The organism is Neobacillus massiliamazoniensis (genome assembly GCF_001048695.1).
GTDB classification, from domain to species: domain Bacteria; phylum Bacillota; class Bacilli; order Bacillales; family Cytobacillaceae; genus Neobacillus; species Neobacillus massiliamazoniensis.
Genome location: NZ_CVRB01000002.1, coordinates 980,055 through 1,029,420 on the forward strand (window position 1 = coordinate 980,055; position 49,366 = coordinate 1,029,420).

The 49,366-nt window shown below is 43.6% G+C and carries 53 protein-coding genes (1 of these 53 running past the window's edge); 50 read left to right on the plus strand and 3 right to left on the minus strand.

Features of this window, described 5'->3' with window-relative positions; all coding sequences use genetic code 11:
• Both prfA and prmC read left to right on the plus strand, forming a co-directional pair.
• Positions 1-867, plus strand: the 3' portion of a protein-coding gene (gene prfA, locus BN1082_RS12505) for a peptide chain release factor 1 (RefSeq protein ID WP_090634800.1). Its footprint begins 207 nt before the window's first position; 867 of the gene's 1,074 nt are visible here — the last part of the coding sequence; its start codon lies off the left edge, out of view; its stop codon occupies positions 865-867.
• On the plus strand, positions 860-1,702 hold the full coding sequence (gene prmC / locus BN1082_RS12510; protein WP_090634802.1) for a peptide chain release factor N(5)-glutamine methyltransferase: 843 nt from the start codon (positions 860-862) through the stop codon (positions 1,700-1,702). Before prfA ends, prmC begins: the two co-directional genes overlap by 8 nt.
• A 227-nt stretch (positions 1,703-1,929) precedes the next feature.
• Here the strand turns inward: prmC and BN1082_RS12515 are convergent, their stop codons facing one another.
• Entirely contained in the window at positions 1,930-2,148 is a 219-nt protein-coding gene (locus BN1082_RS12515) for a hypothetical protein (RefSeq protein ID WP_090634804.1), read from the minus strand.
• A 118-nt stretch (positions 2,149-2,266) separates the two neighbouring features.
• On the opposite strand from BN1082_RS12515, the gene spoIIR reads away from it, so the two are divergent.
• The 42 genes from spoIIR to BN1082_RS12710 all read left to right on the plus strand — a co-directional run bounded on the left by spoIIR (position 2,267) and on the right by BN1082_RS12710 (position 43,428).
• Positions 2,267-3,202 carry a stage II sporulation protein R gene (gene spoIIR / locus BN1082_RS28700; protein WP_090634806.1) on the plus strand — a complete coding sequence of 312 codons (936 nt, stop codon included), beginning with the start codon at positions 2,267-2,269 and terminating at the stop codon, positions 3,200-3,202.
• A 228-nt stretch (positions 3,203-3,430) separates the two neighbouring features.
• A complete protein-coding gene (locus tag BN1082_RS12525) occupies positions 3,431-3,877 on the plus strand; it encodes a GNAT family N-acetyltransferase (RefSeq protein ID WP_090634809.1) in 447 nt (148 codons plus the stop codon).
• A gap of 144 nt (positions 3,878-4,021) precedes the next feature.
• A complete protein-coding gene (locus BN1082_RS12530; RefSeq protein ID WP_090634811.1) occupies positions 4,022-5,065 on the plus strand; it encodes an L-threonylcarbamoyladenylate synthase in 1,044 nt (347 codons plus the stop codon).
• A 463-nt stretch (positions 5,066-5,528) separates the two neighbouring features.
• The gene (locus BN1082_RS12535; RefSeq protein WP_090634813.1) at positions 5,529-6,086 is read left to right on the plus strand and encodes a manganese efflux pump MntP; all 558 of its coding nucleotides are present in this window, start codon (positions 5,529-5,531) and stop codon (positions 6,084-6,086) included.
• Positions 6,087-6,120: 34 nt separating this feature from the next.
• Positions 6,121-6,558: a low molecular weight protein arginine phosphatase gene (locus BN1082_RS12540; RefSeq protein ID WP_090635012.1), complete on the plus strand. Its 438-nt coding sequence runs from the start codon at positions 6,121-6,123 to the stop codon at positions 6,556-6,558.
• A gap of 123 nt (positions 6,559-6,681) precedes the next feature.
• Complete coding sequence (gene rpiB, locus BN1082_RS12545; protein WP_090634816.1) at positions 6,682-7,128, plus strand: ribose 5-phosphate isomerase B; 447 nt, start codon at positions 6,682-6,684, stop codon at positions 7,126-7,128.
• A gap of 13 nt (positions 7,129-7,141) precedes the next feature.
• Positions 7,142-7,708, plus strand: a complete 567-nt coding sequence (locus BN1082_RS12550) for a TIGR01440 family protein (RefSeq protein WP_090634817.1) — start codon at positions 7,142-7,144, stop codon at positions 7,706-7,708.
• Positions 7,709-7,890: 182 nt separating this feature from the next.
• Positions 7,891-9,132 (plus strand): serine hydroxymethyltransferase, encoded by a 1,242-nt coding sequence (gene glyA, locus BN1082_RS12555; RefSeq protein WP_090634819.1) that lies wholly within the window; start codon positions 7,891-7,893, stop codon positions 9,130-9,132.
• A gap of 172 nt (positions 9,133-9,304) precedes the next feature.
• On the plus strand, positions 9,305-9,934 hold the full coding sequence (gene upp, locus BN1082_RS12560) for a uracil phosphoribosyltransferase (protein WP_090634821.1): 630 nt from the start codon (positions 9,305-9,307) through the stop codon (positions 9,932-9,934).
• A gap of 131 nt (positions 9,935-10,065) precedes the next feature.
• The gene (locus BN1082_RS27475; protein WP_176699749.1) at positions 10,066-10,203 is read left to right on the plus strand and encodes a hypothetical protein; all 138 of its coding nucleotides are present in this window, start codon (positions 10,066-10,068) and stop codon (positions 10,201-10,203) included.
• Between the two features lie 572 nt (positions 10,204-10,775).
• A complete protein-coding gene (locus tag BN1082_RS12565; protein WP_090634823.1) occupies positions 10,776-12,953 on the plus strand; it encodes a S8 family serine peptidase in 2,178 nt (725 codons plus the stop codon).
• A 347-nt stretch (positions 12,954-13,300) separates the two neighbouring features.
• Positions 13,301-13,522, plus strand: coding sequence for an AtpZ/AtpI family protein (locus BN1082_RS12570; RefSeq protein ID WP_090634825.1), 222 nt, complete (start codon positions 13,301-13,303; stop codon positions 13,520-13,522).
• Between the two features lie 6 nt (positions 13,523-13,528).
• On the plus strand, positions 13,529-13,903 hold the full coding sequence (locus tag BN1082_RS12575) for an ATP synthase subunit I (RefSeq protein ID WP_090634827.1): 375 nt from the start codon (positions 13,529-13,531) through the stop codon (positions 13,901-13,903).
• A 22-nt stretch (positions 13,904-13,925) separates the two neighbouring features.
• Positions 13,926-14,639, plus strand: coding sequence for a F0F1 ATP synthase subunit A (atpB, locus tag BN1082_RS12580; RefSeq protein WP_090634829.1), 714 nt, complete (start codon positions 13,926-13,928; stop codon positions 14,637-14,639).
• A gap of 61 nt (positions 14,640-14,700) precedes the next feature.
• Positions 14,701-14,913, plus strand: a complete 213-nt coding sequence (atpE, locus tag BN1082_RS12585; RefSeq protein WP_026572680.1) for a F0F1 ATP synthase subunit C — start codon at positions 14,701-14,703, stop codon at positions 14,911-14,913.
• A 126-nt stretch (positions 14,914-15,039) separates the two neighbouring features.
• Positions 15,040-15,564, plus strand: a complete 525-nt coding sequence (locus tag BN1082_RS12590; RefSeq protein WP_090634831.1) for a F0F1 ATP synthase subunit B — start codon at positions 15,040-15,042, stop codon at positions 15,562-15,564.
• Complete coding sequence (locus BN1082_RS12595) at positions 15,561-16,097, plus strand: F0F1 ATP synthase subunit delta (RefSeq protein ID WP_090634832.1); 537 nt, start codon at positions 15,561-15,563, stop codon at positions 16,095-16,097. Before BN1082_RS12590 ends, BN1082_RS12595 begins: the two co-directional genes overlap by 4 nt.
• Positions 16,098-16,116: 19 nt before the next feature.
• Complete coding sequence (gene atpA, locus BN1082_RS12600; RefSeq protein ID WP_090634834.1) at positions 16,117-17,625, plus strand: F0F1 ATP synthase subunit alpha; 1,509 nt, start codon at positions 16,117-16,119, stop codon at positions 17,623-17,625.
• 72 nt (positions 17,626-17,697) lie between these two features.
• Positions 17,698-18,555, plus strand: coding sequence for an ATP synthase F1 subunit gamma (gene atpG / locus BN1082_RS12605; RefSeq protein WP_090634837.1), 858 nt, complete (start codon positions 17,698-17,700; stop codon positions 18,553-18,555).
• A gap of 159 nt (positions 18,556-18,714) precedes the next feature.
• Entirely contained in the window at positions 18,715-20,136 is a 1,422-nt protein-coding gene (gene atpD / locus BN1082_RS12610; RefSeq protein ID WP_090634838.1) for a F0F1 ATP synthase subunit beta, read from the plus strand.
• A gap of 21 nt (positions 20,137-20,157) precedes the next feature.
• Positions 20,158-20,565: a F0F1 ATP synthase subunit epsilon gene (locus BN1082_RS12615; RefSeq protein WP_090634840.1), complete on the plus strand. Its 408-nt coding sequence runs from the start codon at positions 20,158-20,160 to the stop codon at positions 20,563-20,565.
• 145 nt (positions 20,566-20,710) lie between these two features.
• Complete coding sequence (locus tag BN1082_RS27480) at positions 20,711-20,854, plus strand: hypothetical protein (RefSeq protein WP_176699750.1); 144 nt, start codon at positions 20,711-20,713, stop codon at positions 20,852-20,854.
• A 110-nt stretch (positions 20,855-20,964) separates the two neighbouring features.
• Entirely contained in the window at positions 20,965-21,114 is a 150-nt protein-coding gene (locus BN1082_RS27485) for a hypothetical protein (protein WP_176699751.1), read from the plus strand.
• Positions 21,115-22,038: 924 nt separating this feature from the next.
• A complete protein-coding gene (locus BN1082_RS12620) occupies positions 22,039-22,413 on the plus strand; it encodes an NADH-quinone oxidoreductase subunit A (protein WP_090635013.1) in 375 nt (124 codons plus the stop codon).
• Complete coding sequence (locus tag BN1082_RS12625) at positions 22,404-22,916, plus strand: NuoB/complex I 20 kDa subunit family protein (RefSeq protein ID WP_090634842.1); 513 nt, start codon at positions 22,404-22,406, stop codon at positions 22,914-22,916. Before BN1082_RS12620 ends, BN1082_RS12625 begins: the two co-directional genes overlap by 10 nt.
• A gap of 3 nt (positions 22,917-22,919) precedes the next feature.
• Positions 22,920-24,338 carry an NADH-quinone oxidoreductase subunit C gene (locus BN1082_RS12630; RefSeq protein ID WP_090634843.1) on the plus strand — a complete coding sequence of 473 codons (1,419 nt, stop codon included), beginning with the start codon at positions 22,920-22,922 and terminating at the stop codon, positions 24,336-24,338.
• 3 nt (positions 24,339-24,341) lie between these two features.
• Positions 24,342-25,442: an NADH-quinone oxidoreductase subunit D gene (locus tag BN1082_RS12635; RefSeq protein ID WP_090634845.1), complete on the plus strand. Its 1,101-nt coding sequence runs from the start codon at positions 24,342-24,344 to the stop codon at positions 25,440-25,442.
• Positions 25,442-26,446 (plus strand): NADH-quinone oxidoreductase subunit NuoH, encoded by a 1,005-nt coding sequence (nuoH, locus tag BN1082_RS12640; RefSeq protein WP_090634846.1) that lies wholly within the window; start codon positions 25,442-25,444, stop codon positions 26,444-26,446. Before BN1082_RS12635 ends, nuoH begins: the two co-directional genes overlap by 1 nt.
• Positions 26,447-26,536: 90 nt before the next feature.
• Complete coding sequence (nuoI, locus tag BN1082_RS12645) at positions 26,537-26,956, plus strand: NADH-quinone oxidoreductase subunit NuoI (protein WP_090634848.1); 420 nt, start codon at positions 26,537-26,539, stop codon at positions 26,954-26,956.
• Positions 26,953-27,471: an NADH-quinone oxidoreductase subunit J gene (locus BN1082_RS12650; RefSeq protein ID WP_090634850.1), complete on the plus strand. Its 519-nt coding sequence runs from the start codon at positions 26,953-26,955 to the stop codon at positions 27,469-27,471. Before nuoI ends, BN1082_RS12650 begins: the two co-directional genes overlap by 4 nt.
• Positions 27,468-27,782 (plus strand): NADH-quinone oxidoreductase subunit NuoK, encoded by a 315-nt coding sequence (nuoK, locus tag BN1082_RS12655; protein WP_090634851.1) that lies wholly within the window; start codon positions 27,468-27,470, stop codon positions 27,780-27,782. The genes BN1082_RS12650 and nuoK overlap by 4 nt, the downstream gene beginning before the upstream one ends.
• A gap of 168 nt (positions 27,783-27,950) precedes the next feature.
• Positions 27,951-29,822, plus strand: coding sequence for an NADH-quinone oxidoreductase subunit L (gene nuoL, locus BN1082_RS12660; protein ID WP_090634853.1), 1,872 nt, complete (start codon positions 27,951-27,953; stop codon positions 29,820-29,822).
• Positions 29,819-31,327, plus strand: a complete 1,509-nt coding sequence (locus tag BN1082_RS12665; protein WP_090634854.1) for a complex I subunit 4 family protein — start codon at positions 29,819-29,821, stop codon at positions 31,325-31,327. Before nuoL ends, BN1082_RS12665 begins: the two co-directional genes overlap by 4 nt.
• A gap of 4 nt (positions 31,328-31,331) precedes the next feature.
• Positions 31,332-32,840 (plus strand): NADH-quinone oxidoreductase subunit NuoN, encoded by a 1,509-nt coding sequence (gene nuoN, locus BN1082_RS12670; protein WP_281177011.1) that lies wholly within the window; start codon positions 31,332-31,334, stop codon positions 32,838-32,840.
• Between the two features lie 1,060 nt (positions 32,841-33,900).
• Positions 33,901-34,155 (plus strand): DUF1146 family protein, encoded by a 255-nt coding sequence (locus BN1082_RS12675; protein ID WP_090634856.1) that lies wholly within the window; start codon positions 33,901-33,903, stop codon positions 34,153-34,155.
• A 178-nt stretch (positions 34,156-34,333) separates the two neighbouring features.
• Positions 34,334-35,092: a YwmB family TATA-box binding protein gene (locus BN1082_RS12680; protein WP_090634857.1), complete on the plus strand. Its 759-nt coding sequence runs from the start codon at positions 34,334-34,336 to the stop codon at positions 35,090-35,092.
• A gap of 32 nt (positions 35,093-35,124) precedes the next feature.
• Positions 35,125-36,432: a UDP-N-acetylglucosamine 1-carboxyvinyltransferase gene (murA, locus tag BN1082_RS12685; RefSeq protein ID WP_090634859.1), complete on the plus strand. Its 1,308-nt coding sequence runs from the start codon at positions 35,125-35,127 to the stop codon at positions 36,430-36,432.
• 263 nt (positions 36,433-36,695) lie between these two features.
• A complete protein-coding gene (gene spoIID, locus BN1082_RS12690; RefSeq protein ID WP_090634861.1) occupies positions 36,696-37,718 on the plus strand; it encodes a stage II sporulation protein D in 1,023 nt (340 codons plus the stop codon).
• An 839-nt stretch (positions 37,719-38,557) separates the two neighbouring features.
• Positions 38,558-39,616, plus strand: a complete 1,059-nt coding sequence (locus tag BN1082_RS12695) for a nuclease-related domain-containing protein (RefSeq protein WP_176699752.1) — start codon at positions 38,558-38,560, stop codon at positions 39,614-39,616.
• A gap of 171 nt (positions 39,617-39,787) precedes the next feature.
• Complete coding sequence (gene spoIIQ / locus BN1082_RS12700; RefSeq protein ID WP_090634865.1) at positions 39,788-40,798, plus strand: stage II sporulation protein SpoIIQ; 1,011 nt, start codon at positions 39,788-39,790, stop codon at positions 40,796-40,798.
• Positions 40,799-41,037: 239 nt separating this feature from the next.
• The gene (locus tag BN1082_RS12705; protein ID WP_090634867.1) at positions 41,038-41,379 is read left to right on the plus strand and encodes a DUF805 domain-containing protein; all 342 of its coding nucleotides are present in this window, start codon (positions 41,038-41,040) and stop codon (positions 41,377-41,379) included.
• 75 nt (positions 41,380-41,454) lie between these two features.
• Complete coding sequence (locus BN1082_RS12710) at positions 41,455-43,428, plus strand: penicillin-binding transpeptidase domain-containing protein (protein WP_090634869.1); 1,974 nt, start codon at positions 41,455-41,457, stop codon at positions 43,426-43,428.
• A gap of 668 nt (positions 43,429-44,096) precedes the next feature.
• Here BN1082_RS12710 and BN1082_RS12715 read toward each other — a convergent pair.
• Positions 44,097-44,411: an MGMT family protein gene (locus BN1082_RS12715; RefSeq protein ID WP_090634871.1), complete on the minus strand. Its 315-nt coding sequence runs from the start codon at positions 44,409-44,411 to the stop codon at positions 44,097-44,099.
• Positions 44,412-44,924: 513 nt separating this feature from the next.
• Here BN1082_RS12715 and spoIIID point away from each other — a divergent pair.
• The 4 genes from spoIIID (at position 44,925) to fabZ (ending at position 47,448) form a co-directional block, all read left to right on the plus strand.
• The gene (gene spoIIID, locus BN1082_RS12720) at positions 44,925-45,197 is read left to right on the plus strand and encodes a sporulation transcriptional regulator SpoIIID (protein WP_007086083.1); all 273 of its coding nucleotides are present in this window, start codon (positions 44,925-44,927) and stop codon (positions 45,195-45,197) included.
• Positions 45,198-45,349: 152 nt separating this feature from the next.
• Entirely contained in the window at positions 45,350-46,354 is a 1,005-nt protein-coding gene (gene mreB / locus BN1082_RS12725) for a rod shape-determining protein (RefSeq protein ID WP_090634873.1), read from the plus strand.
• A 288-nt stretch (positions 46,355-46,642) separates the two neighbouring features.
• Positions 46,643-46,924, plus strand: a complete 282-nt coding sequence (locus BN1082_RS12730) for a DNA-directed RNA polymerase subunit beta (RefSeq protein WP_090634875.1) — start codon at positions 46,643-46,645, stop codon at positions 46,922-46,924.
• A gap of 89 nt (positions 46,925-47,013) precedes the next feature.
• The gene (gene fabZ, locus BN1082_RS12735) at positions 47,014-47,448 is read left to right on the plus strand and encodes a 3-hydroxyacyl-ACP dehydratase FabZ (RefSeq protein ID WP_090634877.1); all 435 of its coding nucleotides are present in this window, start codon (positions 47,014-47,016) and stop codon (positions 47,446-47,448) included.
• A 195-nt stretch (positions 47,449-47,643) separates the two neighbouring features.
• Here fabZ and BN1082_RS12740 read toward each other — a convergent pair whose 3' ends face one another.
• Positions 47,644-48,078: a YwpF family protein gene (locus BN1082_RS12740; protein WP_090634878.1), complete on the minus strand. Its 435-nt coding sequence runs from the start codon at positions 48,076-48,078 to the stop codon at positions 47,644-47,646.
• Between the two features lie 245 nt (positions 48,079-48,323).
• Here BN1082_RS12740 and ssb point away from each other — a divergent pair, with 245 nt between their 5' ends.
• Positions 48,324-48,698, plus strand: coding sequence for a single-stranded DNA-binding protein (gene ssb / locus BN1082_RS12745; RefSeq protein ID WP_090634879.1), 375 nt, complete (start codon positions 48,324-48,326; stop codon positions 48,696-48,698).
• A gap of 30 nt (positions 48,699-48,728) precedes the next feature.
• Positions 48,729-48,941, plus strand: a complete 213-nt coding sequence (locus tag BN1082_RS12750) for a hypothetical protein (protein WP_090634882.1) — start codon at positions 48,729-48,731, stop codon at positions 48,939-48,941.
• Positions 48,942-49,366: the final 425 nt, after the last annotated feature.

The following is a 49,366-nucleotide window of genomic DNA, read 5'->3' on the forward strand; positions in this document are numbered from 1 at the left end:
GATGCTGAGATGCGCGAAATGGTTAAAGAAGAAGTGAACGAACTAGATACGCTTATTGGTGAATTGGAAGAGCAGTTGAGAATTTTGCTCATTCCGAAGGACCCGAATGATGATAAAAACGTTATTATGGAAATCCGCGGTGCAGCGGGCGGGGAAGAGGCGGCGTTGTTTGCCGGATCGCTTTACCGGATGTACAGCCGCTATGCTGAATCACAAGGCTGGAAAACGGAAGTTATTGATGCGAACGAGACAGGTCTCGGTGGCTTCAAAGAGATTATTTTTATGATTACGGGAACTGGTGCCTATTCTAAATTGAAGTATGAAAATGGTGCCCATCGTGTTCAGCGTGTGCCGGAAACGGAATCTGGTGGCCGGATTCACACGTCGACGTCAACTGTTGCCTGCATGCCAGAAGCAGAAGAATTTGATATTGAAATCCACGATAAAGATATCCGCTTCGATACATTTGCATCAAGCGGTGCCGGTGGACAGAGCGTAAACACGACGATGTCAGCTGTTCGTTTAACCCATATCCCGACAGGTATCGTCGCAACAAGCCAGGATGAACGGTCGCAGCATAAAAACAAAGATAAGGCGATGAAGATCTTACGTGCCCGTGTATACGATAAGTTCCAGCAGGAGGCCCAAGCTGAATTGGATCAAGCAAGGAAATCCGCAGTTGGTACAGGCGACCGTTCAGAACGGATTCGCACCTACAATTATCCGCAAAATCGTGTCACTGACCATCGCATTGGTTTAACGATTCAAAAGCTTGATCAAATTATCGAAGGCAAAATCGACGAAATCGTAGATGCCTTAATCCTTGATGATCAATCAAATAGACTGGCAAGTGCAACCAATGAGTAAAAAAATTTACGAAGCTCTTCAATGGGCTTCTTCTTTTTTAAAAACAGCAGACCGCGACGAGAATGCAGGGGAGTTGCTGCTCCGTCACTACACCGGCATGTCGCGGTCACAGCTATTTGCCAACGTCCGGGAAGAATTAATGCCTTCCATTTGGCAGACATTTGAAAAAGCAGTCATGGACCACGCCGCCGGCAGACCGATTCAATATATCATCGGTTCGGAGGAGTTTTATGGGAGGACCTTTGTTGTTAACGAAGAGGTGCTCATCCCAAGGCCGGAAACCGAAGAGCTTGTGTTGGAAACACTTCGCAGGGTAAAAAATGGACAAAAACTGCTAGATGTCGGGACAGGTAGCGGTGCAATCGCCATCACCTTGAAGCTTGAGCAACCATCCTTATTGGTGTCAGGCACCGATATAGCCTTAGAGTCACTAGCTGTCGCGAAGGAAAATGCCAATCGGCTTGGGGCGGATGTTCAGTTTGTTCATGGAGATTTGCTGCAGCCGTTTTTTGGGGAAGAGTTTGATGTAATTGTGTCGAACCCGCCGTATATCCCGGTTGGTGATATAGCGGAGATGTCCGAGGTAGTAACAGAGCATGAGCCGCATCGGGCCTTGTTTGCAGGCGCGGACGGACTCGACTTTTACCGCCGATTTATGGTTGAGCTTCCGGCTGTGCTGGCGCCGTGCGCGCTCGTTGCCTTTGAAATTGGGGCCGGTCAGGGCGAAGCGGTAGCGGAGCTTTTTCAAAAGACATTTGAAAATGTAAAGGTTGATATTCTAAATGATATTAACGGCAAGGACCGGATGGTGTTTGCGGAAATAAAGAGAGTGTGAATTCACACTCTCTTTTTTTATTGGATAAGACTTTGACTTCGAGAATTGCCTAGCTTCAGCGGCATAGCCTCTCCCAAACAGAGGACTCTTATTAAGTAGTGAGCGAGATTGGCGAGTAAATGATAAAAAGTGGCGAGTAAAGGGTATGTAAGTACGTGGGAAAGAGTGCAAAATATCGGTTCTCCTTTAAACAAAAAAGGACCGGGCGGATTTTTGCCCGGTTTTTCTCACATAAACTTATCATTTGGTGCTTCAAGCCTGATTTTTTCAAGCTCGAGCTTCATTTTTTCGGTTTCGATAAGGTAGTTTTCTTGCTTTAGTTTTTCGAGCTCTAGTTGGTCTTTAATCATTTCGTGTTTTATTTTGTTTTGCTTGCCAAAATGATCAGTCAAGATTGCAATGATTGGAATCGTGAGTGCCAAAGCCGGGATAATTACCCAAATCATAAACTTCCCCCACCTTTCTTTAGTTAAATAATACCAAATACAGACTATTTTTAAAATTAATAGTTTAAGATTTTTGGCTTTTGTCCACAATGAGGATAGAGAAGGGGCGGTGCTGGGGATGAGAAGCAAAGCTATAGTGTGGGGATATTTGATCTTATTATCGTTAGGAACAATTTTCAGTTTATGGATACCGAAAAATGAGGCGGTTGCAAAGGAATCGATTATTATACCGGGCGATGCGATTCGGCTGAGGATTCTTGCCAACAGTGACACGGAGAGTGACCAGGCGCTGAAGCGAAAGGTGCGCGATGCGGTCAATGCGAAAATTACTCTTTGGGTTCAGGATTTAACTTCGATGGATAAAGCAAAAGTAGTGATTAAAGATAAGCTTCCGGAAATCCAGACGATTGCCGAAAAAGTAGTGCAGGATTACGGATCGAAACAATCGGTTAAAGTGGAATTCGGCAAAGTTCAGTTTCCGACGAAATTATATGGCCAATTTTTATATCCGGCCGGGCAGTACCAAGCAGTGTTAATTACGTTAGGCGAGGGAAAAGGGGCCAATTGGTGGTGCGTCCTCTATCCGCCGTTATGTTTCCTTGATTTTTCGAATGGTGTAGCTGTAAGCGACGGCTTTGAAGAAAAGCATAAGGCGAAAGCAAAGGTAAAATCAACCGAAGAAATTGCGGCCTCGGCGGCCCTGACGGAAGTGGCAGCTGCGGGTGACGAGAACACTGATTCATCGGCGCCAGAAGAAGAAATCACTTCGGCGGCAAAGGAAAACTCTGATGCGAAAACAGAAGTGACAGACAAAAAAGCTCCGGCAACTTCGGCAAAGGAAAGGTCTGTGAAGAAAGTAGAAACGGTTGACGAAAAAACTCCGGCAAAGGAAACTTCTGCGGCGAAAGTAGAAGCGTCAGAAAAAAATACTCCGGCTGAAAATCATAACCCAAAAAAGCTTCAAGCAGAAAAGCCAGTATATACATCGGAGGATGAGGAGCCAGTAAAAGTAAAATTTTTCGTTGTGGAGCTTTGGAAAAAGCTATTTGATTGAACCGATCCAGTCTCAAAAGTGGGACTGGATTTTTTATTGAGCGTTCAAGAATGGGCCAGCTTCATAGGAGCAAGCTGCAGAAGCAATACATAGTACGTTGAAAAACATGAGTTTTCGGCGGAGGCGCCCAAAGAGTGCCTTCCGCTTTTTTTACTAGATTCCACTAGTTCTATTTAATCTAGTTTTTTCATATTCATAGAGTAGATGATGAAAATGAGGTGGTAAAGGATGCAGTCAGTGATTCGCAAAGCAGATAAAGAAGATTTGAAAAAGGTAAGAGAGTTTCTCACGAACGCTCAGCTGGGGACAGAGGGACTAACGGAGGAAAGCATGGACTATTTTTTGCTGCTAGAGGATGGGGACGGGAATATCAGGGGATCACTGGGGATGGAAGTGTTTGCTAGATATGGTTTGCTGCGTTCGTTAGTAGTTACATCCAGCCAAGCAGAGAAGGAAATTCTAATTCTACTAAATCAGATGCTGCAGTTGGCAAAGGAAAAGAGAATGAGCAGCATGTTTTTAGCGACAAATAAGAGCGCAGCGCTTCCTTTTTTTGAGGTGCTGGGCTTTCAAAGACTCGAGCAGGAAAAATTACCAAGTGAATTTTACAGCGCTGAGCATATAAAGCATATTTTAAATGTGGATAACTCCTATTTTTTGAAAATTTCGCTATAGTTGTGGATAGATTCGCAAAGTTATCCACTATTTCAACAAGGTTATTCACAATTTGTGGATAAAGCTTGTATTTAACCACACCTTCTTATATACTTGCAAACGTAAATATGAGGTAAGGTACGTTTTATATAAAGGTGGATCAAGATGAATACAAAGGTTTGGAAAGTGGATAAGTATGTGGATAATCTCGAAAATAATCCACATGTTGTGGATGCAGCACAGCTTTTAAGGGAAAATGAGGTCGTTGCCCTGCCAACGGAAACGGTTTATGGCCTCGGCGGTAATGCCGAAAGTGATGCAGCTGTGGAAAAGATTTTTAGCGCCAAGGGGAGGCCGAGCGATAATCCACTGATTATTCACATTGCGGAACGGGAGCAGCTCCAGCGCTTTGTGGCGGAAATACCGGCAAAGGCAGAACAATTAATGGAGGCGTTTTGGCCGGGGCCTCTTACGATTATTTTTAAAAAGAAAGCTGGCGTCCTTTCGGAAAAAGCAACGGCCGGACTGGATAGCGTCGGTGTGAGAATGCCGGATCATCCTGTTGCCCTCGCCTTGCTGAAACGCTGCGGGCTGCCGATTGCAGCGCCAAGTGCAAACAGCTCCGGCAAACCAAGTCCGACGAGAGCTGAGCACGTGATTGAAGATTTGCAAGGTAAAATTGCCGGTGTGCTCGATGGTGGGGCGACCGGGGTGGGCGTCGAATCAACGGTCATCGACTGCACTGACTCGGTTCCAGTTATTTTTCGGCCAGGCGGGGTAACGAAGGAGCAGCTCGAGGCTGTGATTGGCGAAGTCCGGATGGATCCAGCGTTAAGCGAGGAAACTGCGAAACCAAAAGCCCCAGGAATGAAGTACACCCACTACGCGCCCAATGCCCCGCTCTATTTAGTCGCGGGAAGCAAGGCGTTTTTGATGAAATTAGTAGAGGAAAAACAGCGGGAAGGCTTAAAGGTCGGGGTGCTGACGACAGAAGAAAACGTGAGCGAGTACGATGCGGATCTTGTTCTCGCCTGTGGAAAACGGGCCGAGCCGAAAACAGTCGCAGCCGCTCTCTATGATACGTTAAGGGCCTTTAACCATGAAAAGGTGGATATTATTTTTAGCGAAATGTTTTCTTACGAAGGCGTGGGCGATGCCATCATGAACCGGCTGCAAAAAGCGGCGGGAAATAAGGTGATTATTGAGTAGGCTGGGCGCTACATTCCCGAAGTGAGCCAAAATTCAATATTTCGGGAAACTAGAAGGTTTCTACGTTCATGAAAAGCGGTTAGAAATAAGATTTCGTTTACGTAGACACCTTCTACGTTCACGAAAAGCGATTGAAAACAGGAAATTGTTTACGTAGACACACTCTACATTCCCGAAATCGGGTAAAATTCAAATCTATGGGAAACTAGAGGCATTTTACGTGCTCGAAAAAGGGAAAATAGCATGATTCGGGTCACGTAAATTTGTAAATTGCTATTAAATAGAAGAAAATTTTGCTGCAGCTGAGCCCTATCAGCGGATTTCAGCAGTCTATCAGCAATTACGACCTTCTATCCGCGAATCGCATTTCCGGACCTAACCGAGCGGCTTCTCCAACTCGACTTCTAAAATACTTTGGACGTGCATATGCTGAATTAGCAAGTCCAAGGGGGCTGATTTTAGAATGACAGCAATGGTTGGAGAAATAGTCACGCTGTTAATCATGGCATTTGCGCTAGGAATGGATGCATTTTCGGTGGGACTTGGCATGGGAATGTACAAACTGCGGATGAGGCAGATTTTTAAAATAGGGATTACAATAGGGCTTTTTCACGTATGGATGCCGCTTGTGGGCTTGTTGATGGGAAAGCTTTTATCGGAGAAATTCGGCACCTTTGCCAGCATTATCGGCGGCTTGCTGCTGATCATTTTAGGTGTGAACATGATATGGGCAAGCGTTAAAAAGGGCGAAGAAAAAATTATCACTCCGACAGGAATGGGCTTGCTTATTTTTGCCTTAAGTGTCAGCCTTGACAGTTTTTCAGTCGGACTTTCATTAGGAATCTTCGGGGCGAAAACAGCCTTGGTTCTTTTATGCTTTGGAATTGTGGCAACGGTGCAAACATGGGCCGGCCTGTTGTTGGGCAGAAAGGTTCAAGCCTGGATTGGCTCATACAGCGAAGCGCTTGGCGGCGCCATATTACTTGCATTTGGTTTGAAACTGCTGTATCTTTTTTTCTAAAAAAATACAGAAAAATAGGAGAGAAGGAATGCTCATGCGGCGCATTTTGTTTGTATGTACGGGAAATACATGTCGAAGCCCAATGGCAGAGGCCATTTTGAAAAATAAAAAAATTGACGGCCTGGAGGTAAAATCAGCCGGCATTTTTGCTGTGAACGGAAGTGACGCCTCGACCCATGCCAAGCAAGTGCTCGATGAAAATAACATTTTCCATCACCATCAATCAAGTTTGCTGGCCAAAGAGGACCTGAACTGGGCTGATTTGGTTTTAACAATGACTACCTCCCATAAATACGCCATCCACCAGCAATACCCCAGCGTAAGTGCGAAGCTTTTTACATTGAAGGAATTTGTTGGTGAACCATTTGATCATGATGTCGTTGACCCATTTGGCGGTAACCTTGCCATCTACCAAGAAACCTATCAAGAGCTTGAAAAACTCATTAATAAAGTGTTGGAAAAAATTGGATAGATAACTAGGGAGCCTTTAGGGCTCCTATTTTAATGACTAGCTTTTCTAATATTTTTTACCCGCGAGCTTTCTATTTTTTTTTCAATATGTCAAAATGAAAGAAAACAACAGGAGGAGTCTAACATGAAAGTAGCATTGGCATCTGATCATGGTGGCATTAATATTCGCAAAGAAATCGCAAACTTATTGGAAGAATTGAACATTGAATACGTTGATTTTGGTTGTGATTGCAACACATCGGTGGATTATCCGGATTACGCGCTGCCTGTGGCGGAGAAAGTGGCAAGCGGAGAGTTCGACCGCGGCATTTTGATTTGTGGAACTGGAATTGGGATGAGCATCGCCGCCAACAAGGTAAAAGGAATTCGCTGCGCACTCGTTCATGATACATTTAGCGCAAAAGCTACGCGCGCTCATAATGACACTAATATATTGGCAATGGGCGAACGCGTCATTGGTCCAGGGCTGGCAAGGGAAATTGCGCAAGTTTGGCTGACCGGCGAATTTGAAGGCGGTCGTCATGTTGCACGGATTGATAAAATTAAGGCTATCGAAAACAAATACCTCTAAGGGGACAAACAAAATGATTCAACAATGGGAAACGGAATTAGAAGCGATCTTGGCAGAGTTTAAGGAGCAAGTTGGATTCAAGCCTGGACAGTTGCTCGTTGTGGGCTGTAGCACGAGCGAGGTCATGGGCGAACGAATTGGTACAGCAGGAACCTTTGATGTGGCGGAAATGATTTTTCGCACCTTGACGAAGCTGCAGCAGGAAACGGGAATCGAGCTAGCGTTTCAATGCTGTGAGCATCTAAACCGCGCCCTAGTGGTGAAAAGAACGGTTGCCCTCGAGCACGGCTTGGAGGAGGTTTCCGTAGTTCCTGTCCGCAAGGCTGGTGGAGCAATGGCGACGTATGCTTTTGAACACACGAACGATGCCGTTGTCGTGGAATTCTTGAAAGCAGACGCTGGTATCGACATTGGTGATACCTTCATAGGCATGCATTTGAAGCATGTTGCAGTACCGATTCGTGTTAAACAGAAAATGGTCGGCCATGCCCGTGTGACGCTGGCTAAAACAAGACCGAAGCTCATCGGCGGGGAGAGAGCCGTTTACGTGCGTAATCGTGACAATTCCAGCTGTTCGTAAGCAGTCAGCTGGAATGTTGTGAATTTCAGGCTGCTATTTTTTACAGCAGGTTAGCGTAAAGCCAATTTTTAACATGTTTTTTTAATTATCTTAAAACTTTTAAAATAAAGCAAAAACATGCTAAAATAAAATGGAATTTTCGAAAGTTTTCGGTTTCATACAATAAGGGGGATACGATTACGATGAAGCATTTGTCACAGCAGGATGAGGCAGTTTTTCAGGGGATTCAACAGGAATTGGGCCGTCAGCGCGCCAAAATTGAATTGATTGCCTCAGAAAACTTTGTTAGCGAAGCGGTCATGGAAGCCCAGGGCTCTGTGTTAACGAACAAATATGCAGAAGGATACCCGGGACGCCGCTACTATGGTGGCTGTGAATATGTTGATGTTGTCGAAAACATTGCTCGCGATCGTGCAAAACAAATTTTCGGCGCGGAACATGTGAATGTTCAGCCACATTCCGGTGCCCAAGCCAACATGGCGGTCTACTTCACGATCTTAGAGCAAGGTGACACAGTACTCGGCATGAATTTATCACATGGCGGCCACTTAACGCATGGTAGCCCGGTCAACTTTAGTGGAATTCAATATAACTTTGTTGAATATGGTGTTGATGAAGTAACGCAACAGATCAATTATGATGATGTCTTGGCAAAGGCACGCGAGCATAAACCAAAGCTGATTGTGGCAGGGGCAAGCGCCTACCCAAGGGAAATTGATTTTAAAAAGTTCCGTGAAATCGCCGATGAAGTTGGCGCCTATTTGATGGTCGATATGGCTCATATCGCCGGATTGGTTGCGGCAGGACTGCACCAAAATCCAGTTCCATATGCTGATTTCGTGACAACGACTACGCATAAAACATTGCGTGGGCCACGCGGCGGGATGATCCTTTGCCGTGAACAATTTGCCAAACAAATAGACAAGTCAATTTTCCCAGGCATTCAAGGCGGTCCTTTAATGCATGTCATTGCTGCAAAAGCAGTTGCTTTTGGCGAAGCGCTCCAGGACAGCTTTAAAGACTATGCAGGAAACATTATCGCCAATTCCAAACGCCTTGGTGAAAGTCTGCAAAAAGAAGGTATTAAACTTGTTTCCGGTGGCACGGATAACCACTTATTGCTCGTCGACCTGCAAAACCTTGGTTTAACAGGGAAAGTGGCAGAACATGTGCTTGATGAAATCGGTATTACCGTGAACAAGAACACCATTCCATTCGATCCACAAAGCCCGTTTGTAACGAGCGGTATTCGGATCGGAACAGCTGCTGTGACATCGCGCGGCTTTGGCTTAGAGGACATGGACGAAATTGCCTCTATTATTGCCTTCACGCTAAAAAATCACGAAGACGAAGCAAAGCTTGCTGAGGCACGTGAACGCGTGACGACTCTAACCAACAAATTTACGCTATACCCTGAATATTAATAGGAAACCGGCTGTGGTGCCTGACACCAAGCCGGTTTTCTTTTTAAGGAAATTGATAGTGTCGCCGATTTGAAAAAGGTAGAAAAGAATGGCCACTTTGAGTTGCCCATTCTATTTTTTTTCTGTAAAATGAGGCGAAGCGAAATTTATTTTAATTAAAGGGGCGATTATTGTGGCAAAGGTGTATGTCTTCGACCACCCACTCATCCAACATAAGCTTACTTACATACGTGATAAAAACACAGGAACAAAGGACTTCCGTGAACTGGTTGACGAAGTAGCGACACTAATGGCATTTGAAATCACAAGAGATATGCCGCTTGAAGATATTGAAATTGAAACACCAGTGTGCATGGCTAAATCAAAAGTTCTCTCCGGGAAAAAAATTGGACTTGTACCGATTTTACGCGCCGGCATTGGCATGGTAGATGGAATACTAAAACTAATTCCTGCTGCAAAGGTCGGACACATTGGTTTATACCGCGACCCTGAAACGTTAAAGCCGATCGAATATTACGTGAAGCTCCCAAGCGATGTCGAAGAGCGCGACTTCATCGTCGTCGACCCAATGCTTGCAACAGGCGGATCTGCCAATGAAGCGATCCACTCCTTGAAAAAACGCGGCGCGAAAAACATTAAATTCATGTGCCTAATCGCTGCACCAGAAGGCGTCGAAGCTGTTAAGAACGAGCACCCGGACGTAGACATCTATATCGCCGCACTCGACGAAAAACTAAACGATCACGGCTACATCGTACCAGGCTTGGGCGATGCTGGCGACCGGTTGTTTGGAACGAAATAATTTGAAAGCCAGGCATTTGAAATGCCTGGTTTTTTTATTTTGAATGGGTGGGGCGGTCGGCGTCGCGAATCCTGGACAAATGGCACATAAAAGTGAAAAACGGCACATATATTTTTAAAATGGCACATAAAATGAAAAAACGGCACATAAAACACAAAAATGGCACATATATTGGAAAAACGGCACATATCGTAATTCAAGCAGGTGAAATCCTTAAAAAAGTAACTGAAAAGAGCGGCTGCCAGTCGGAAACCAGGCGTCTTAGATGATTAGGATAGACTTTTGAAAGAAACGGCACATAAAAATGGAAAATAGCACATAAGTGGGTGAAAACGGCACATAAAACACAAAAATGGCACATATATTGGAAAAACGGCACATATCGTAATTCAAGTAGGTGAAATCCTTAAAAAAGTAACTGAAAGAGCGGTTGCCAGTCGGAAAACAGACTTCTTAGATGATTAGGATAGACTTTTGAAAGAAACGGCACATAAAAATGGAAAATGGCACATAAGTGGGTGAAAACGGCACATAAAACACAAAAATGGCACATAAATTTGAAAAACGGCACATATCGTAATTCAAGCAGGTTAAATCTTTCAAAAAGTAACTGAAAAGAGCGATTGCCAGTCGGAAAACAGGCGTCTTAGATGATTAGGATAGACTTTTGAAAGAAACGGCATAAAAATGGAAAATGGCACATAAAAGTGAAAAAACGGCACATATCCTGTCCAAAACGGCACATAAACCACTTCCTCCCCCCTAATTTTCTTTTAAAACCGAAAAGAATACTTTCCCCATTTTAGAAAAACCTAATAAAAAAAGGGGAAATCATTCTTATATGAAAAAACTCATCGTGTTGCTCGCGTTCATGCTAACCCTTCAAGTTCTTCCGGCAGCTGCTGCTCGAAAGCTGCTCATCATACCAAGCCTCCCAAATGACACGCAAATTGCGATTGTTGTGCTCCAAAACCCGCAAACTGAACAGGAAATTCAACAATTCCTCGCGCCCTATAAAGACATCAGGCTACGCAAAATTTTTCGAGAGGCACTTAACGGGTTTTCTGTTCAAGGGCCAGCGAAAACAATTGCTCAGCTTGCCCAGAACAAACAAATTATGAATATTTCGCCCGTCAACCAATACACCGTGCAAACTGAAGAAGGTGTGAAAATTATTGGTGCGGAGAAGGTTCGGACAATTTTTGATGAGAAAAATCAACGGCTTACCGGGAAAGGGATCACGGTTGGAGTCATTGATACCGGGATCGATTACACTCATCCTGACTTGAGACGGAACTACGCAGGCGGCCACGATCTTGTTGATCAAGATAAAGATCCGATGGAAACCCGATCCCAAGGAAAGGCAACTCTTCATGGCACTCATGTGGCTGGGATCATCGCCGCGAATGGAAAAATCCAAGGGGTCGCTCCGGAGGCCAAGATTATCGCTTATCGAGCGCTTGGGCCTGGAGGCGGCGGGACGACTGAGCAGGTGATTGCAGCGGTTGAGCAGGCCATCAAGGATAAGGTCGACATCATCAACCTTTCGCTCGGCAATGATGTAAACGGACCGGACCTTCCCATTAGTCTTGCCTTAAACAATGCGGTGGATAAGGGGATTGTGGCTGTGGCGGCAAATGGCAATTCTGGGCCAAATGTATGGACAGTGGGTTCACCTGGGACAGCTACGAAAGCCATTTCTGTTGGCGCCTCCACGCCTACGATGGAAGTGCCATACTTAATAATAGAAGGAAAGCAATTCCGCATTCAACCAATGGAAGGGTCAGCGCCATGGTCGTTCGAACGCGCTATCGATATGGTCGATGGCGGTATTGGGACAAAAGAGGACCTGCAAAAGGCTAAAGACAAGATCGTGCTCATTAAGCGGGGCCAGTTAACTTTTTCCGAAAAAGCGAAAAACGCCCAAGAAGCGGGAGCTGCCGCGGTCATTATCTACAATCATATGAGCGGCAACTTTATGGGGAATTTAGAAACGCAAAGCGACATTCCGGTGGCGTCGCTGTCTAAGCAGGACGGAGAATTTTTAAAAAAGAAAGTAACCAACCGCTTATCAACAAGAATCACAACCATCGAAGAAAAGGACAGGCTTGCCGACTTTAGCTCACGCGGTCCCGTTACCGGCACGTGGGAAATTAAACCGGACCTTGTAGCACCCGGTGTTGCGATTAACTCAACCGTTCCGGGAGGCTATCTATCGTTGCAAGGAACAAGTATGGCAGCACCCCATGTCGCCGGTGCCTGCGCCTTGATTAAGCAGGCGCATCCCGAGTGGTCGCCGCTTGAAATCAAGGCAGCATTAATGAACACCGCTAAGCCGCTCGGAAAAAACTATCGGATGTACGAACAAGGAGCGGGGCGAATTCAGGTCGACGAGGCGGTGAAAGCCGGTTCACTTGTAATCCCAAGCTCGCTGAAGTTTGGCAAGTTTCCAAACAGTGGGCAAGTCCACAAAGCTACGGTAAAAGTGGAAAATACAAGCGGGAACACCGTTCGTTACTCCTTTGACATCCCGTTCCAAACTGATGGATTAAAGTGGCGATTCCCGCTTCCGTTTACGCTCGGACCGAAGCAAACGAAGGATGTAACAGTCGAGCTAATGGTCGAGCCGAAAGAATTAAAAGGGAAAATTCATGATGGTTCCCTACAATTGAATGCAGGTTCAAACCAGATTCAAATTCCGTATATTTATGTTCTCGAGGAGCCGAATTACCCTAGGGTCATGGGCTTTGATTTCGCCGCAGGTGACAAGCCTGGTGATTACCTCTATGAAGTGTATTTACCGGGTGGGGCTGAGGAATTTGGAATTGCGTTGTTTAACCCGGAGGATTTTCGCTTTATTGGCTTTTTGGATACAGGAAGAAATGTAAAGAAAGGGTTGATTCGTAAGGAAATTTCTCCTGATCAGCTTCCGTCAAAAGGAATCTATCTCGCAAAAGTGTTTGCCAAAAAAGCAGGACAAGAAGATTCAATTGAAAAGATAATTGAAATTGGAAAATAAGAAAAGGGGAGGGCGCCTCATTGAAGAACGAGGCGCAATCTCCTTTTTCCAAATTAAGGGATTAACTCCTCTTTATACGAATATTGTAATCTGGAAAAAACGAAAGGCAGAAGGTTGAAAAACATGAAATTTTATAGGGGGGAATAGAGCGGATTTCTGGAAATTGATTGTGGATTATTTCACGTAAATGCATTGACATTGATAGGGCGCTATTGTATGCTAACAAAGGGTATGAAATGATAGGGTTTTCAATATCTGCGTGATGTTAATGTTGGTATTGTAAGGCATTATCTTTTCCAATTTCCAAGTGTCTGTTTTCCATTCTCAAAAAGTGAGGATGCGATAATATGAAGAAAAATAACCGCAATCCATTTCAAGCGATGGCTTTGATGTCGGCAATTGTTTCCCAGTTAGTCGGTTCCATTCTTATCGGTATTTTTTCAGGCAGATGGCTAGACCACCAATGGGGTACTGAGCCTATTTTCTTAATAATCGGATTGTTAATAGGGCTTTCAGCAGGAGTCTATGCTATGCTTTTTTCCATCCGTCATTTCTATTCAGGAGATTAACTAACTATGCCAGAATTCAGAGTGATTTACAATAGGCAACGTAAATGGATTTTTTACTTGTTGTCGATTTATGTTCTTGGCTGGGGATTTACTTCTTACAAGACCATTTTTTCAGGCTTGATTTTAGGGACATGCTTTAGCTTCCTCAATCTTTGGATGCTAGTGAGGAAAACGGAACGCTTTGATAAGGCCATTGCAAAAGGGAAAAAGGTAGCGTCACTCGGATCGCTGCAAAGGATGGCAACAGCCGCGATTGCTGCAATCATCGCATTAAAATACCCTCAATATTTTAATATTGTATTTGTTGTAGCGGGACTAATGACATCTTATTTTGTCATTATGATAGATTATTTTTACCATGCAATGAAAATACATAAATAAACGGGAAGCGAGGTGAGTTTACATGCATCATGGAGCTCCTCAGGTGGAATTTATGGGTCTTTGGTTTAACCTGGCCAATATCCTAATGATTACAGTTGCAAGTGTGATCGTTTTTATCATAGCAATTGTTTCAACCCGCAAGCTGGCAGTAAAGCCTACAGGAATGCAAAATTTCCTGGAATGGGTAATGGATTTTGTGAAGGGAATCATCAATAGCACGATGGATTGGAAGGATGGGGGAAGATTCCACATCCTTGGAATAACATTACTTATGTATATTTTTGTATCCAATATGTTAGGTCTTCCGTTTGCCATCGTTATTAATGACAACCTATGGTGGAAATCACCAACTGCTGACCCGGTCATTACCTTATCACTTGCAGTAATGATTTTAGGTCTTACCCATTATTACGGAGTAAAGCTCAAGGGACCAAAGGAATATGGAAAAACATTTGTCAGCCCTATGGCGTTCTTATTCCCATTAAAAATTATTGAGGAATTTGCGAATACCTTAACGCTTGGTCTACGTCTTTATGGTAATATTTTCGCGGGTGAATTACTTCTTTCATTACTCGCGGGCGGACTAGCGATGTCAGGACCGCTCGGCATCATAGCAGCAGTGCCGTTAACCCTTGTATGGCAAGGATTCTCCATTTTCATCGGAACTATCCAAGCATATATCTTTACGATGCTAACAATGGTGTACATGTCACACAAAGTGTCAAGTGACCATTAAAAATTTTTAGGAAAAAATAATTTATTATTTATTCATACAATTTTAAGGAGGAAAATTAATAATGAATCTTATAGCAGCAGCAATTGCAATTGGTTTAGCAGCAGTAGGAGCAGGTATCGGTAACGGTCTAATCGTAGGTCGTACAGTAGAAGGGATCGCTCGTCAGCCAGAAGCTCGTGGATTACTTCAAACAACTATGTTTATCGGGGTTGCGTTAGTTGAGGCATTACCAATCATCGGCGTTGTTATCGCGTTCATGGTTCTAGGTCGATAAAAGTAGAAAACTCCAGATGGCGAAGCAAATCTTCGCCATTCGTTTATGTCCATAACTTGCCGCACCAATATTTTGGTGTCAGGCACCGGATTTTTTGTGATTGACTCTTGAAAGGAGTGAACCCGAGTGTTAACAAACAGTTTAGTGTTGGGTGCTGCAGAGACAACCCACTTTGCGGCCGGAGATGTTATTTTCCAGCTGTTAATGTTTATCATTTTGTTAGCATTGCTTAAGAAGTTTGCTTGGGGTCCTTTAATGGGCATCATGAAGCAGCGCGAAGAGCATATTGCGAATGAAATAAATGCGGCGGAAGAAGGCCGTTTAGAATCGAAAAAGCTTTTAGAAGAGCAACGAAATCTTTTAAAAGAAGCTCGTTCCGAAGCCCAAACTTTAATTGAAAATGCAAAAAAGCAAGGCGATGTGCAGCGTGAAGAAATCATTGCGCAAGCACGCACAGAGTCTGAACGTATTAAAGATGCAGCGAAATTAGAAATTGAGCAGCAAAAAGAAAAAGCAGTTGCCGCGATTCGCGAACAGGTTGCTTCATTATCTGTCCTCATTGCTTCTAAAGTGATTGAGAAAAACTTGAGTGCAGCGGATCAAGATCAACTGATTAACGAATATATCCAAGAGGCAGGAGAAGAGCGATGACGAGCTCAATGATCGCAAGACGCTATGCGTTGGCTCTTTTTCAAATCGCGAAGGAACGACAGCTTCTTGGTGTAGTAGAAGAAGAACTTCGTGTAGTAAAGGAAGTTATCCAATACAATCCTGATTTAAAAGCTGTACTAAAGTCTACCAAGCTTTCGAAAGAAAAGAAGAAAGAGATTTTAAAAGCCGCTTTTGCATCTGTCAGTGAATATGTATTAAATACGCTTTTGCTATTGATTGACCGCCACCGTGACGATCAAATTGTCAATGTGGTAGACGAATTTATTGAACTTGCCAATGATGAAATGGGAATTGCGGAGGCTGAAGTACATAGTTTCCGTCCGCTAACCGATGCGGAACGTGAAGCTATTTCCGTGACATTTGCGGCAAAGGTCGGCAAGAAATCATTGAAAATGGAAAATTTCGTGGATTCCAATTTGCTTGGCGGCGTGAAGCTACGAATTGGAAACCGTATATATGACGGCAGTTTGCGCGGCAAACTAGACCGCTTAGAACGTAAATTGTTAAGTTAAGAAGATAGGGGTGAAACTCATGAGCATCAAAGCTGAAGAAATTAGTGCCCTGATAAAGACGCAGATTGAAAACTATCAGGCTGACATTCAAGTTACTGATGTTGGTACTGTTATCTCCATCGGTGACGGTATCGCCCGTGTTCATGGTCTCGACCATGTCATGGCTGGAGAACTTGTAGAGTTTTCAAACGGCGTTATGGGTATGGCACAAAACCTTGAAGAAAACAACGTCGGTATCATTATTTTAGGACCATTCACCGAAATTCGTGAAGGTGACGAAGTCCGTCGTACAGGACGCATCATGGAGGTTCCGGTTGGTGAGGAATTAATCGGACGTGTTGTGAATTCGTTAGGACAACCAATTGATGGTATGGGTCCAATCAATACGACAAAAACTCGCCCAGTTGAAGCAGTAGCTTCTGGCGTTATGGCACGTAAATCCGTTCATGAGCCATTACAAACAGGTATTAAAGCGATTGACGCTCTTGTACCAATCGGCCGCGGACAACGTGAGTTAATTATCGGTGACCGTCAAACAGGTAAAACATCTGTTGCGATCGATACAATCTTGAACCAAAAAGGTCAAAACATGATTTGTATCTATGTAGCCATCGGACAAAAAGAATCAACTGTACGTGGTGCGGTTGAAACTCTTCGTAAAAATGGCGCATTAGATTACACAATCGTTGTTTCTGCATCTGCATCACAGCCAGCTCCAATGCTATTCTTAGCACCATATGCTGGGGTTGCAATGGCAGAAGAATTTATGTATGCCGGCAAACACGTATTAGTCGTATATGATGACTTATCAAAACAAGCGGCTGCTTATCGTGAGCTTTCCTTGCTGCTTAAACGTCCTCCAGGTCGTGAAGCATATCCAGGGGATGTTTTCTACTTGCACTCCCGCTTACTTGAGCGCGCTGCTAAGTTAAGCGATGATCTTGGCGCTGGTTCAATCACTGCCTTGCCATTTATCGAAACGCAAGCAGGGGACGTATCTGCATACATCCCAACAAACGTTATCTCCATCACTGATGGACAAATTTTCTTGCAATCTGACCTATTCTTCTCCGGTGTTCGTCCGGCGATCAACGCAGGTCTTTCTGTATCACGTGTAGGTGGTTCAGCGCAAATCAAAGCGATGAAGAGTGTTGCTGGTACATTACGTCTTGACCTTGCTTCTTACCGTGAATTAGAAGCATTCGCTCAGTTCGGCTCTGACCTTGATAAAGCTACTCAAGCGAAGCTTGCACGCGGTGCTCGTACAGTTGAAGTTCTAAAGCAGGATCTTCACAAGCCGCTTTCAGTTGAAAAACAAGTTGCAATCCTTTATGCCTTAACACGCGGATTCCTTGATGATATTCCATTACAAGATATCCGTCGTTTTGAATCAGAATTCCATACTTGGTTAGACCACAACCGCAAAGAGTTGTTAGACCATATTACAAAAACGAAGGTTCTTCCTTCTGACGACGATATGGCTTCTGCAATCAACGACTTCAAAAAGACGTTTGCAGTATCCGAATAAGTGGTTTTGGTGTCAGGCACCGCTGACGCAGGTGCCTGACACCCAATTCTTTGATGAGGGTGGTGAGAACATATGGCTTCCTTACGTGATATAAAAAATAGTATTAACGCGACGAAAAAGATGAGTCAAATCACAAAGGCAATGGAAATGACATCCGCTGCTAAATGGAACCGCGGCGTTATGAATGCCAAGTCATTCGTCCCTTACATGGAAAAAATCCAGGAGGTAACGACAGCGATTGCCGTTAGTAGTAAAGGGATTCCACATCCAATGCTTGTCTCTCGTCCTGTCAAGAAAACAGGTTATATTGTGATGACAAGTGATCGTGGCCTTGCCGGTGCTTTTAACAGCAACGTCATCCGCCGCGTCCATCAAACCATTCAAAGCCGTCATAAATCGACGGATGAGTACGCCATCATTGCCATCGGAAGGGTCGCTCGTGACTTTTTCGTTAAGCGCGGCATGAACGTAATCCTCGAGATTGTTGGGGTTTCCGATCAGCCAAAATTTGCGGATATTAAAGACATGACGAGCAGCACAGTGGAAATGTTTGCGGATGGAACCTTTGATGAACTTTATCTTTACTACAGTCACTATATAAGTGCGATTTCACAGGAAGTAAATGAGAAGAAGCTTCTGCCGCTAACAGATATTACGACAACTGGAAAGCTCAGCTCCTATGAATTTGAGCCTTCGGCAGAAGAGATTTTAGAAGTTCTCCTGCCACAATATGCGGAGAGCTTAATTTACGGGGCCTTACTCGATAGCAAAGCTAGTGAGCATGCTGCGAGGATGACGGCAATGAGAAATGCAACTGATAATGCCCACGAAATGATCAAGTCTTATTCACTAAGCTATAACCGTGCACGTCAAGCGGCAATTACACAGGAAATTGCCGAAATCGTCGGTGGTGCGGCAGCGTTAGAATAAGCAAGACTTAATTTTTATAAAACTTGCCTGGTAGAACGGGCTTTTTAGTAGGATAGCGGGAATGAATGGTTCGTTCCTGAACCTATTTATACACAGGAAAATGAATGCGGGCCGCATGTAAGGTTCGTTTTTCAAAAGAGTAAGTTAGGAGGGAAAATGATGAATAAAGGACGCGTTCTTCAGATTATGGGTCCGGTTGTTGACGTTAAGTTTGAAAACGGCCAACTGCCTGAAATCTATAATGCATTGAAAGTCGCTACGAAAGCGCGTAATGCATCAGAGGTTGACATCAGCTTAACCCTTGAAGTAGCACTTCATTTAGGTGATGACACAGTTCGGACTATCGCGATGTCTTCCACAGACGGGTTAACTCGTGGCTTGGAGGTTGTTGATACTGGCAAGGCAATTTCCGTACCGGTTGGGGAACCAACACTTGGTCGTGTCTTTAACGTATTAGGTGAGGTAATTGACCTTAGAGATGAAATACCTGCTAGTGAGCGCCGTGATGCGATTCACCGCGATGCACCAACATTTGAAAATCTTTCTACTGAGGTAGAAATTCTTGAAACAGGGATTAAGGTAGTAGACCTACTTGCACCGTATATTAAAGGTGGAAAAATCGGTCTGTTCGGCGGTGCCGGTGTAGGTAAAACCGTATTAATCCAGGAATTGATCAATAACATCGCGCAAGAGCACGGCGGTATTTCCGTATTCGCCGGTGTTGGTGAGCGTACTCGTGAAGGGAACGACCTTTACCACGAGATGACTGATTCTGGTGTTATCAAGAAAACAGCAATGGTATTTGGACAAATGAACGAGCCACCAGGTGCGCGTATGCGCGTTGCCTTGACTGGTTTGACCATGGCGGAATATTTCCGTGATGAGCAAGGTCAAGACGTGTTGTTCTTCATGGATAACATCTTCCGTTTCACGCAAGCAGGTTCTGAGGTTTCCGCATTACTTGGTCGTATGCCATCTGCGGTAGGTTATCAGCCAACTCTTGCTACAGAAATGGGTAGATTACAAGAGCGTATTACATCTACTAACGTAGGTTCTGTTACATCAATTCAAGCGATTTACGTACCAGCCGATGACTATACTGACCCGGCTCCAGCTACGACTTTCGCTCACTTAGATGCGACAACAAACCTTGAGCGTAAGCTTTCTGAGATGGGTATCTACCCTGCGGTGGACCCTCTTGCTTCAACGTCTCGTGCCTTGTCACCTGAGACTGTTGGCGAAGAGCACTACAATATTGCTCGTAAAGTACAGCAAACATTGCAGCGTTATCGTGAATTACAGGATATCATCGCGATCCTTGGTATGGATGAACTTTCAGATGATGATAAGTTAGTCGTACACCGTGCGCGTCGTATCCAGTTCTTCTTATCACAAAACTTCCACGTTGCTGAACAGTTCACTGGACAGCCTGGTTCATACGTACCTGTAAAAGAAACGGTTAAAGGTTTCAAAGAAATCCTTGAAGGTAAATATGACCACCTACCAGAGGATGCATTCCGTCTTGTCGGCCGCATTGAAGATGTGATTGAGGCCGCAAAACGCATGGGTGTAGAGGTCTAAAGCACGCCAGGAGGGTAAAAAATGAAGACGATTAAAGTCAGTGTTGTTACTCCCGATGGCCCGGTGTATGATGCGGATGTGGAAATGGTAAGTACAAAAGCTCAAAGCGGCGAACTTGGAATTTTGCCAGGTCATATTCCGTTGGTGGCCCCGCTTGCCATTGGCTCCGTTCGCTTGAAAAAGGATGGTAAAACCGAATTAATCGCTGTCAGCGGCGGTTTTCTCGAAGTCCGTCCTGAGAAGGTAACCATTTTGGCACAAACGGCTGAAAAAGCCGAAGATATTGATGTGGAACGTGCTATAAGAGCGAAAGAACGTGCCGAACAGCGCCTTCATGAGCAGCACCAGGAACACATCGATTTCAGACGTGCAGAGCTTGCCTTGCAACGCGCCGTCAATCGCCTCGGCGTTTCGGGTAGAAATTTATAAAATAGATCATGATGATTCGAACCCCTCTAGTTTTGTGCTGGAGGGGTTTTGCTTTTTTTATGAGGGGTAAAGTCGTTTGATCGAGGGTGTCAATGCCTGAAACTGGTTGGTATTGAGGAAAAAAGTCTTTTGATTGAGGTTATCGATGCCCGAACCCGGTTGGAAAAGAGGAAAAAGGTCATTGATCGGAGTTGTCAACGACCGAAACCGATTGGAAAAGAGGAAAAAGGTCATTGATCGGGGGTGTCAACGCCCGAAACCAGTTGGAAAAGAGGAAAAAGATAGTTGATCGGAGTTATCAACGACCGAACCCGGTTGGAAAAAAGGAAAAAGGTCATTGATCGGAGTTATCAACGCCCGAAACGGGTTGGAAAAGAGGAAAAAGGTCATTGATCGGAGTTGTCAACGCCCGAAACCGATTGGAAAAGAGGAAAAAGGTCATTGATCGGAGTTATCAACGCCCGAAACCGGTTGGAAAAGAGGAAAAAGGTAGTTGATCGGGTTTATCAACGCCCGAAACCGGTTGGAAAAGAGGAAAAAGGTAGTTGATCAGGGTTATCAACGCCCGAACTCGGTTGGAAAAGAGGAAAAAGGTAGTTGATTGAGGTTATCAACGCCAGCACCCGTTTCGACGATTTTTCTTCAATTTCAGGTACGTTAACCCGTTTAATTTGCCTGTTACGGTGATCTTACTTCAATTACGGGCACATTAACCCGTTAAATTTGCTCGTTTCGGCAATCTTACTTCAATTACAGGCACATTAACCCGTTTAATTTGCCCGTTACGACGATCTTACTTCGATTACGGGCAAGTTAACCAGTTTAATGCCTTTCAATTCTATCGTTAGTTATTCTTTTGGGATTGTCTAGAAAACATTCAATGAAAAATCGAGGTTATCAACGCTAGTTTAAAGCACTTGAAATCTTGATTTCATTCCAACATTAAACACAATCATAATCTTTGGCGTATAAGTTTGCCTACCCGGTACATAAAAATGAAATAAGGTAATTTCAAAATAGGTTGAGAATAGTGAAAAGTTTAACATTATATGATAAATCTCACTGACAGTATAATAGTTATTTTATTAAATAGATATCAGTCGGATTGTTGTAGCGTTGAAATAGGTTTAACGTGAATGGGCCGTTCGAATTTGCGCCATCTCTGGTGGAAATTCAAGGGGAATGTCAGTGAGGTGACGCAAATGCTCAGAGAGGAGACCCCTTGTCTCCCAACCCAGGGGAGTGTAAATTGAAAATTCAATCGCCTGCTGCTAGCGCTAATGCTTGTAAAATTTCCCGATACAAGGTCTTTTAAAAGTCAGCTTTCAAGAGCCTTGTATCGGGAAATTTTCGAGGTGGTTGAATTTGTTATTTTGCAATTTTGGCTTGTCGACACGGATTTGTAACAATGCTATAATGAATTCGGTTACAATATTTATAAGTAAGAAAATTATCAATATTGGAGGGGATGACATGGAACTTCAAAATATATATCAGAATAACTATCTGATCGTTTTCGTGTTCCTATGTCTCGGGGTGCTGCTACCGGTGGTGGCACTATTTTTAGGGAAACTTCTGCGTCCTTTTAAACCAAGTGAAGCGAAGTATACCACATATGAAAGCGGTATTGAGCCATTTCACGATTCCCGAGTTCAGTTCAATGTCCGCTATTATATTTTTGCCCTAATGTTTGTTATTTTCGATGTAGAAACGGTGTTTTTATATCCATGGGCTGTTGCTTATAATAAACTAGGACTATTTGCCTTACTAGAAATGTTTGTTTTTGTGATAATGCTGTTAATAGGCCTAGTCTACGCTTGGAAAAAGAAGGTGCTACGATGGATCTAAACTTAGACGGCTTTTCACCACAAGAAGTGGAAGAAGTAAAAAGAAGTGTTTTTATAACGACGCTAGAGCAAGTGAAGGGTTGGGCACGAAGCAGTTCCATCTACCCTGTAACATTTGGTCTAGCTTGTTGTGCGATTGAAATGATGGGCGTGGGTGCTGCGCATTACGACTTGGACCGTTTTGGGTCTTTTTTCCGTCCATCACCAAGACAATCAGACTGTATGATTGTATCCGGTACGGTAACGAAGAAAATGGCGCCAATTTTACGCCGTTTATATGATCAAATGCCGGAACCGAAATGGGTTATCGCGATGGGCTCTTGCGCGACTGCAGGTGGACCTTATGTTAAATCCTATTCAGTTGTTAAAGGGGTCGACCAAATCGTTCCGGTTGATGTATACATTCCAGGATGCCCACCAAACCCAGCTGCATTAATTTATGGAATCCATAAATTAAAGGAAAAAATTCGATACGAAGCGAGAACTGGGAAGAAGGTGATCTAACCGATGAGCGGGGAAAAGGATCTCGAACAATTAAAGAAAGAAGCCGTTGAAAAAGCAAAGGCTGCAGCCCTTGCGAAACGTCAGGCAAAAGCAGCGGCTGAAGCCGCGGCAAAGTCTGCTGATGCGGCACCGAAGCCAGTTGAAACGGAAAAGGTCGAAGCTTCTGCTCCAACTTCAGGAGACAGTGATGACCTAGCGAAGAAAAAAGCAGCAGCAGCAGCGAAAGCAAAAGCGGCTGCACTAGCGAAAAAGCAAAGAGAAGGCATCGCGGAAGAGGCCGCACCGGTAGAAGCGGCAGAAGCAGGAGACAGCGATGATCTAGCAAAGAAAAAAGCAGCAGCAGCAGCGAAAGCAAAAGCGGCTGCACTAGCGAAAAAGCAAAGAGAAGGCATCGCGGAAGAAGCTGCACCGGTAGAAGCGGCAGAAGCAGGAGACAGCGATGATCTAGCGAAGAAAAAAGCAGCAGCGGCAGCGAAAGCAAAAGCGGCTGCACTGGCGAAAAAGCAAAGAGAGGGCATCGCGGAAGAGGCCGCACCGGTAGAAGCGGCAGAAGCAGGAGAAGGCGATGACTTAGCCAAGAAAAAAGCAGCAGCGGTAGCGAAAGCGAAAGCCGCAGCCGCAGCAAAAAGGAAAGCGATGGAGCTTTCAGGCGACGCTGCACCAGCAGGAGAGGCCGAGGAGGCACCAGCTGGAGATGATGCGAAAGCAAAAGCAGCGGCGGCAGCAAAAGCAAAAGCCGCAGCAGCAGCGAAAGCTAAGGCAGCAGCAGCCGCAAAAGCGAAAGCAGCGGGTGCAGGAGCTACTGCAGCAGCTGACGGGGATGAAAAAGCCAAAGCCATCGCAGCAGCGAAAGCGAAAGCGGCAGCAGTTGCAGCAGCCAAGGCAAAAGCAGCCGGAGGAGCAGCAAAAGGTGAGGCACCAGCCGCAGCCGAAGCTACGCCGTCACCAAATCAGCCTTACTTAGATAAATACGTGAAAGTCATTACTGAAAACTTAGGATCGGATGTTTTAGAAGATTCTTATATTAATAAACTTTCCAAGGATGTTCCAACCCTTGTGGCTAAGCGAGAATCCTACTATAAACTAGCTCAATTTTTAAAATACAATGAGCTGCTAGGATTTGATTATTTATCAGAGCTTCATGGAACAGATTTTGAAACACATATGGAAGTTTATGTTCACTTATACTCATACAAAAACCGTCAAACGGTTGCTTTTAAAGTGAAAATTGACCGTGCTGAACCAACCATCGAGTCCTTGCAGCCAATTTGGGCCGGAGCAGACTGGCCTGAGTGTGAAGCATATGATTTACTGGGCATTAAATTTACTGGACATCCGAACTTACATCGGATTTTCCTCGGCGAAGATTGGGTTGGCTTTCCACTTAGAAAAGATTATGAGCCGTATGATGTGGAGGTGTAGCCAATGATCAGAACAGAAGAAATGATATTAAACGTCGGTCCTCAGCATCCAAGTACCCACGGGGTATTCCGGCTTGTTGTTAAGCTTGATGGGGAAATCATTACAGAAGCAACCCCTGTCATCGGATACTTACACCGCGGGACTGAAAAAATTGCAGAAAACCTGCAATATTTACAAATCATTCCGTACACTGACCGGATGGACTATCTATCCGCTATGACCAACAATTACGTAATCTGCCATGCTGTCGAAACGATGATGGGCCTTGAAATTCCGGAGCGTGCTGATTACCTTCGGGTCATTGCCATGGAATTAAACCGGGTTGCCAGCCATCTTGTATGGTGGGGAACATTTTTGCTCGACTTAGGTGCCGTCAGTCCGTTTCTTTATGCGTTCCGTGAACGTGAATTTATTATCAATATGCTGAACGAGCTATCAGGCGGCCGCTTAACCTACAACTATATGCGTGTTGGCGGTGTAAAATGGGATGCTCCGGACGGCTGGATTGAAAAAGTTAAAAATTTCATTCCTTATATGCGTGAACAGCTTGAAGGCTATCACAGCCTTGTTACCGGGAACGAAATCTTTATGGACCGGGTAACAGGCATCGGTAGATATACGAAGGAGGATGCTATTCATTACTCGCTCAGCGGTGCGAATCTGCGCTGTACCGGGGTGAAATGGGATCTTCGTAAGGATGAACCATATTCGATCTATGACCGCTTTAAATTTGATATTGTGACACAAGAGGGCGGAGATGCCTTAGCACGCTACCATGTCCGCACAAAGGAAATTGAAGAATCTCTAAAAATATTAGAACAAGCATGCGAGCAATTCCCGAGCAGCGGCGAGATTTTGGCTAAAGTGCCAAAAATCATCAAGGCGCCAAAAGGGGAGGCATATGTCAGAATTGAATCACCAAGGGGAGAAATTGGCTGCTATATTTCTAGCGACGGGAAAAAAGAACCGTACCGCTTAAAGTTTAGAAGACCATCCTTCTATAATCTACAAATTCTTCCGAAGCTGTTAAAAGGGCAAAATATCGCAAACATGATTGCGATTTTAGGAGCAATTGATATTGTATTAGGAGAGGTGGATGGCTAATGATTAAAGATCTGTTACAATCGAGTCCCGGTTTGGGTAACTTCGCCATCTTCTTTATACTTGGGGTTATTTTACTATTTGTCGTATTAGGTTTCGTAAGTTATGCCATTCTCGCCGAACGGAAAGTCATGGGCTTCATGCAGCTCCGTCACGGTCCGAACCAAGTCGGCGGCCGCTGGGGACTCTTGCAAACCATTGCGGACGTTTTAAAGCTTTTACTAAAAGAAGATATTATTCCGAAAATGGCTGATAAGCCACTATTTATCCTAGCACCGGTCATTGCCTTTGCACCATCCTTTATGGTATTGGCAACCATTCCGTTTACAAGCCGGTTCCAATTTGCCGATATCGGTGTGGGACTCCTTTATTATATTGCTATTTCCGGGATGACCGTATTCGGGGTACTACTCGGCGGCTGGGCATCGAACAACAAATACTCACTCCTTGGAGGGGCACGGGCTACAGCACAGATGATTTCGTATGAAATCCCACTCGTAATGTCCGCACTCGGTGTTATTCTTCTATCGGGAAGCCTTAACTTAAATGATATTATTCAGTCACAGACGCACGGCTGGAATATTTTACGACAGCCAATTGCCTTTGTAATCTTTTTAATCGCGTCAACAGCGGAATTAAGCAGGACGCCATTTGACCTTCCGGAATCAGAGTCAGAGCTTGTTGCTGGTTATCATACGGAATATACCGGCTTCCGCTGGGCATTCTATATGCTTGCTGAATATGTGTACTTATTTGCCATGTCAGCATTAATTACCGTACTATTCTTTGGCGGCTGGATGGCGCCATTTGGATTCCTTAGTTTTATCCCGGGATCTGTCTGGTTCGCACTCAAATTCTGCTTTGTCGTATTCATCTACATTTGGTTCCGTGTAACCTTCCCACGGATGCGTGCCGACAAACTAATGGAATTTGCCTGGAAAGTACTACTGCCAGTCTCACTAGCAAACATATTCTTAACCGCCTTAATCAAATCATTATTTTTTTAACAGATTCGGTGCCTGACACCAGTAGTTATGTAAACTGAGTGCCTGACACCGTGGGGCAATGGATAAAATTATTTTAAAGGGGTGAAAAACGTGCTTGGATTTACAAAAGGCTTGAAGTATACCCTAAAACAGTTATCGCGCGAAAAAGTTACGTATGATTATCCAAATGAACCGCTGCCGTTACCGGACCGATTCCGTGGTATTCAAAAGTTCTATCCGGAAAAATGTATTGTTTGTAATCAATGTATGAACATTTGCCCAACAGAGTGTATTAACTTAACGGGTAAAAAACATCCGGACCCAACGAAAAAAGGGAAGATAATCGACACCTATGACATCAACTTCGAACTCTGCATTCTCTGTGACCTTTGTACGGAGGTATGCCCTACAGAAGCAATTATCATGACCAATAACTTTGAGCTTGCTGAATACAGCCGTGACATGCTATTTAAAAACCTTGAATGGTTGGATGAAAACGATGAAAACGTACGGGATGTGAATAAACCATGACATTTTCGGGTGAATTTCTCGCATTTATGGTCCTCGCTCTTGTGGCGATCATCGGCGGCGTACTCTTATTGAATCTGAATAAAGTCGTTCATATGGTCGTAGCATTGATTTTCACTTTTGTCAGCATCGCGGGTATTTATGTGCTATTGTCGGCAGAATTTGTCGCCGCAGTACAGATATTAATCTATTCCGGTGCCATTACCATCATTATGCTGTTTGGTATCATGTTGACCAAACCATATGACGAAAGTGAAGCACAAGGAGGAAAACTGCGAAAAATCCTCCTGTTCTTAGGGATTGTCGGCTTTGCTTTTGCCGTTTACGTCGGCATCTACAATTTCCCGATCGAACAGGTTCCAAGCAAATTGTATGTGAACAATACAATGCAAATCGGTAAAGCAATATACACAAAAGAGATCATTCCGTTTGAGCTCGTGTCTGTTTTACTATTAGTGGCATTGATTGGAGCAATTGTCTTAGCAAAAAGAGAGGATAAGGAGGGGGATTCTGAATGAGTTCCATTCCCGCTTCAGCCTTCTTGGCGCTGGCACTCATTTTATTTTGTATCGGCTTATATGGTGCGTTGACGAAAAGAAACGCCGTCATCGTCCTCATTTCGATTGAATTAATGCTGAATGCCGTCAATATTAACCTTGTTACCTTCAGCAAATACGGTCTGACACCGTCGATCACCGGTCAGGTATTTGCCCTATTCGCGATGAGCGTTGCCGCTGCTGAAGCAGCCGTCGGCCTTGCCATTCTCATGTCGCTCTACCGCAACAAGAAAACCGTCCACATCGACGAAATGGACGAAATGAAAAACTAAGGTGTCAGGCACCCAAGCTGGTGTCAGGCACCATAAAAAAAAGCAGGTAGAGTTTACTAACGGAAAACCTGCATCATGAAATGGGTGTCAGGCACCGAAGGAGTGTCCACTCCAGATGGACAAATGTCCACGGGTGGTGTCAGGCACCGAAAAAAGGGGATAGTGATAATGATGGAAAATGCATGGATCATACCGCTTTTCCCGCTTTTATCGTTTTTGATCCTTCTTCTATTTGGGAAGCGGCTGAAGGAGGCGAGTGCGTATGTGGGGATTTTGCTTACGCTGGCCTCGCTTGTCTTTTCGATTTTGGTGTTGTTTGAACGGTTTACTTCACCATCGTACGGGGCGAACTTCGACTGGCTTACGATAGGAGATATTCATTTAACAGCGGGCTTTGAAGTAAATCAATTAAATGCATTAATGCTGTTTATTGTCTCGCTCATCAGCTTCCTCGTTCATACCTATTCAAAAGGGTATATGCACGGGGATGAGCGGATTCCAGTTTTCTATGCTTATTTAGGACTATTTACATTTGGAATGCTTGGCTTAGTCATTTCGCCAAACCTTTTACAAACCTATGTTTTCTGGGAGATTGTCGGTCTCGGTTCCTTCCTCTTAATCGGGTTTTATTTTTACAAGGAAGAAGCGAAGGCTGCCGCGAAAAAAGCATTCATTATGACCCGGATCGGGGATGTAGGCTTATTCATCGGCATGATCTTATTATTCTGGCAAACAAAGAGCTTTGATTACAGTGATATTTTTAAAGCAGTAGAGAGCGGCTCTATATCGCCGTCGATGATTACCTTGACAGCAATCTTAATTTTTATTGGAGCTATCGGTAAATCAGGTCAGTTCCCGCTACATACATGGCTTCCGGATGCAATGGAAGGTCCGACACCAGTTTCGGCTTTAATCCACGCCGCTACAATGGTTGTTGCCGGGGTATACTTGGTCGCTGCCTTATTCCCATTGTTCCTAGCCAGCAAAACCGCGCTCATGACCATCGCCGTTATCGGTGCGTTCACCGCCATTTTTGCAGCGAGTATCGGTCTTGTGCAAACAGATATTAAAAGAGTATTAGCATATTCCACCGTCAGCCAATTAGGTTACATGATGCTTGCCTTAGGTTCTGCCGGCTATGTTGCCGGAGTGTTCCACTTGATGACACACGCATTCTTCAAGGCACTGTTGTTCCTTGCAGCCGGTTCTGTCATCCATGCGGTGCATACCCAGAACATCGAAGAAATGGGCGGCTTATGGAAAAAACTCAAGCTGACCGGCCCACTCTTCTTAATTGGAACCTTAGCGATCAGCGGAGTTCCGCTCTTATCAGGTTTCTTCAGTAAGGACGAAATTTTAGCTGCAGCATGGGAAGGCGGACATCCGATCCTTTTCATCCTAGCGCTTATAGCCGCATTCTTTACGGCATTCTATATGTTCCGCTTGTTCTTCATGGTGTTCACCGGTGAAGCCCGCAGCGACATTTCAAAAGCGCACGAATCACCATCTGTGATGACATTTCCGATGATCATTCTCGGTGTGTTAGCGATTTTCGCAGGTTATGTCAATACACCATGGTTTGGAAACTTCCTTGGCGACTGGCTCGTTGCCGGCAATCCAATCCTTGCCGCCAACAACCATGAAGCAAGCCCAATCTGGATCATGATTCTCGCAACCGTTGTTTCCTTGGGTGGGATTTACCTTGCATGGCTGATTTACGGCAAACGTTCCATCGCCCGTAACTGGCTCGGCAGCACAGGTGAAAAATTGCACACGGTTTTACTGAACAAATATTATATCGACGAATTCTATCAAATGACGGTCGTGGCGATCGCGTCAGGTATCAGCTACTTCTTACAGTTCATTGACACCTTCCTAGTCCAAGGACTCGTCAATGGCGTAACCGGTATCGTTCAAGGTCTTGGAAAAATCGGCTCAAAAATGCAATCCGGACAGGTGCAAACCTACGGAGCCGTTGCCTTCATCGGCCTGGCACTACTCGCCATCGTCTTCGCGTTAACAGGGGGGTACTTAAAATGAATTTACATTCTGTTCTGACACTCCTAGTATTCTCCCCACTGCTAGGAATGGTTGTTTTAGCATTTATGCCGAAAAGCCAGGAAAAATCAATCAAACTGGTTGGCTTTTTAGCGACGCTGCCTTCCTTGGCCCTTGCTCTTGCCGCTTACTTTCATTTTCAAGCCGGCAAAAGCTTAAGCGCTTTTTCAGTCGACAAAGCTTGGATTCAATTCCAAGGAATTTATGGGGCGCCAAAGCCATTATTCTCAGTTAATTATGAGCTTGCTTTAAACGGCTTTACGCTGCTCCTCGTTGTACTTACAGCGGTTGTAGCGACCTTAGCTTCCATTGCATCGATCAATATTAAAAAAGAATGGAAAGGCTATTTTATGCTGTTCCTTCTTTTAGAAGTGGGCATGCTCGGCGTCTTTACCGCACAAAACTTAATTTTATTCTTTATCTTCTTTGAAGTAACGTTAATCCCAACCTTCTTCCTCATCGGGAAGTGGGGCTATTTTGAAAAAGAAAAAGCAGCCTTTAGCTTTTTAATCTATAACGGTTTAGGCTCAGCAATTCTCTTAATCGTCATCATGGTTCTTTTTGCAAAAACAGGAACTACGAATATCGACCAATTACAGCATATTGTGAATGCTCAAGGCGGCCCGGTTACGGATGCTACCAAGCTCGGTTTATTCATCGCTCTATTGATCGCTTTCGGCGTCAAGCTGCCAATTTTTCCATTGCACAGCTGGATGCTGAAGGTACACGTGCAAGCACCGCCATCGGTCGTTATGATTCACTCTGGTATTCTTTTAAAAATTGGTGCCTACGGTTTAATCCGATTTGGAATGGGAATTTTCCCGCATCAGTTTGAACAATTAGCCGGTCTGATCGCCGTCTTAGGCGTTATCAACCTATTGTACGGTGCTTTCTTAGCGTTCATACAAAACGATTTCAAAATGGTGCTCGCGTACTCCTCAATTTCCCACATGGGAATCGTATTGATTGGACTCGCCGCCATGAATGCATCTGGAATCCAGGGGGCCATTTTCCAAGTGGTTTCGCACGGTTTAATTTCAGCGCTGTTGTTCTTCTTAGTTGGCGTCCTTTACGAGCGCACCGATACATCGCTTCTAGACAATCTCGGCGGAATGGCAAAAGGCATGCCACTTGCCGCAGGTTTCTTACTAGCAGGCGGTTTAGCATCGCTTGGCTTACCAGGTATGTCCGGCTTCGTCAGTGAATTTATGGCCTTCCTCGGACTATTTGAAACAATGCCGTGGATTGCTGCCGTTGGTACGATCGGAATCATTATGACAGCTGTCTATTTACTACGTGCCGTCCTTAACATTACTTACGGCCAAGCACACCGCGAATTCAGCGGCGTCGTTGATTTAAAAGGTGTGGAATTCGTACCTGTGGTAGTTTTGATGCTTCTAATCGTCTTAATCGGCGTCTACCCAAGTATTTTAAGCGCACCGCTGCAAAGTACAATACAAACGATTTTTCCAGGGATAGGGGGGTGATGAATTGAAAACATTAAGCCAATTCAACTGGAGCATAATGACACCGGAATTCATCATCCTTGGTGTTGCCGCAGTTCTTGTCGTATTAGATTTATTTATGCCAAAAAAACAAGACCGAAAAATCTTAGGCTGGATTGCCATTGCTGGTATTTTCGCAGCGATCATCTCGCTTGCTGGTCTCGTTGATTTACATGTCACATCGATTTTGGATGACACTTTCCGGCTCGATGGTTTTGCCAAAGCCTTTAAATTCCTCCTTCTTGGTGGTGGGCTATTGGTTATGTTCTTAGCAATCAGCTATGAACCGAAGGATGGAGTGGAAGAATATCACGGCGAGTTTTTCTACCTATTTTTAGCAGCGTTGCTCGGAGCGATGGTTATGACCTCAAGCGGCGATCTTATCACGCTGTTTGTCGGCCTCGAATTGTTATCGATAACTTCTTATATTTTAGTAGGAATTCGCAAGCATCATTTGCAATCAAATGAATCGGCTATGAAATACGTCATCAACGGCGGTATTGCAACAGCCATTACGTTGTTCGGAATGAGTTATGTGTACGGCTTAACCGGCTCAACGAACCTGGTTACGATTGCGACAAAGCTGCAATCATTAGCCGATCCTCACATAGCTTACTTGCTGGGCCTTGCTTTCTTAATGATTTTGGTTGGCTTATCCTTCAAGCTCGCTGCTGCTCCGTTCCATATGTGGGCACCAGACGTGTACCAAGGTGCACCAACACCTGTCACTGCGTTCTTAAGCGTTGTATCGAAGACAGCAGGCTTTGTGATTATCATCCGAATTTTATTATCCATATTCGGAGTTGCCGCCTCTAATGGCCCTGGCTCTGCACCAATTTTATTAAATATGCAGAACTACATCTCATTCGTTGCCGCAGCAACAATGATAATCGGAAACGTTGTCGCCCTAAGACAAACGGATATTAAAAGAATGTTTGCATACTCAAGTATTGCGCACGCAGGATACGTTCTCGTGGCCTTTGCATCGATGAGCTCGAACTTGTTCTATTCGGTCTGGTTCTACCTGCTCGCGTATTTGTTCATGAATCTTGGCGCTTTTGCCGTTATCCAGCTAGTATCGGAAAAAACAGGTTCTACCAAGATCAGCGAATATGCCGGCCTATATCGCCGCTCACCGGTCCTTGCCGTCGCCATGGGAATCTTACTAATTTCCTTAGCAGGCTTCCCAGGAACAGCCGGTTTTATCGGAAAACTGAACATCTTTATCGGTACATTTGTCGGTGTACCACATTATGTGCTGGCGTCAGTCATGATTGCCACCACCGTCGTCTCCTATTTCTACTATTTCGGGGTCATGACGCAAATGTTCTTCCGTCCGGCAAAAGACGATAGCAAATTCGGCAACATTCCATTCGGCATTCTCGTCGTCTTGATTGTGGCCGTCGCAGCATCCGTCCTGTTCGGACTTGCACCAAATATTGCATCAAACTTCCTGGTAAATCACTTCAGCGATTTTCAGGACTTCCTACAATAAAGAAGGGGCACATGCCTCTTCTTTTTTTTGCGGTTTGTGGGTACGTAAATCCATTTTTGTGATCTGAATCATGCTTTTTCTAATTTTTCGGGCACCTAGTTTCCGGAAAAATTGAATTTTGCCTGACTTCGGGAATGTAGAAGGTGTCTACGTGGATGAATTTTTGTTTTCAACCGCTTTTCGTGAACGTAGAAGATGTCTACATGGATGAATTTCTGTTTTTAACCGCTATTCGTATACGTAGAAGGTGTCTACGTGGATGAATTTCTGTTTCCAACTGCTATTCGTGAACGTAGAGTGCGTCTACGTAAACGATTTCCTGTTTTCAACCGCTTTTTGTGAACGTAGAAGGTGTCTACGTGAACGAAATCTTATTTCCAACAGCTATTCATGAACATAGAAGGCTTCTAGTTTCCCGAAAAAAAGAATTTTGCATGATTTCGGAAATGTAGAGGACGTCTAGTTTCCCAAAAATAGAAATTTTGCCTGACTTCAGGAATGTAGAGGGCCTCTAGTTTCCCGAAAAAGGAATCTTGCCTGATTTCGGGAATGTAAAAGAGCTCTAGTTCACTAAAAAAGAATTTTTCCTGATTTCAGGAATGGTGACCAAATTTTCTACCTTATCACTGTTTACGGTTACCAAGAGCCCTCTTTTGCGGTTTGTGGTCAAGAAAATCCATTTATGTGCCCGCCCTTCCTCTAATTTACGGATTTAAGTCACATAAAGAGTATTTTAGGTAGACAACAAAGTTAATTCGTAAACTTCGTTAAGCGGATATGTCCAGCTGTCGCGCCTAGAAAACGAGCACCTTCCGCTTTTCTTATTGTCAAGCTCCAGTGCCTAGCCCCAGGAGTTCTTGCTCTTGCTCTTGCTACTCCCAAGCAAAGGCAAAATGCATCTTCATTTTTGAAGCGTCTTATGTCTTTAGGGGCAGCCCATTTATTACGATTTTCTTTGTATTCGCAATTTTACAAAAATATTCCAAAACGAAACTTTTCCCCTTTTCATGCGTCTGTATGATAGAATGGTACTCGGTATGAATTTTGGAGGTACTAATGGATGAAAGATCTTGGACAAATAGCGTTGATTAGCATAATGTCCCATTTAGTGTTTATTGCACTTTCGTGGTGGGCACTGCAAGCCATTCAGCTAGAAAAACTGCTTAGGCCTAATCATGTATTTCAAGCACGATTACTTTACATATTATTGGCCATTTTTATCGGATCTTCTGTTAGCAACTTTTTCCTAGATTATCTTCAATGGTCAAAGCAACTGCCATATTTGCTACAAATTATTTTTTTGGAAAAAATTTAGTCTATTGTACATGTTCCATTTTGCCGAAAATTTGATACAATCAACTTTGTGTGAAAAAAATACTTTATTGCATTAAAGCTCGGAACGTTCTTACATAGGGATTGTCAAAAAGTGACGACATTTCCCAAGTATGCTCTTTCCTACATTGGAAACAATGTTAGTAAGGGGGAGAGCAGATATGAGAGAGAAAAGCCGGCATTTATTACCTACGATTATAATCATTAGTATTATTTTGGTTGTAATGATGGGGCATCAGACAACCACCGAAGCTGATAGCGGAATCGATTTATTAAAAATCGGATCCATTTTTCAAAAAGAAAAAATCACGCAGAGTGAATGGTCATTGTATGCTCGGGAGTATTTGGTTGATCTAAAAAGTGAGGCAGAACTACAGCAATATGCGAAGGAGCTTCAGCAAAAGTTCCCCCAGTGGAATTGGATCGTATCTAACTCCAGCCAAAAATGGGAAGTAACTGCAGTATCTCCATCACCTAAACACCACCAAGAAATGCTTCAAATTATGACAACCCACACAAAACAACCAAGCAGTGCGTATATAGTGTATAGGGTAAGCGGAAAAGAATGGAATAAATCTGCAGAAGCCTTTTTCACTACAGGTTCATTTAAAAAAAGACTAACTGACATTTTTCGCGGAAAACCGACACTTTTTGCTTGTATGAAGGGCGAAGTCAGTGGTAGAATTGATACGGTTTTACCAAAAACAGTATCGCATTTACTTTCAGTTTTTCATGCGAAAAAAATCGAAGCGTTAGAAGAGGATACGTTCATGTCTGTATCGGCGTTTTCGCCAATGTTTACCAACTCAATTGAAGAAACACATGATCACATGAATTTGCAAATTGGTATACGCTCCGAAGGATTGGGCGCCAAGACTACCATCGTAGTTGGCACACCAATCATTACGATTGAATATTAATATAGAGAAAATGGACGCGGAGGGGAATACTCTTGGAAAAGATCATCGTCCGCGGCGGAAAAAGGCTTTACGGAACGGTTAAAGTGGAAGGTGCAAAAAATGCTGTTCTGCCTGTTATCGCTGCCACATTATTAGCAAGTGATGGAAAAAGTGTAATTCGTGATGTACCTACACTCTCCGATGTATACACAATCAATGAAGTTTTACGGAATTTAAACGCTCAAGTAGTATTTGAAAATAATACAGTTGTCGTCGATGCATCTAGAGAGTTAAAAGATGAAGCGCCGTTCGAATACGTTCGAAAAATGCGGGCATCTGTCCTTGTTATGGGCTCATTACTTGCACGCAATGGTCGAGCACGGGTTGCTTTGCCGGGTGGATGTGCCATCGGTTCCCGCCCTATCGACCAGCACCTCAAAGGCTTCGAAGCAATGGGTGCACATGTTAAAGTAGGAAACGGCTTTATTGAAGCCGAGGTAAATGGCCGCTTAAAAGGAGCAAAAATTTACTTAGACTTCCCAAGTGTTGGGGCAACAGAAAACATTATGATGGCGGCAACCCTTGCACAGGGAACGACCATCCTTGAAAATGTTGCAAAAGAACCAGAAATTGTGGATCTTGCTAACTTTTTAAATAAAATGGGTGCAAACGTACGTGGAGCTGGTACTGGCACTATAAGAATTGAAGGCGTGGATGTAATGTTTGGCGCCGACCATAACATCATTCCTGACCGCATCGAAGCAGGTACCTTTATGGTTGCCGCCGCGATCACAGGTGGAAATGTCCTTATCAAAGGGGCTGTTCCTGAACACATTTCATCCTTGATTGCCAAAATGGAAGAAATGGGTGTTATCATTTTTGAAGAAGAGGATGGAATTCGTGTAATTGGACCAGACCATTTACGTGCTGTCGACATCAAAACGATGCCGCACCCAGGATTCCCGACCGACATGCAATCGCAAATGATGGCATTATTACTTCGTGCAGAAGGTACTTCGATGATTACGGAAACGGTTTTCGAAAACCGTTTTATGCATGTCGAGGAATTTCGCCGCATGAATGCTGACATCAAAATCGAGGGTCGTTCTGTTATTTTAAATGGCCTCTCCAATCTTCAAGGTGCTGAAGTATCCGCAACCGATCTTCGCGCAGCTGCAGCCTTGATTCTCACTGGATTGGTGGCAGACGGCATCACACGTGTCACAGAACTAAAACACCTAGACCGTGGCTACGTTCGCTTCCATGAAAAGCTAGCATCCCTCGGTGCCGACATCGAGCGTGTCAAAGAGGATGTAGAAACCTTCGTAATCGAAAACTATGTTTCCGATATGAACGCCTGACCAAGTTGGCAAGAGAGTTTCTAGTAAGAACATAACCTAGAATAAAATTCAAAACAGAATGAGCCGAAGAATTCAGCTGTCTGATATCCGACAACTGAATTCTTCGGCTTTAAGTTTGTTTGGGTGTCAGACACCTAGTTGACATAACTACTGGTGTCAGGCACCGCTTGCCTAAATTTTTTGTCATAAATGCTTTTTAGCCTCCATATGATGAATTGAACAGCGAGAGTCGGCTGTGAAAACTTCAAACTGGAGGCATCTACATGAAAAAATTCAAACCAATCTTCGTACTAGTGTCTTTCCTCATTGCCATTACGTTAATTATTCCTGCCATTCTTGTCGTTCCTTTTATGGACGGAAAAGCGAGTGGAAAATTAGGTGTAGACCTATCAAAACCCCCCGCCAAAGAAACGGCGGCCCCATCTGCAGACGCTGCAGTCACAGTTTCCGTTTACCGATCTTCCAAAGGGAAAATTGAAAATGTTCAACTTGAAGATTATCTCGTTGGGGTTGTTGCCGCTGAAATGCCCGCTGATTTTAACGAAGAGGCGCTCAAGGCACAGGCCCTTACGGCGAGAACCTATATTGTAAAAAAAATGTTGAGCAAGGATACAACAGGAGTCCCAAAAGGTGCACAAGTAACTGACACAACCATGAACCAGGCTTACGAGAGTGATGATAAACAAAGGGCAGATTGGAAGGCAGATTATAGCTGGAAGCATAAAAAAATTCTCGATGCTGTCAGAGCAACTAGCGGACAAATTTTAACTTACAAAGGCGAGGCAATCGACGCGACTTTCTTTTCTACTAGCAACGGCTACACCGAAAACTCAGAGGACTACTGGCAGAGCTCCATTCCATATTTACGAAGTGTACCAAGCCCCTGGGACAAAAACTCCCCAAAGTTTAATTCGAAGCAGGAGTTCACCGTTAGTGACTTTGAAGCGAAATTAGGCGTGAAACTTGATAAGGATATTGGAAATATTACCGGCCTAACTGCCGGAAAGCGGGTTGCAAAAGTAAATTTTAACGGAAAAATTTTAACCGGAAAAGACATCCGCGATAAACTCGATTTACGATCCGCTGACTTCAAGTGGGAGCGAAAAGGAAATAACATCATTGTTACCACCAAAGGCTTCGGCCACGGCGTCGGCATGAGCCAATACGGCGCTAACGGAATGGCCGATGAAGGAAAAAACTACAAGGACATTGTGAAATATTACTACCAGGGCGTCGAAGTCACCTCCGCAGAAAATCTCTTTGCAACCATTACCGCACAGAAATAGAGTGAAAGGTCAGGAAACTGGCCTTTTTGTTTGTTTTGGAGGGGGCCTCGGGGGAGGGACGGTGGTACAGGTGATTTGGAAAGTCTATTGAGAGAAACGGCACATAAAAATGAAAAATGGCATATAAGTGGGACAAAACGGCACATAAAACTCAATAACGGCACATATATTTGAAAAATGGCACATATCGTAATTTAAGCAGGGGAAATCCTTAAAAAAGTAACTAAAAAAGAGCAACTTCCAGTCGGAAAACAGGCGTTTTAGATGATCCGGATAGGCAATTAAGAGAAATGGCACATAAAAATGAAAAATGGCACATAAGTGGATCAAAACGGCACATAAAACTCAAAAACGGCACATATATTTGAAAAACGGCACATATCGTAGTTCAGGCAGGGGAAATCCTCAAAAAGGTAACTAAAAAGAGCAGAGATCAGTTGGAAACCAGCTTTCTTAGATGATTCGGATAGGCATTTTAGAGAAACGGCACATAAAAATGAAAAATGGCACATAAGTGGGACAAAACGGCACATAAAACTCGAAAACGACACATATATTTGAAAAACGGCACATATCGTAATTCAAGCAGGTGAAATCCTCAAAAAAGTAACTAAAAAGAGCAGAGATCAGTTGGAAACCAGCTTTCTTAGATGATTCGGATAGGCATTTTAGAGAAACGGCACATAAAAATGAAAAATGGGACATAAGTGGATCAAAACGGCACATAAAACACAAAAATGGCACATATATTTGAAAAACGGCACATATCGTATTTCAAGCAGCTCAAAAAAAAGACCCCATTTCAAAAAAATGAACGTTTTATGAACTTGCACCCAATAGTGTCGATTTTTGAAGGATTTTCCATCCAAAAAGAAGAAGTATGTAAAAAATTGAAAGGAATGATGCGTTTGTATGCTAAAGAGTTTTCATTTTCAAAACGGTATCATAAATTGCGTGCACTAAAAAATAGACTACCTGACACTCATACGCAATGGCCAAAAGTTGCATTAGAATGTAGTAACGAAGAAGCCGGTCAACTTGGGGAGAAATCTATAGGTTTTCATCTTGATATGCTCTCCAACTCAAAATATTACATTTTTCATTATCTGCGACTGCAGCATGGAAAATACTATTTTCAAATGGATTACTTTATCCTCTGCGCCTCATTTGCTCTAATATTGGAAGTCAAGAATATGGGCGGCGAATTACGTTTTGATGGTGATTTTAATCAAATGACCCAAATAAAAAGAAGTACCAAAAAAAGACGTAAGAATCCGGTTCTACAGGCAAGACTACAAGCGAAGAAACTAAAATGTTGGTTGGAGGAACAGAACTTTCCGGAAATCCCAATCCATTATCTTTTTGTAAATAGTAATGAGGACACGGAAATCATCTCGGACGGTGAAAATGAACTAGTCAATCGAAATAGCTGCAATAGTGAAGGTTTAATAGATAAGATCGAACAAATTGAAAAATATTACACCACAGATATCCTTGATACAAAAGAACTGAAAAAGTTAAAAAAACTACTTTTGGAAAAACACACCCCAGAAAATCCTGATATTCTTCAAGAGTTTGGCATTTCCCCAAAAGAACTAATCCCAGGTGTTCAATGTCCCAACTGTAAAGCATTTTCAATGAAATATAAATCCACGGCATGGTATTGTTCCAAATGCGCCCATAAATCAAAAACCGCCTTTATTCAGGCAATTAACGACTATCTTCTTTTAGTAAAACTATCGATTACGAACCTAGAATGCCGCGAATTATTAGATATTCCCTCGAGGAAAGTAGTGCATAGGCTCCTGAACTCAATGGAATTAGCCTATTCAGGAACAAACAAAGGCAGAATCTACTATCAATCATCATCGGACATCCAGAACTGGCCAGCTCCATAAGGAAGCGATATCCCCAGCGACTTGAACGGACGCCTATTACTTTTTTTCAAAAAAAATTCCCCCTCATGCATAAAATCATCACCATCGTTGAACAATAAGTAGAAAAAATTTTTTAGAATTGTGTATATAATTCTACTTATCTGTTCAGAATGATTGCTGAGGTGATGAAAAATGAGAGAGGAAGAAAACAAACGATCTTCTCAAAAATCGAGCTTTAAACGTTTTTTCAAAAAGCGTTGGGTATTTCCGGCCATTTATATCGCAAGTGCAGCAATCATCCTGAGTGCCGTTCTTTGGTATCAAACTGGTGGCATCAACACAAGCAAATACGATTACAAGTCCACTGATCTTGCAGGCAAAAAGAACAATCAGCCTTCACTAGAAGTGAACAAGGCACTTGAGAATATTAAAATGCCTGTGGCCAATGCTTTATCAGCCGTCGTGAAAATGGGATTCTATGATTTTAACGGTAAAACACAAGACCAGGAAGCCGCATTAGTATTCTACAATAATACGTACCAACCAAACCAAGGAATTGACTTATCGATGAAGGACGGCGCAGCTTTTGATGTTGTGGCATCATTAAGCGGTAAGGTCACAAGAGTCCAAGACGACGCAACCTTAGGGAACGTCATTGAAATTGAGCATGACAAAGGTGTTGTCACTCAATACCAATCTGTAAAAGATATTAAGGTGAAGGTTGGCGACCAAGTAAAACAGGGCGACGTGATTGCTAAGGCTAGCAAAAGCTTATTCAACGAAAAAGCAGGAGTTCATGTGCATTTTGAAATCCGTAAAGATGGAGTTGCCGTTAATCCGTCAAGCTATTTTAACAAGCCATTAAGCTCATTACAAACAGCAACACCATCAGGGTCTGATCAGTCCCAAGTACCTGGAAAAAAGCAAGACCAGCAAAAAATAGATGATAGTCAAGGTTCATCTCAGGATAATAGCCAAGGCACATCGACTGATGATAGCAAGGGTTCATCTCAGGATAATGGTCAAGGCACATCGACTGATAATAGCAAAGGTTCATCCAAGGATGACAGCAAAGGCACATCGACTGATAATAGCAAAGGTTCTTCTAAAGATGACAGCAAAGGCTCATCCACGGATGACAGCAAAGGTTCATCAACGAACGGGCTGGACGGTTCTTCTTCAACAGATAGCCAAAACTCATAATCGTTTCATAAAGGGGGAAGGGGATACTTTCCTCTTTTTTTTTTGCACTTTTTGTTGTGAAAACAGTCATTTTTTTGACCCAGCCCCGTAAGTCTAGAAGTTCCCCTCGGTAAACGCAATGTGAAGTGCTAAAGAATTCCAGATTTTCGCCCCCCGTGTCGAAATTTCTTTACCAAAAGATGAATAAACAGATGTATACTGAATTTGTTAAAAAATAGTCGAAAAAGGGGGGTTTTTCTATGCAATGGTATGTGAAAGTTTTACAAAATTACGCCGGATTTCAAGGAAGAGCACGGCGTACTGAATACTGGATGTTTACGTTAATAAGTGTAATTATCAGCGCCATACTAGCAATTCTACAGTCGGCGGCACATCTATCATTATTATTAACCGGACTTTATTCTTTAGCTGTTTTTATCCCAGGCTTAGCTGTTGCTGCTCGCCGATTACACGATACGGGAAGAAGTGGATTGTGGATATTAATTGCTCTTATTCCGTTCATTGGTGCAATCATTCTTCTTGTGTTTATGTGTCTAGATAGTCAACCAGATGAGAATCAATATGGAACTGTCCCAAAATAGACGCAAATAAACCGCCCTTCGATGGAAAGTGCGGTTTTCTTTTATGGTAAAATAATGAAAGAGGGAGGGATTGGAGTGAAAAAGCTAATCGGTGTCCTGCTCATCCTGCTCGTTCTAACCAGCTGCAGCAAGGAACCCGCACCGCAGGACAGGTTCGCTGAATACATAAAGCTTTGGAATCAGCAAAAATTTACTGCTATGTATGATTATCTTTCAACCGATGCCAAAAAGAATATTAGCGAAAAAGATTTTACTGAAAGATATCAGAAAATTTACAAAGATTTGCAAATTAAAGACATCAAGATTGATTTTAAAAAGCCAAAAGATGACAAGCAGGCAAAAGAAAATAAAGCTACCTATACGTTTTCGGCAAAAATGAATAGCATTGCCGGCCCTATTCAATTTACCCATGAGGCCGTATTGGAAAAAGAAGAACGTGACAAACAGAAAAACTGGTATGTCGACTGGAACCCCTCGTTTATTTTTCCAAAACTGCAGGAGGGTGACAAAATTTCCGTTTCCACAAATGCACCGAAACGAGGAGAAATCCTCGACCGGAACGGCAACGGCCTAGCGATAAATGGTCAGGTGTATGAAGTAGGCGTCATCCCTGGAAAAATGGACGATGCAAGCATGAACCAGGTGGCTTCGCTGTTAAAAATGACCCCGGATCAAGTGAAAAAAGCGGTCAGTGCGAGCTGGGTGAAGCCTGACTTGTTTGTTCCGCTAGCGAAGGTTTCCATGGATGACCAGCGGATGCCGCAATTATTGGCCCTTGCCCCAGTTCGCACGAAAAAGGTCACTGCGCGCGTCTATCCGCTTGGGCAAGCAGCTGCGCAGCTCGTCGGCTATGTCGGCACGATTACCGCGGAGGAACTGCAAAAGCATCCAGACTACGCAGCCCAAGACATCATAGGAAAAAGAGGCCTTGAACAGGTGTATGAAGAGCAGCTAAGAGGCCAAACCGGCGTAAGAATCATGATTCAGAAAAAATTAGGCGGTGTCGATGTGCTTGCGGAAAAACCGGTGCAGGATGGAAAGCAGGTACAGCTCACAATCGACTCTGATTTGCAGGGAAAAATGTTTACCCAGCTTAGCGGTGAAGCCGGCACAGCGGCAGCGATGAACCCTGTCACAGGAGAAACGCTCGCACTTGTCAGCAGCCCGTCATTTGATCCTAATCAGGCCGCTCTCGGGTTCTCAGCAGACGATTTTAAGGCACTTCAGGATAACCAGCAACAGCCGCTCACCACACGCTTCAAGCAGACCTATGCACCGGGCTCGGTGATAAAACCGATCACTGCATTGGTAGGTTTAGAAAACGGTTCCATCAAACCTGATGAAGAGATTGCCATCAGCGGCAAGCAGTGGCAGAAGGACCAGTCATGGGGAGGATATTATGTCACGAGAGTTCATGAGGCAAGTCCTGTTAACCTTGAAAAAGCACTGATCTTCTCAGATAATATTTACTTTGCCCAGGCTGCGCTAAAAATGGGGAAGGATTCGTTTACAAAAGGCATGCAGAATGCTTTGTTTGAAAAAACATTGGATTATCCTTACCCGCTACAGAAATCAACAATTGGCTCACTAGGAAATGACATTTCCCTCGCCGATTCCGGCTACGGACAAGGCCAGGTGCAAATGAGCATTGTCCATTTGATGACGGCATATACTTCCTTTGTCAATAACGGGACGATGATCAAACCGACTCTCTTACTCGATGAACAAAAGAGTCAGCCATTGGGACAATTAGCTTCTAAAGAAAATACGGCCACGGTCGCTGGGATGTTACAAAAGGTAGTAAGTGACCCGAGCGGAACCGCTCACGCCGCCAATATTCCCGACTATCCTTTAGCCGGAAAAACAGGCACCGCGGAAATCAAGCAGAAACAGGGCGAAGTCGGAACCGAAAACGGCTGGTTCATCGCCTACAACACCAACACTCCGAGCCTGATGATGGCAATGATGGTCGAAGGCGTCCAGGACAAAGGCGGATCGATGGTGCCGGTACAAAAAGTGAAGGATCTTTATATGTCAGTAAAAAAATAACATCTGGGGCTCCAGATGTTGTTTTTTTATTATTGGACTTTGAGAATGGTTCAGGTTCATGCATGGAGAGCTCGTTTACGTGGAAGAAATTCGTGAAAAAAGTAGTAACAGTGAATGTAGAGCGCGTTTACGTGCATGAAATCAGAGTAAAAAGCAGAAACGGTTAACGTAGAGCACGCCTACGTGAATGAAATCAGAGTAAAAAGCAGAAACAGTTAGTGTAGGTTTCGGACGCTATAACTCGGACGCCGAAAAACGTAATTTTTCGGCGGAGCGTCTATCTCAACGCCTAAAACCCCACCAAAAAGAAGAAAAAGGCCGTTGATGATCGATCTCAACGCCCAAAACCCCACCAAAAAGAAGAAAAAGGTCGTTGATGATCGGTCTCAACGCTCAAAACTCCTTCAAAAAGTAGAAAAAGGTCGTTGATGATCGGTCTCAACGTCCAAAACTCCTTCAAAAAGAAGAAAAAGGTCGTTGATGATCGGTCTCAACGCCCAAAACTCCTTCAAAAAGAAGAAAAAGGTAGTTGATGATCGGTCTCAACGCCCGAACCCCCTCCAAAAAAAAGAAAAATGTCATTGAAGATCGATCTCAACGCCCAAAACCCTCCAAACAGAAGAAACCGGTCGATGAAACTGGGAGCACACCCCAAAGACCCCCAATTTTCATTTCATTGCAGGACGCCACTGATACTTCTCCAAATCAATCACTCCATTTAATCCGACTTCCACCCCTTCACTTTCTAAGGCCCATAATTGTTCATGAAATGATTCTTCCTCAGTAAAGGCAATCTTCCCCTTAGCATTAATTACACGATGCCATGGGAGGCGGTGCTTTTTGCTCATAGTATGAAGGATGCGGACGACCTGCCTGGCAGCCCGCGGACTGCCTGCGAGTGCGGCCACTTGTCCATAGGTTGTGACCTTGCCCTCAGGAATAATTTTTATTACTTCAATGACTCTTTCAGTAAAAGGCTGCATAGGATGTCCCTTTCTACTTAACTTGAGTAAATCAACTCTATCATACCCGGAAAAGCACTTTGCACAATATAATTTTTTGTTCGACAAATTTCTCAGGAAATAAGCATTTCCCGGAATAAACCCTTGCAGGTCCTAACTCGAGGGCATGTCGAAAAAATGGGGCAATCAACCCATCTGTCCGATTTTTCAAAAAATTACCTATAGACCTTGTCCCGATTAAGTATTTCGTGCATAATCCCATATCCAAGCTAATAAACTGTTACAAACCTTTATAAAGAGAGTGTTTGAGGTGAAGAGTCGTTTGAAGGATGCGGGTATTCAGTCGGGGACATGATTATTCATCGTACGACCGTTACTGGTGCCTGACACCAAAACAAAGGCACTGTCCACTGAACACGGACAAATGTCTTTCTGTGGTGCCTGACACCCAACCAACGGAAACAGTACTTCGTCGAAGTGATAAGCGGGTCTCATTTCACACTTCTCACATCCAACTTAGGGAGGGCGAGTGGTGTGCACGATTACATCAAAGAACGAACTATCAAGATTGGAAAGTATATCGTGGAGACGAGAAAAACAGTTCGCGTAATTGCGAAGGAGTTTGGCGTATCCAAAAGTACAGTCCATAAGGATTTAACAGAGAGACTTCCTGAAATCAATCCGGAGCTTGCAAATGAAGTAAAAGAAATTTTAGATTATCATAAATCGATCCGCCATTTAAGGGGAGGCGAAGCAACGAAAATGAAATATCAAAAAGAAGAAAAAGAAGGAGAGGCTGTCAAATAAGCTTCCGTATAATGGCAATCTCTTCGATTTCCTCCAGTTCGACAATGTTCATCAAAATATTTTATTATAAGTATGGAAAATTTAATGAATATGGTACAATAAACAATTAGGAAAAGTAATTGGATTTGCGTCCAAGGAGGAAAGAAAAGAGAATGTTTGCTAGGGATATTGGAATTGACTTAGGAACGGCTAACGTGTTAATCCACGTAAAGGGCCGTGGAATTGTTTTGAATGAGCCTTCCGTCGTAGCGATTGACAAAAATACCAACCGCGTTCTTGCTGTTGGAGAAGAGGCACGCCGTATGGTTGGCCGTACACCTGGAAACATTGTCGCGATTCGCCCGCTAAAAGACGGTGTCATCGCAGACTTTGATGTGACAGAAGCAATGTTAAAACATTTTATTAATAAGCTTAACGTGAAAGGCTTTTTATCCAAGCCACGCATCTTGATTTGCTGCCCAACTAACATCACAAGTGTTGAGCAAAAAGCAATCAGAGAAGCAGCCGAAAAGAGCGGCGGCAAAAAGATCTATCTCGAAGAGGAGCCAAAGGTTGCCGCTATCGGTGCCGGAATGGACATCTTCCAGCCAAGTGGAAACATGGTTGTCGACATTGGTGGAGGAACAACAGATGTGGCTGTCCTATCCATGGGCGATATCGTAACATCCTCCTCCATCAAAATGGCCGGCGACAAATTCGACATGGAAATTTTGAACCACATCAAGCGCGAGTACAAACTATTGATCGGTGAGCGCACAGCAGAAAATATCAAAATGAATATCGGAACTGTCTTCCCAGGTTCACGCTCAGAACAAATGGATATTCGCGGCCGTGATATGGTTACTGGTTTACCACGTACCATCACAGTACATTCCGAAGAAATCGAACACGCTTTGCGCGAATCTGTTTCTGTCATCGTGCAAGCAGCGAAAAGTGTTCTCGAACGTACTCCGCCTGAACTTTCCGCCGATATAATTGACCGCGGCGTTATTTTAACAGGTGGCGGCGCCCTGCTTCACGGCATCGATATGCTCCTTGCCGACGAGCTCAAGGTTCCCGTGCTAGTTGCCGAAAATCCAATGGATTGCGTTGCCATCGGTACAGGCATTATGCTTGATAATATTGACCGTATTTCAAATCGGAAACTACTTGGATGATCTCCTTTGTAAAAAAAGTCTAATGCACAAGCATTGGGCTTTTTTATTTGGCTTGTGACATATCATTGGAAAGCAGTCATTACTGTCGGAAAAGCGCCCTTTACTGTTGGATACTTATAAGTAAACCGCGTAAGCTCAAGGTATTTTAGAATTTCAAAATGGAAAAAAACACCTCTATGACAAAAAACTACAAAAAACTAATGTCGAATGACAAATTATTTTTTATAATAGGTATATGACACCATAGTTTTAAAATAATATGGTTAACTCGGTAAAAGGGGAATTAGTATGGCGGTCAATTATCTGAATCAGGTGAAATCACGCGAAGAATATAGAAAAATGAAAGAAGAAGAAACGAAAAAGGTGGAAGTCGTACGTCCGCAACGAAAGAAATTACGGGTGCGCCTTATTCCAATTTGGCTTCGCCTAGTCTTACTTATTGTCTTCAGTTTCATCTTTTTAATGGCCGGAGCGGCATTTGGTTATGGAACCCTTGGCAAGGGAAAAGCCACCGATGTATTTAAATTGTCCACCTGGACCCATATAGGTGACCTCGTAAATAAAAAATAAAGGAAGGGGCCCAAATCCCTTCCTTTTTACATAGCTTTAATAGTAAAATAAAAAATAAATACCTAATCATAGTAGGAGGTACTAAACAGATGCTAGATATCACGCAAATTAAAGAAATTATCCCACACCGTTATCCATTTCTATTGGTAGACAGAATTTTGGAAGTAGAAGATGGAGTTCGGGCGGTTGGAATGAAAAATGTAACCGCCAATGAAGAATTCTTTAACGGCCACTTCCCGGACTATCCAGTCATGCCAGGCGTACTAATCGTCGAGGCACTGGCGCAGGTCGGAGCCGTTGCCATGCTAAAAAAAGAAGAGAACCGCGGCCGGTTAGCTTTTTTCGCCGGTATCGACAACTGCCGCTTTAAAAGACAAGTAAAGCCGGGCGACCAGCTTCGACTTGAAGTCGAAATCATTCGCTTGCGCGGACCAATCGGCAAAGGAAAAGCCATCGCCTCAGTAGACGGCGAAGTAGCATGCGAAGCAGAAATTACCTTCGCCCTAGGCGATAAAAAAGAATAAACTCTTGTAAAATAACATCGGGCCAAACGGCCTGATGTTATTTTTACTTTATCAGGAGCGATTTTAGGTATATGTGCCAAACCTGGTTTGGCCAATAAAAAAAGCCAGTCATGGACCGGCTGACTAGCAGGGAACTATATCAAATAAATCATATGATGCATATTGAAAAAAGACCGCGGCACATGTCCGCGGTTTTTATGGGATATAATTGGCCTTTATTTTTGGTTTGCTTTTTAATTTTTCCTTAAATTCGGTGAGGAGTTCTTCGCCACTTAGACCTTTTTGCAGGAGGCTTTCGAGTAGAATCTCGGAATAGTCTCTTCGCTTGCGGCGCAAATGGCCTTCAAGGAGGACGCTGATACGATTTTCAAATTTGTTCAGTGTGACAATTTTCGTTTGAAAAAAGGCAGGATCGTTCTCCAGTTTGGTAATGACAGCTTCCGCAATGATATCACGATTTTCATCGTAAATTTTTTTGAAATAGTCATAAAGGGATAAATCGGTATAGGCTTCAAGCAGCCAAGTGAATCGGTCGTCTTCCTTATTAATAATCAAGGCATCGTGCAAGGGAATCTTCACTGTCGTATCATTTTCCACAATTTCCAACGAGACTAACTTAAAGGATTTCATCGTTTCCCTCCTTATTTTTCCTCTCTAAATTATAACATACGACATCGAGAAGCAAATGTCGAAAAAAATTAGCCGAAAATGCCTTATTCGATTTTTCGAGGTGAAAGTTCCCTTGATTTTTACAAAAAGCACTATGAAAAAACAATATTCGAGCAAAATGGAGCTCGAAAATGGTCGTATCGCGGTTTTACAGCAATGAGGGGCTGGAGATATGATGGAACCATAAAATGGAGAGGAGTTGAATCATGATTAATCAAGTCACACTTGTTGGAAGGCTGACGAAGGATCCTGATTTAAAGTCTACGACAGAAGGAACGCCAGTGACGCAGGTTACTTTGGCTGTGAACCGAAATTTTCGCAACCATAACGGCGAAATTGATGCGGATTTCATTCAATGCACGCTATGGAGAAAGGCGGCTGAGAATACGGCGCAATTCTGTCGAAGGGGCGCGGTTGTAGGGATCACAGGGCGCTTACAGACCCGTCATTACGATAACCGCGAGGGAAAAAGGATTTATGTGACAGAGGTCGTAGCCGAATCCATCCGTTTCCTGAGCTCAAAACCGAGTGCGAATGTTGTTGAACAAGAGAAAAAAGAAGAAGTCCCTATCGTGCTGTAAAGTTATTTTACAATAAGGAGGAACACTCGCTTGGCTCATCACAATGAACATGCCACCAGCATGGAGCAGCTGCTTGAAAGTTTAATTAAAATGGTTGGTAATGCCAACCAAAAAATGGACAGCCTGCAAAAGCGCGTCAGTCAGCTCGAATGGCTCATTAGAGAGCATGAGGTCGAGGTAAAGGAAAGCCCCGTCGAAATTTACTCCACACTACCACCATCATCGGTTTCCAAAACTCACTGACTTTTAAAATTCCCCCGTAAGTAGTTACCATTGCTAGAGACAATCAATGATCCCTCCAATGTTATCTCCATTCTTTCCGGTACTTAGTACCGGTATTTTTTTTGAGAAGCTGACAGAATTGTAAGGACTAAAATGGTTTATCTAATATTTTTTAAAAAAGAAGTTGACTTCTACGAATAAAGATGTTAAATTTATAAATGTCGCTGAGGCGATGAAGAAAAACATTCTTAAAAAAATAAAAAAAGAAGTTGACTTCTACGAAGTTAAATGATAAGATAGATTTCGTTGTCACTTCAAAATTGTTCTTTGAAAACTAAACAAACAAAAACGTCAACAAACAATAATTATTCACTTCATTTAATGATGTGAAGCCAACGTAAATTTCGAGCTAAATCAACTTTCTTGGAGAGTTTGATCCTGGCTCA

Coding starts and splice junctions, on each gene's coding strand:
- prmC (WP_090634802.1), top strand. CDS start 860: ATGAGTAAAAAAATTTACGAAGCTCTTCAATGGGCTTCTTCTTTTTTA.
- BN1082_RS12515 (WP_090634804.1), bottom strand. CDS start 2,148: ATGATTTGGGTAATTATCCCGGCTTTGGCACTCACGATTCCAATCATT.
- spoIIR (WP_090634806.1), top strand. CDS start 2,267: ATGAGAAGCAAAGCTATAGTGTGGGGATATTTGATCTTATTATCGTTA.
- BN1082_RS12525 (WP_090634809.1), top strand. CDS start 3,431: ATGCAGTCAGTGATTCGCAAAGCAGATAAAGAAGATTTGAAAAAGGTA.
- BN1082_RS12530 (WP_090634811.1), top strand. CDS start 4,022: ATGAATACAAAGGTTTGGAAAGTGGATAAGTATGTGGATAATCTCGAA.
- BN1082_RS12535 (WP_090634813.1), top strand. CDS start 5,529: ATGACAGCAATGGTTGGAGAAATAGTCACGCTGTTAATCATGGCATTT.
- BN1082_RS12540 (WP_090635012.1), top strand. CDS start 6,121: ATGCGGCGCATTTTGTTTGTATGTACGGGAAATACATGTCGAAGCCCA.
- rpiB (WP_090634816.1), top strand. CDS start 6,682: ATGAAAGTAGCATTGGCATCTGATCATGGTGGCATTAATATTCGCAAA.
- BN1082_RS12550 (WP_090634817.1), top strand. CDS start 7,142: ATGATTCAACAATGGGAAACGGAATTAGAAGCGATCTTGGCAGAGTTT.
- glyA (WP_090634819.1), top strand. CDS start 7,891: ATGAAGCATTTGTCACAGCAGGATGAGGCAGTTTTTCAGGGGATTCAA.
- BN1082_RS27475 (WP_176699749.1), top strand. CDS start 10,066: ATGAAAAAACGGCACATAAAACACAAAAATGGCACATATATTGGAAAA.
- BN1082_RS12565 (WP_090634823.1), top strand. CDS start 10,776: ATGAAAAAACTCATCGTGTTGCTCGCGTTCATGCTAACCCTTCAAGTT.
- BN1082_RS12570 (WP_090634825.1), top strand. CDS start 13,301: ATGAAGAAAAATAACCGCAATCCATTTCAAGCGATGGCTTTGATGTCG.
- BN1082_RS12575 (WP_090634827.1), top strand. CDS start 13,529: ATGCCAGAATTCAGAGTGATTTACAATAGGCAACGTAAATGGATTTTT.
- atpB (WP_090634829.1), top strand. CDS start 13,926: ATGCATCATGGAGCTCCTCAGGTGGAATTTATGGGTCTTTGGTTTAAC.
- atpE (WP_026572680.1), top strand. CDS start 14,701: ATGAATCTTATAGCAGCAGCAATTGCAATTGGTTTAGCAGCAGTAGGA.
- BN1082_RS12595 (WP_090634832.1), top strand. CDS start 15,561: ATGACGAGCTCAATGATCGCAAGACGCTATGCGTTGGCTCTTTTTCAA.
- atpA (WP_090634834.1), top strand. CDS start 16,117: ATGAGCATCAAAGCTGAAGAAATTAGTGCCCTGATAAAGACGCAGATT.
- atpG (WP_090634837.1), top strand. CDS start 17,698: ATGGCTTCCTTACGTGATATAAAAAATAGTATTAACGCGACGAAAAAG.
- atpD (WP_090634838.1), top strand. CDS start 18,715: ATGAATAAAGGACGCGTTCTTCAGATTATGGGTCCGGTTGTTGACGTT.
- BN1082_RS12615 (WP_090634840.1), top strand. CDS start 20,158: ATGAAGACGATTAAAGTCAGTGTTGTTACTCCCGATGGCCCGGTGTAT.
- BN1082_RS27480 (WP_176699750.1), top strand. CDS start 20,711: ATGCCCGAACCCGGTTGGAAAAGAGGAAAAAGGTCATTGATCGGAGTT.
- BN1082_RS12620 (WP_090635013.1), top strand. CDS start 22,039: ATGGAACTTCAAAATATATATCAGAATAACTATCTGATCGTTTTCGTG.
- BN1082_RS12625 (WP_090634842.1), top strand. CDS start 22,404: ATGGATCTAAACTTAGACGGCTTTTCACCACAAGAAGTGGAAGAAGTA.
- BN1082_RS12630 (WP_090634843.1), top strand. CDS start 22,920: ATGAGCGGGGAAAAGGATCTCGAACAATTAAAGAAAGAAGCCGTTGAA.
- BN1082_RS12635 (WP_090634845.1), top strand. CDS start 24,342: ATGATCAGAACAGAAGAAATGATATTAAACGTCGGTCCTCAGCATCCA.
- nuoH (WP_090634846.1), top strand. CDS start 25,442: ATGATTAAAGATCTGTTACAATCGAGTCCCGGTTTGGGTAACTTCGCC.
- BN1082_RS12650 (WP_090634850.1), top strand. CDS start 26,953: ATGACATTTTCGGGTGAATTTCTCGCATTTATGGTCCTCGCTCTTGTG.
- nuoK (WP_090634851.1), top strand. CDS start 27,468: ATGAGTTCCATTCCCGCTTCAGCCTTCTTGGCGCTGGCACTCATTTTA.
- nuoL (WP_090634853.1), top strand. CDS start 27,951: ATGATGGAAAATGCATGGATCATACCGCTTTTCCCGCTTTTATCGTTT.
- BN1082_RS12665 (WP_090634854.1), top strand. CDS start 29,819: ATGAATTTACATTCTGTTCTGACACTCCTAGTATTCTCCCCACTGCTA.
- BN1082_RS12675 (WP_090634856.1), top strand. CDS start 33,901: ATGAAAGATCTTGGACAAATAGCGTTGATTAGCATAATGTCCCATTTA.
- BN1082_RS12680 (WP_090634857.1), top strand. CDS start 34,334: ATGAGAGAGAAAAGCCGGCATTTATTACCTACGATTATAATCATTAGT.
- spoIID (WP_090634861.1), top strand. CDS start 36,696: ATGAAAAAATTCAAACCAATCTTCGTACTAGTGTCTTTCCTCATTGCC.
- spoIIQ (WP_090634865.1), top strand. CDS start 39,788: ATGAGAGAGGAAGAAAACAAACGATCTTCTCAAAAATCGAGCTTTAAA.
- BN1082_RS12705 (WP_090634867.1), top strand. CDS start 41,038: ATGCAATGGTATGTGAAAGTTTTACAAAATTACGCCGGATTTCAAGGA.
- BN1082_RS12715 (WP_090634871.1), bottom strand. CDS start 44,411: ATGCAGCCTTTTACTGAAAGAGTCATTGAAGTAATAAAAATTATTCCT.
- mreB (WP_090634873.1), top strand. CDS start 45,350: ATGTTTGCTAGGGATATTGGAATTGACTTAGGAACGGCTAACGTGTTA.
- BN1082_RS12730 (WP_090634875.1), top strand. CDS start 46,643: ATGGCGGTCAATTATCTGAATCAGGTGAAATCACGCGAAGAATATAGA.
- fabZ (WP_090634877.1), top strand. CDS start 47,014: ATGCTAGATATCACGCAAATTAAAGAAATTATCCCACACCGTTATCCA.
- BN1082_RS12740 (WP_090634878.1), bottom strand. CDS start 48,078: ATGAAATCCTTTAAGTTAGTCTCGTTGGAAATTGTGGAAAATGATACG.
- ssb (WP_090634879.1), top strand. CDS start 48,324: ATGATTAATCAAGTCACACTTGTTGGAAGGCTGACGAAGGATCCTGAT.